49 protein-coding genes and 2 tRNA genes (1 of these 51 cut by a window edge) are annotated in these 56,350 nt (G+C 73.6%); 21 read left to right on the forward strand and 30 right to left on the reverse strand.

Annotated elements, in window-relative coordinates:
- From AB0N76_RS18655 to rsmI, 7 genes are all read right to left on the reverse strand, one after another.
- Nucleotides 1–954: 4-(cytidine 5'-diphospho)-2-C-methyl-D-erythritol kinase (locus AB0N76_RS18655; protein ID WP_363558430.1), on the reverse strand; the 954-nt coding region annotated here is incomplete at its 3' end.
- 13 nt (nucleotides 955–967) lie between these two features.
- Entirely contained in the window at nucleotides 968–1,837 is an 870-nt protein-coding gene (rsmA, locus tag AB0N76_RS18660) for a 16S rRNA (adenine(1518)-N(6)/adenine(1519)-N(6))-dimethyltransferase RsmA (RefSeq protein WP_363558432.1), read from the reverse strand.
- Between the two features lie 27 nt (nucleotides 1,838–1,864).
- On the reverse strand, nucleotides 1,865–2,440 hold the full coding sequence (locus AB0N76_RS18665) for a Uma2 family endonuclease (protein ID WP_363558434.1): 576 nt from the start codon (nucleotides 2,438–2,440) through the stop codon (nucleotides 1,865–1,867).
- A gap of 94 nt (nucleotides 2,441–2,534) precedes the next feature.
- The gene (locus AB0N76_RS18670; RefSeq protein WP_363558436.1) at nucleotides 2,535–3,413 is read right to left on the reverse strand and encodes a TatD family hydrolase; all 879 of its coding nucleotides are present in this window, start codon (nucleotides 3,411–3,413) and stop codon (nucleotides 2,535–2,537) included.
- Nucleotides 3,414–3,435: 22 nt separating this feature from the next.
- A complete protein-coding gene (metG, locus tag AB0N76_RS18675) occupies nucleotides 3,436–5,058 on the reverse strand; it encodes a methionine--tRNA ligase (protein ID WP_363558438.1) in 1,623 nt (540 codons plus the stop codon).
- A 131-nt stretch (nucleotides 5,059–5,189) separates the two neighbouring features.
- A complete protein-coding gene (locus AB0N76_RS18680) occupies nucleotides 5,190–5,666 on the reverse strand; it encodes a hypothetical protein (RefSeq protein ID WP_363558440.1) in 477 nt (158 codons plus the stop codon).
- A gap of 285 nt (nucleotides 5,667–5,951) precedes the next feature.
- Nucleotides 5,952–6,803: a 16S rRNA (cytidine(1402)-2'-O)-methyltransferase gene (gene rsmI / locus AB0N76_RS18685; protein WP_363558442.1), complete on the reverse strand. Its 852-nt coding sequence runs from the start codon at nucleotides 6,801–6,803 to the stop codon at nucleotides 5,952–5,954.
- Between the two features lie 153 nt (nucleotides 6,804–6,956).
- Between rsmI and AB0N76_RS18690 the strand changes: the two genes are divergently transcribed.
- Entirely contained in the window at nucleotides 6,957–8,849 is a 1,893-nt protein-coding gene (locus AB0N76_RS18690) for a phospholipid carrier-dependent glycosyltransferase (RefSeq protein WP_363558444.1), read from the forward strand.
- 226 nt (nucleotides 8,850–9,075) lie between these two features.
- The gene (locus AB0N76_RS18695) at nucleotides 9,076–10,857 is read left to right on the forward strand and encodes a penicillin-binding transpeptidase domain-containing protein (protein ID WP_363558446.1); all 1,782 of its coding nucleotides are present in this window, start codon (nucleotides 9,076–9,078) and stop codon (nucleotides 10,855–10,857) included.
- A gap of 44 nt (nucleotides 10,858–10,901) precedes the next feature.
- Here AB0N76_RS18695 and AB0N76_RS18700 read toward each other — a convergent pair whose 3' ends face one another.
- From AB0N76_RS18700 to AB0N76_RS18715, 4 genes are all read right to left on the reverse strand, one after another.
- Entirely contained in the window at nucleotides 10,902–12,311 is a 1,410-nt protein-coding gene (locus AB0N76_RS18700) for a glycosyltransferase 87 family protein (RefSeq protein WP_363558448.1), read from the reverse strand.
- A 126-nt stretch (nucleotides 12,312–12,437) separates the two neighbouring features.
- Nucleotides 12,438–13,955: an amino acid permease gene (locus AB0N76_RS18705; protein WP_363558450.1), complete on the reverse strand. Its 1,518-nt coding sequence runs from the start codon at nucleotides 13,953–13,955 to the stop codon at nucleotides 12,438–12,440.
- 250 nt (nucleotides 13,956–14,205) lie between these two features.
- The gene (locus AB0N76_RS18710) at nucleotides 14,206–15,765 is read right to left on the reverse strand and encodes a penicillin-binding transpeptidase domain-containing protein (protein ID WP_363558452.1); all 1,560 of its coding nucleotides are present in this window, start codon (nucleotides 15,763–15,765) and stop codon (nucleotides 14,206–14,208) included.
- Nucleotides 15,762–17,090, reverse strand: coding sequence for an FtsW/RodA/SpoVE family cell cycle protein (locus tag AB0N76_RS18715; RefSeq protein ID WP_363558454.1), 1,329 nt, complete (start codon nucleotides 17,088–17,090; stop codon nucleotides 15,762–15,764). Before AB0N76_RS18715 ends, AB0N76_RS18710 begins: the two co-directional genes overlap by 4 nt.
- A 173-nt stretch (nucleotides 17,091–17,263) precedes the next feature.
- On the opposite strand from AB0N76_RS18715, the gene AB0N76_RS18720 reads away from it, so the two are divergent.
- The 3 genes from AB0N76_RS18720 to AB0N76_RS18730 all read left to right on the forward strand — a co-directional run bounded on the left by AB0N76_RS18720 (nucleotide 17,264) and on the right by AB0N76_RS18730 (nucleotide 19,992).
- Nucleotides 17,264–18,580: a VWA domain-containing protein gene (locus tag AB0N76_RS18720; protein WP_363558456.1), complete on the forward strand. Its 1,317-nt coding sequence runs from the start codon at nucleotides 17,264–17,266 to the stop codon at nucleotides 18,578–18,580.
- 2 nt (nucleotides 18,581–18,582) lie between these two features.
- Nucleotides 18,583–19,452 (forward strand): peptidase, encoded by an 870-nt coding sequence (locus tag AB0N76_RS18725; RefSeq protein ID WP_363558458.1) that lies wholly within the window; start codon nucleotides 18,583–18,585, stop codon nucleotides 19,450–19,452.
- Between the two features lie 105 nt (nucleotides 19,453–19,557).
- A complete protein-coding gene (locus AB0N76_RS18730; RefSeq protein WP_363558460.1) occupies nucleotides 19,558–19,992 on the forward strand; it encodes a universal stress protein in 435 nt (144 codons plus the stop codon).
- 175 nt (nucleotides 19,993–20,167) lie between these two features.
- Here the strand turns inward: AB0N76_RS18730 and AB0N76_RS18735 are convergent.
- The 8 genes from AB0N76_RS18735 to AB0N76_RS18770 all read right to left on the reverse strand — a co-directional run bounded on the left by AB0N76_RS18735 (nucleotide 20,168) and on the right by AB0N76_RS18770 (nucleotide 26,659).
- A tRNA-Ala gene (locus tag AB0N76_RS18735) sits at nucleotides 20,168–20,241 on the reverse strand.
- Nucleotides 20,242–20,436: 195 nt separating this feature from the next.
- A complete protein-coding gene (locus tag AB0N76_RS18740; RefSeq protein WP_363558462.1) occupies nucleotides 20,437–21,483 on the reverse strand; it encodes a hypothetical protein in 1,047 nt (348 codons plus the stop codon).
- Between the two features lie 150 nt (nucleotides 21,484–21,633).
- A complete protein-coding gene (locus tag AB0N76_RS18745; protein ID WP_363558541.1) occupies nucleotides 21,634–22,260 on the reverse strand; it encodes a GNAT family protein in 627 nt (208 codons plus the stop codon).
- A complete protein-coding gene (locus AB0N76_RS18750) occupies nucleotides 22,257–22,775 on the reverse strand; it encodes a MogA/MoaB family molybdenum cofactor biosynthesis protein (RefSeq protein ID WP_363558464.1) in 519 nt (172 codons plus the stop codon). Before AB0N76_RS18750 ends, AB0N76_RS18745 begins: the two co-directional genes overlap by 4 nt.
- Complete coding sequence (moaC, locus tag AB0N76_RS18755) at nucleotides 22,772–23,272, reverse strand: cyclic pyranopterin monophosphate synthase MoaC (RefSeq protein ID WP_363558466.1); 501 nt, start codon at nucleotides 23,270–23,272, stop codon at nucleotides 22,772–22,774. Before moaC ends, AB0N76_RS18750 begins: the two co-directional genes overlap by 4 nt.
- 124 nt (nucleotides 23,273–23,396) lie before the next feature.
- Nucleotides 23,397–24,764, reverse strand: a complete 1,368-nt coding sequence (gene glp, locus AB0N76_RS18760) for a gephyrin-like molybdotransferase Glp (RefSeq protein WP_363558468.1) — start codon at nucleotides 24,762–24,764, stop codon at nucleotides 23,397–23,399.
- A gap of 26 nt (nucleotides 24,765–24,790) precedes the next feature.
- Complete coding sequence (gene galU, locus AB0N76_RS18765; protein ID WP_363558470.1) at nucleotides 24,791–25,711, reverse strand: UTP--glucose-1-phosphate uridylyltransferase GalU; 921 nt, start codon at nucleotides 25,709–25,711, stop codon at nucleotides 24,791–24,793.
- 12 nt (nucleotides 25,712–25,723) lie between these two features.
- Nucleotides 25,724–26,659 carry a GGDEF domain-containing protein gene (locus AB0N76_RS18770; RefSeq protein WP_363558472.1) on the reverse strand — a complete coding sequence of 312 codons (936 nt, stop codon included), beginning with the start codon at nucleotides 26,657–26,659 and terminating at the stop codon, nucleotides 25,724–25,726.
- A 105-nt stretch (nucleotides 26,660–26,764) separates the two neighbouring features.
- Here AB0N76_RS18770 and AB0N76_RS18775 point away from each other — a divergent pair, with 105 nt between their 5' ends.
- Complete coding sequence (locus AB0N76_RS18775) at nucleotides 26,765–27,340, forward strand: 5-formyltetrahydrofolate cyclo-ligase (RefSeq protein ID WP_363558474.1); 576 nt, start codon at nucleotides 26,765–26,767, stop codon at nucleotides 27,338–27,340.
- A 79-nt stretch (nucleotides 27,341–27,419) separates the two neighbouring features.
- On the opposite strand, the gene AB0N76_RS18780 is transcribed toward AB0N76_RS18775, so the two are convergent.
- Nucleotides 27,420–30,137, reverse strand: a complete 2,718-nt coding sequence (locus AB0N76_RS18780) for a penicillin acylase family protein (RefSeq protein WP_363558476.1) — start codon at nucleotides 30,135–30,137, stop codon at nucleotides 27,420–27,422.
- A 288-nt stretch (nucleotides 30,138–30,425) separates the two neighbouring features.
- Here AB0N76_RS18780 and AB0N76_RS18785 point away from each other — a divergent pair, with 288 nt between their 5' ends.
- From AB0N76_RS18785 to mscL, 4 genes are all read left to right on the forward strand, one after another.
- Nucleotides 30,426–31,913 (forward strand): potassium/proton antiporter, encoded by a 1,488-nt coding sequence (locus tag AB0N76_RS18785; protein ID WP_363558478.1) that lies wholly within the window; start codon nucleotides 30,426–30,428, stop codon nucleotides 31,911–31,913.
- Nucleotides 31,914–32,278: 365 nt separating this feature from the next.
- A complete protein-coding gene (locus AB0N76_RS18790; protein WP_363558543.1) occupies nucleotides 32,279–33,616 on the forward strand; it encodes an MFS transporter in 1,338 nt (445 codons plus the stop codon).
- A 127-nt stretch (nucleotides 33,617–33,743) separates the two neighbouring features.
- Complete coding sequence (locus AB0N76_RS18795) at nucleotides 33,744–34,046, forward strand: FmdB family zinc ribbon protein (protein ID WP_363558480.1); 303 nt, start codon at nucleotides 33,744–33,746, stop codon at nucleotides 34,044–34,046.
- Nucleotides 34,047–34,624: 578 nt separating this feature from the next.
- Nucleotides 34,625–35,044 (forward strand): large conductance mechanosensitive channel protein MscL, encoded by a 420-nt coding sequence (mscL, locus tag AB0N76_RS18800; protein WP_363558482.1) that lies wholly within the window; start codon nucleotides 34,625–34,627, stop codon nucleotides 35,042–35,044.
- Between the two features lie 29 nt (nucleotides 35,045–35,073).
- On the opposite strand, the gene AB0N76_RS18805 is transcribed toward mscL, so the two are convergent.
- Nucleotides 35,074–35,256 carry a hypothetical protein gene (locus AB0N76_RS18805; RefSeq protein WP_363558545.1) on the reverse strand — a complete coding sequence of 61 codons (183 nt, stop codon included), beginning with the start codon at nucleotides 35,254–35,256 and terminating at the stop codon, nucleotides 35,074–35,076.
- A 203-nt stretch (nucleotides 35,257–35,459) separates the two neighbouring features.
- Nucleotides 35,460–36,431, reverse strand: a complete 972-nt coding sequence (locus tag AB0N76_RS18810) for a sigma-70 family RNA polymerase sigma factor (protein ID WP_363558484.1) — start codon at nucleotides 36,429–36,431, stop codon at nucleotides 35,460–35,462.
- Nucleotides 36,432–36,828: 397 nt separating this feature from the next.
- Here AB0N76_RS18810 and AB0N76_RS18815 point away from each other — a divergent pair, with 397 nt between their 5' ends.
- Entirely contained in the window at nucleotides 36,829–37,644 is an 816-nt protein-coding gene (locus tag AB0N76_RS18815) for a phosphatase PAP2 family protein (protein WP_363558486.1), read from the forward strand.
- Between the two features lie 92 nt (nucleotides 37,645–37,736).
- Here the strand turns inward: AB0N76_RS18815 and AB0N76_RS18820 are convergent.
- Nucleotides 37,737–37,809 (reverse strand) — tRNA-Arg (locus AB0N76_RS18820).
- Nucleotides 37,810–37,926: 117 nt separating this feature from the next.
- Here AB0N76_RS18820 and AB0N76_RS18825 point away from each other — a divergent pair.
- Nucleotides 37,927–38,829 (forward strand): YhjD/YihY/BrkB family envelope integrity protein, encoded by a 903-nt coding sequence (locus tag AB0N76_RS18825; protein ID WP_363558488.1) that lies wholly within the window; start codon nucleotides 37,927–37,929, stop codon nucleotides 38,827–38,829.
- Nucleotides 38,830–38,886: 57 nt separating this feature from the next.
- On the opposite strand, the gene AB0N76_RS18830 is transcribed toward AB0N76_RS18825, so the two are convergent.
- Complete coding sequence (locus AB0N76_RS18830) at nucleotides 38,887–41,244, reverse strand: hypothetical protein (RefSeq protein ID WP_363558490.1); 2,358 nt, start codon at nucleotides 41,242–41,244, stop codon at nucleotides 38,887–38,889.
- A gap of 298 nt (nucleotides 41,245–41,542) precedes the next feature.
- Between AB0N76_RS18830 and AB0N76_RS18835 the strand changes: the two genes are divergently transcribed.
- From AB0N76_RS18835 to AB0N76_RS18845, 3 genes are all read left to right on the forward strand, one after another.
- Nucleotides 41,543–42,310, forward strand: coding sequence for a GPP34 family phosphoprotein (locus AB0N76_RS18835; RefSeq protein ID WP_363558492.1), 768 nt, complete (start codon nucleotides 41,543–41,545; stop codon nucleotides 42,308–42,310).
- A gap of 540 nt (nucleotides 42,311–42,850) precedes the next feature.
- Complete coding sequence (locus AB0N76_RS18840) at nucleotides 42,851–43,714, forward strand: helix-turn-helix transcriptional regulator (protein WP_363558494.1); 864 nt, start codon at nucleotides 42,851–42,853, stop codon at nucleotides 43,712–43,714.
- Complete coding sequence (locus AB0N76_RS18845) at nucleotides 43,711–43,920, forward strand: DUF397 domain-containing protein (RefSeq protein ID WP_363558495.1); 210 nt, start codon at nucleotides 43,711–43,713, stop codon at nucleotides 43,918–43,920. Before AB0N76_RS18840 ends, AB0N76_RS18845 begins: the two co-directional genes overlap by 4 nt.
- Before the next feature lie 132 nt (nucleotides 43,921–44,052).
- On the opposite strand, the gene AB0N76_RS18850 is transcribed toward AB0N76_RS18845, so the two are convergent.
- On the reverse strand, nucleotides 44,053–45,168 hold the full coding sequence (locus AB0N76_RS18850; RefSeq protein ID WP_363558497.1) for an ADP-ribosylglycohydrolase family protein: 1,116 nt from the start codon (nucleotides 45,166–45,168) through the stop codon (nucleotides 44,053–44,055).
- A 202-nt stretch (nucleotides 45,169–45,370) separates the two neighbouring features.
- Nucleotides 45,371–47,959, reverse strand: coding sequence for a bifunctional FO biosynthesis protein CofGH (locus AB0N76_RS18855; RefSeq protein ID WP_363558499.1), 2,589 nt, complete (start codon nucleotides 47,957–47,959; stop codon nucleotides 45,371–45,373).
- 192 nt (nucleotides 47,960–48,151) lie between these two features.
- Here AB0N76_RS18855 and AB0N76_RS18860 point away from each other — a divergent pair, with 192 nt between their 5' ends.
- The 3 genes from AB0N76_RS18860 (at nucleotide 48,152) to AB0N76_RS18870 (ending at nucleotide 51,427) form a co-directional block, all read left to right on the forward strand.
- The gene (locus AB0N76_RS18860) at nucleotides 48,152–49,471 is read left to right on the forward strand and encodes a DUF2092 domain-containing protein (protein WP_363558501.1); all 1,320 of its coding nucleotides are present in this window, start codon (nucleotides 48,152–48,154) and stop codon (nucleotides 49,469–49,471) included.
- A gap of 119 nt (nucleotides 49,472–49,590) precedes the next feature.
- Nucleotides 49,591–50,532 carry an ABC transporter ATP-binding protein gene (locus tag AB0N76_RS18865; RefSeq protein WP_363558503.1) on the forward strand — a complete coding sequence of 314 codons (942 nt, stop codon included), beginning with the start codon at nucleotides 49,591–49,593 and terminating at the stop codon, nucleotides 50,530–50,532.
- Nucleotides 50,519–51,427, forward strand: coding sequence for an ABC transporter permease (locus AB0N76_RS18870; protein ID WP_363558505.1), 909 nt, complete (start codon nucleotides 50,519–50,521; stop codon nucleotides 51,425–51,427). The genes AB0N76_RS18865 and AB0N76_RS18870 overlap by 14 nt, the downstream gene beginning before the upstream one ends.
- Here AB0N76_RS18870 and rarD read toward each other — a convergent pair.
- Nucleotides 51,417–52,409, reverse strand: coding sequence for an EamA family transporter RarD (rarD, locus tag AB0N76_RS18875; protein WP_363558507.1), 993 nt, complete (start codon nucleotides 52,407–52,409; stop codon nucleotides 51,417–51,419). The two genes, AB0N76_RS18870 and rarD, sit on opposite strands and share 11 nt — an antisense overlap.
- 140 nt (nucleotides 52,410–52,549) lie before the next feature.
- Nucleotides 52,550–53,398, reverse strand: a complete 849-nt coding sequence (locus AB0N76_RS18880; protein ID WP_363558509.1) for an SDR family oxidoreductase — start codon at nucleotides 53,396–53,398, stop codon at nucleotides 52,550–52,552.
- A gap of 116 nt (nucleotides 53,399–53,514) precedes the next feature.
- Between AB0N76_RS18880 and AB0N76_RS18885 the strand changes: the two genes are divergently transcribed.
- Nucleotides 53,515–53,901, forward strand: a complete 387-nt coding sequence (locus tag AB0N76_RS18885) for a helix-turn-helix domain-containing protein (RefSeq protein ID WP_363558547.1) — start codon at nucleotides 53,515–53,517, stop codon at nucleotides 53,899–53,901.
- Here AB0N76_RS18885 and AB0N76_RS18890 read toward each other — a convergent pair.
- Nucleotides 53,898–54,680, reverse strand: coding sequence for a TetR/AcrR family transcriptional regulator (locus AB0N76_RS18890; protein WP_363558511.1), 783 nt, complete (start codon nucleotides 54,678–54,680; stop codon nucleotides 53,898–53,900). The two genes, AB0N76_RS18885 and AB0N76_RS18890, sit on opposite strands and share 4 nt — an antisense overlap.
- Before the next feature lie 50 nt (nucleotides 54,681–54,730).
- Here AB0N76_RS18890 and AB0N76_RS18895 point away from each other — a divergent pair, with 50 nt between their 5' ends.
- Together AB0N76_RS18895 and AB0N76_RS18900 are read left to right on the forward strand one after the other, a co-directional pair.
- Nucleotides 54,731–54,931, forward strand: coding sequence for a DUF6011 domain-containing protein (locus AB0N76_RS18895; RefSeq protein WP_363558513.1), 201 nt, complete (start codon nucleotides 54,731–54,733; stop codon nucleotides 54,929–54,931).
- Between the two features lie 119 nt (nucleotides 54,932–55,050).
- Nucleotides 55,051–55,434, forward strand: a complete 384-nt coding sequence (locus AB0N76_RS18900; protein ID WP_363558515.1) for a VOC family protein — start codon at nucleotides 55,051–55,053, stop codon at nucleotides 55,432–55,434.
- A gap of 69 nt (nucleotides 55,435–55,503) precedes the next feature.
- Here the strand turns inward: AB0N76_RS18900 and AB0N76_RS18905 are convergent, their stop codons facing one another.
- On the reverse strand, nucleotides 55,504–56,350 hold the 3' portion of the coding sequence (locus AB0N76_RS18905; protein ID WP_363558517.1) for a 2-oxoacid:ferredoxin oxidoreductase subunit beta. 206 nt of this gene lie beyond the right edge of the window; 847 of the gene's 1,053 nt are visible here — the last part of the coding sequence; its start codon lies off the right edge, out of view — the gene reads right to left on this strand; its stop codon occupies nucleotides 55,504–55,506.

A 56,350-nucleotide genomic window follows, 5' to 3' on the forward strand; every position in this document is an offset into this window, starting at 1 on the left:
CTCCGGCTCCGGCCCGACCTGCGCGTTCCTGGCCACCGCCGCGCCCGGCACCGGGCCGTACGTGGCGTGCGCGGTCCGGCAGCTGCCGGAGGCCCGCAGCGCGGCCGCGACGGCCTCGGCGCCCTCGGCGTCCTTGGCCAGGAACGCGCAGGTCGGGCCGGAGCCGGAGACCAGCGCGCCGATCGCGCCGGCCTCGGTGCCGGCCCGCAGGGTGTCGGCGAGCGCGGGCCGCAGCGACAGCGCGGCCGGCTGGAGGTCGTTGGCGAGCGCGGCGGCCAGCGCGACGGCGTCGCCGTCGGCCAGCGCGGCGAGCAGCGCCGGGTCGGGGTCGGGGGTGGGCACCTCGGCGTCGGTGGAGCCGGTGCCGGCCTCCTCCCGGAGGCGGTCGCACTCGCGGAAGACGGCGGGGGTGGAGAGGCCGCCGTCGGCCACCGCGAACACCCAGTGGAAGCTGCCGGCGACCGGCAGGGCCTCCAGGATCTCGCCCCGTCCGCGGCCCAGCGCGACGCCGCCGACCAGGGCGAACGGCACGTCGGAGCCGAGTTCGGCGGCCAGCGCGAGCAGCACCTCCGCAGGGGTCTTCAGCCCCCACAGCGCGTCGCAGGCGACCAGCGCCGCCGCGCCGTCGGCGCTGCCGCCGGCCATGCCGCCGGCCACCGGGATGGCCTTGGCGATGTGCAGGTGGACGTCGGGCGCGGCCAGGCCGTGGTGCCCGGCGAGCAGCCGGGCGGCGCGGGCGGCGAGGTTGCCCTCGTCCAGCGGGACGGCCGCGGCGTCCGGACCGGTGCAGCTCAGCGTGACTCCGGTGCCGGGCTCACCCGCCGTCGCCGTCACCTCGTCGCCGAGGGCGACCGCGAAGAAGACGTTGGCCAGGTCGTGGAAGCCGTCGGCGCGCAGGCCGCCGACCCCCAGCTGGACGTTGACCTTGGCGGGGACGCGTACCGTGACAGTCACTGGGTTCCCTAGCTCAGTTCGGCTTGTGCTCGGCGATCGCGGCGAACTGCTCCACCGTCAGCATCTCGCCGCGCAGCTTGTGGTCGATCCCGGCGGCGGCGAGCGCCTGCTCGGCCCCGGCGGCGGAGCCGGCCCAGCCGGCCAGCGCGGCGCGCAGGGTCTTGCGGCGCTGGGCGAACGCGGCGTCGACGACCGCGAACACCTCTTCCCGGGACGCGGTGGTCTTCGGCGGCTCCCGGCGGACCAGCGAGACCAGCCCGGAGTCGACGTTGGGGGCGGGCCAGAAGACGTTGCGGCCGATGGCGCCGGCCCGCTTCACGTCGGCGTACCAGTTGGCCTTGACCGAGGGGACGCCGTACACCTTGTTGCCGGGCTTGGCGGCGAGCCGGTCGGCGACCTCGCTCTGCACCATGACCAGCGTCCGCTCGATGCTGGGGAAGGTGGCGAGCATGTGCAGCAGCACCGGCACGGCCACGTTGTACGGGAGGTTGGCGACCAGCGCGGTCGGCGCCGGGCCGGGCAGCTCGGTGACCACCATCGCGTCGCTGAACACCAGGTCGAAGGCCTCGGCCTTGCCGGGCATCCGGGCGGCGACGGTGTCCGGCAGGTGCCGGGCGAGCACCGGGTCGATCTCGACGGCGGTGACGTGCCGGGCGACCTCCAGCAGCGCCAGGGTCAGCGACCCGAGGCCGGGCCCGACCTCGACCACCGCGTCCTCCCCGGTCACCTCGGCGGCCCGGACGATCCGCCGCACGGTGTTGCCGTCGATGACGAAGTTCTGCCCGCGCTGCTTGGTCGGCTTCACGCCGAACGCGTCCGCCAGCGCCCGGATGTCCGCGGCGCCGAGCAGGTGGCTGTCAGAGGTGGGGTCGGTGGTGCTCACGCGCCAAGGATACGGGCGCGCGCCGTCTCAGAGTTCGACGACCGCCGCGAGGTCGATCTCCACGGGGTACGGAACGGCGGTCCGCAGCACGCCCTCGTGCTGGGCGACGGGCAGGTAGACGCCCTTCTCCTCGTCCCGGTGGAACTCGTGGACGATCGGCAGGTCGTCGAGACCGCGCTCGACACGCCAGTAGTAGGGGATGTTCTTCTCGGCGTACTGCCCGGGCTTGCGGATCCGGTCCGCGACCTGGGATCCGGGCGATACCACTTCGACTGCCAGAACCACCGACTCCGGCGGAATACACTCCAGCTCGAAGAAGTCGAGGCCGGATTTGTCGATGACCACGACGTCGGGCTTGGCGGTGTTGTACTCGTCGAGCAACACGCACCGTTCGACGTTCACGACATGAGGCGTGGTTCGCGCAGCGGACAAAGTGATCAGCAGCTGATCACGCACCTGGTCATGCCACCATTTCGTCATCCCCCGGACCACGACGGCTCCATCCACCAGTTCCCAGTCAAACGGCAGATCGAGTTCCCTGACCTGCTCGTACGTCCAGCCCTGGGATGGCGGGTGCATCCAGTCGATCGGCATGGCGGTCATGGCCACCTCCCTCACTGCACTCATGCTAGCCAGCCTAGGCAGCCATCAGGAGTGCCGAATCGTTCCTCCGAAACCGGAGATCCGTTCGACCGGCTCAGTACCCGAAGGCGCGGGCCGTGTTCGCGGCGATGGCGGTGGCGAGCTCGTCCTCGTGCAGGCCCAGGGTGGCGGCCATCGAGCGGACCGTGACCGGGATGAGGTACGGGGCGTTGGGGCGGCCGCGGTAGGGGTGCGGGGTGAGGAAGGGGGCGTCCGTCTCGACCAGGACGCGGTCGAGCGGGGTGGCGGCGAGGGCGTCGCGCAGCGGCTGGTTGGCCTTGAAGGTGACCGGTCCGGCGAAGGACAGGTACCAGCCGTGCTCGGCGCAGGTCTTGGCCATCTCGGCGTCGCCGGAGTAGCAGTGGAAGACGGTCCGCTCGGGGGCGCCCTCCGCCAGCAGGACGGCGATGACGTCCTCGTGGGCGTCCCGGTCGTGGATGACCAGGGCCTTGTCGTGCCGCTTGGCCATCTCGATGTGGCGGCGGAACGACTCCTTCTGGATCTCCACGCCCTCCGGCCCGGTGCGGAAGTAGTCGAGGCCGGTCTCGCCGACCGCGACGACCTGCGGCAGCGCGGCGAGCGCGTCTATCTCGGCCAGCGCCGCGTCCAGGGCGGCGGCGCCCCCGGCCGGCCGCTGCCGGCCCGACCACCCGTCGGGGTCGCCGAGGAAGATCCGCGGCGCCTCGTTGGGGTGCAGGGCGACGGCCGCGTGCACCTGCTCGTACTGGGCCGCCAGCTCGGCGGCCCAGCGCGAGCCGGGCACGTCGCAGCCGACCTGGACGACGGCGGTGACCCCGACCGAGGCGGCGCGGGCCAGGCCCTCGGCGGGGGTGCCGGACTGCATGTCCAGGTGGGTGTGCGAGTCGGCGACCGCCACGGCCAGCGGGGCGGGCAGCGGCGGCGGGGTCGACCGGTCGTCGTCCTTCTTGGCCATCAGCGGTGGTCCCTCCGAACCATCAGGACGCGGCCGGCTTCTCTTCGAGCCGCGGGAACAGGATCTCGCCCTTGGTGACGGTGGCGCCGGCGGGCAGCCGGCCCCAGCTCGCCGCGTCGGCGACGGTCTGGCCGGCCAGCGGGCCCAGGCCCTCGGCCGCGCCGAGCGAGTCCCAGAGCTTCTCGGCGGTCGTCGGCATGACCGGGTTGAGCAGGACGGCGGTGCCCCGCAGCGACTCGGCGGCGGTGTAGAGGATGGTGGCCAGCCGGGCGCGGCCCGCCTCGCTGTCGTCCTTGGCGACCTTCCACGGCTCCTGCTCGGTGAGGTAGCCGTTGACCTGCTTGACGAAGTCGAAGACGGCCGCGAGCCCGCCGGCGAAGTCGAGTTCCTCGCCGATCTTGCGGTCGGCGGTGGCGACCGCCGCCGCGAGGCCGTCGGCGACGGCCTGCTCGGCGTCGCCGTGGGCGGCCGAGGCGGGCAGCGAGCCGTCGAAGTACTTGCCGACCATGGCCGCCAGCCGGGAGGCGAGGTTGCCGAAGTCGTTGGCGAGCTCGGAGGTGTACCGGGCGGTGAAGTCCTCCCAGGAGAACGAGCCGTCGGTGCCGAACGGGATCGCCCGCAGGAAGTAGTAGCGGTAGGCGTCCACGCCGAAGTGCGAGGTGAGGTCGGTGGGCGCGATGCCGGTCAGGTTGGACTTGGACATCTTCTCGCCGCCGACCATCAGCCAGCCGTTGGCGACGACCCGCTTGGGCAGCGGGAGGCCGGCAGCCATCAGCATGGCGGGCCAGATCACCGCGTGGAAGCGGAGGATGTCCTTGCCGACGAGGTGCACCGAGGCCGGCCACAGCTCGGCGAACCGCTCCGGGTCGGCGCCGTAGCCGGCCGCGGTGATGTAGTTCTGCAGGGCGTCCACCCACACGTAGAGGACGTGCTTCTCGTCCCAGGGCAGCGGGACGCCCCAGTCGAAGGTGGAGCGGGAGATGGAGAGGTCCTGCAGGCCCTGCTCGACGAACCGCAGCACCTCGTTGCGGGCCGACTCGGGGGCGATGAAGCCGGGGTTCTCGGCGTAGAACTCCAGCAGCTTCGGGCCGTACGCGGAGAGCCGGAAGAAGTAGTTCTCCTCCTCCAGCCACTCGACCGGCTTCTTGTGGATGGCGCAGAGCTTCTCGCCCTCGGTGGCGCCGTCGAGCAGGTCGGCGGGGAGCTTGTACTCCTCGCAGCCGACGCAGTACGGGCCGGAGTAGCCGCCCTTGTAGATCTCGCCCTTGTCGTACAGGTCCTGGACGAACTCCTGCACCCGGGCGGTGTGCCGCTCCTGGGTGGTGCGGATGAAGTCGTCGTTGGCGATCTCCAGGTGCTGCCAGAGCGGCTTCCAGGCCTCTTCGACCAGCTTGTCGCACCACTCCTGCGGGGTGACGCCGTTGGCCTCGGCGGTGCGCAGGATCTTCTGACCGTGCTCGTCGGTGCCGGTCAGGTACCACACCCGCTCGCCGCGCTGGCGGTGCCAGCGGGTCAGCACGTCGCCCGCCACGGTGGTGTACGCGTGGCCGAGGTGGGGGCGATCGTTGACGTAGTAGATCGGGGTGGTGACGTAGTACGCGGGGGTGGTGACCCCGGTGGTGCTGTGGTCTGCAGTGGCCGCCATGGTCCGAAAGCTTAGTCGGGCGGGCGCCCCGGCCTCGACCGACGAGGACCGGCGAGGGCCGACGGCCAGGAGCCACCCGTGCCGTCGGCCTCTGGTACCCGCCGTACCCGCGGTACCCGCGGTACCCGCCGTCAGCCGCGCAGCCGCGCCCGGAACCGCGCCCAGAACCCGCCCGCCGGGGCACCCGCCGTACCCGGGGCCGCCGCGCGGGACCGGACCGGCCGGGCCACCGCCGGCGCCCCGGCCGGCTCGGCGTGCGCCGCGTACCCGGGGGCGTGCTGCCAGGGCTGGTCGGCGACGCCCACCCGGCCCTCGCGCATGATCCGCACGGTGTGGCCGCCGCAGCCCGGGCAGGTCGGCTTGAGCAGCGGCGACGGCACCCGGACACCGTTGGCGTGGTACTCGATCACGACGTGCCCGTCCCGGGCCACGTGGTGCTCGATGTCGTACGCCTGCTCCCAGCCGTACCCGCAGCTCAGGCACGCGAAGGAGTAGGCCTCCCGGACGGTCTCGACGGGAGTGTGCGTCCGGCTGGTCGGGCCGGTGCCGCTCGGGCCAGGGTCGCTCAGGGCGTTGCCACCGCGGGGGCTACCGATCGTGTCGCTCATAGCCGTCTCCCAGCGCCCGCCGGGCGCTCGCCCGGCTGGGTCTTTCCATCCCAGGAAATGCCCGGAACGCCCCCGGCGATGCCCGTCTTGTGAAGACTTGGAGGCGGGTTGGGAATCCCTATACGAAAGGGTGGATCCTGTCCGGAATCCTCGACCGAAACTTCAGCTCGACGGGTGTTTACCCGGGGCCTTCTCTCCAAGGTACGCGCCCCCGGGCCGACCGCAACCTCGTCCACGAACCGGACGTACCCGCAGCTCAGGCCGGTTCGCCGACGCCGGCCGGGCTCAGCCCGCGGCCGCGTTCTTGGCCGCCACCACGGCGTCGAAGACCTCCCGCTTGGGCAGCGACAGTTCGACCGCGACCGCCGCGATCGCCTCCTTGCGGCGCTCGCCGGCCTCCTCCCGGACGGCCACCAGCCGGGCCAGTTCGGCCGGGGTCAGCTCCTGCGGCGCGGCGGGCGGCGCGCCCGCCACCACGACGGTGATCTCGCCCTTGACGCCCTCGGCCGCCCAGGCCGCCAGTTCGCCGATCGGCCCGCGCTTGACCTCCTCGTAGGTCTTGGTGAGCTCGCGGCAGACGGCGGCCGGCCGGTCCGCGCCGAACGCCTCGGCCATCGCGGTGAGCGCCTCGGCGATCCGGTGCGGGGCCTCGAAGAACACCATGGTGCGCGGCTCGGCGGCGATGGTGGCGAGCTGCCGGGCCCGGTCGCCGGTCTTGCGCGGCAGGAAGCCCTCGAAGGTGAAGCGGTCCACCGGCAGCCCGGACAGGGCCAGCGCGGTAAGCACCGCCGACGGCCCGGGGACGGCGGTGACCTTGACGTCGGCGGCGACCGCGGCGGCGACCAGCCGGTAGCCGGGGTCGGAGACGGACGGCATCCCGGCGTCGGTGACCAGCAGCACCCGGGCGCCGCCGAGCAGCGCCTCGACGAGCTCGGGGGTGCGGCCGACCTCGTTGCCCTCGAAGTAGGAGAGGACCCGCCCGGTCGGGGTCACCCCGAGCGCCTGGGTGAGCCGGCGCAGCCGCCGGGTGTCCTCCGCCGCGATGACGTCCGCCGTGGCCAGCTCGGTGAGCAGCCGGGGCGGGGCGTCCGCGACGTCGCCGATGGGGGTGCCTGCGAGAACGAGTACTCCTGTCACAGGCCCCATCCTCGCAGCTGGGGTGTGTCTTGTCGGTCAGCCCGGGTTCGACCCACAGAACACACCCTGGCCCGCCGCCCGCTTTTGGTGACGATTCGGGCAGCTTCGGAGGGAGCCGTCCCCCGGTCACGACGCACCCCTACCATGTGGCGGATGAACGGCGACACGGCGGCGCAGACGCCCACTGGTACAGACCACACCGCGCGGGGTGCCGTCGGCGTGCCGGTCCTGACGGACCAGTCGTCACCCACCCTGCCGGCCCCGCGCGACCCCGACGGCGACGCCGGCGGCGGTCCCGACACCCCCGGCGGCCCCGGCGAACCCGCCCCCGCGGAGTCCATACCCCCACCCCGCTCCGCCTGGCTGCGCGGCCTGGCCCGGTTCGGCTACGCGCCGCCGCCCGCCGTCCCGCTCGCCGAGCGCCTGGTCCCGCCGATGCCGGACGGCCCGGGCGTCACCCCGAAGCGCGTCCCGCCGTCCCCGCTGCTGCTGCGCCTGGGCCTGGCCCTGCCGGCGCCGCTCTGGTCCTGGCTCTGCCGCTGGGCCGGCTGGCTGGGCCCGCTCGCGGTGGCGCTGTTCGCCGGGGTGCTGCGGTTCTCCGGCCTGGGCGAGCCGAACGCGATCATCTTCGACGAGACGTACTACGCCAAGGACGCCTACGCGCTCTGGCACGGCGGCTACGAGATCAGCTGGCCGGACGGCGCCAACGAGCAGATCATGGCGGGCTCGGCGGTCCCGTACCGGCCGAACCCCTCGTACGTGGTGCATCCGCCGGTCGGCAAGTGGATCATCGGCGCCGGCGAGCAGCTGTTCGGGATGAACCCGTTCGGCTGGCGGTTCGGGGTGGCCCTGCTCGGCACCCTGTCGGTGCTGATGGTGGCCCGGATCGCCCGCCGGCTGTTCCGCTCGACCCTGCTGGGCTGCGTGGCGGGCCTGCTGCTCGCCGTGGACGGTCTGCACTTCGTGCTCAGCCGCTCGGCGCTGCTGGACCTCGTGGTGATGTTCTGGATCCTCGCCGCCTTCGGCTGCCTGCTGCTGGACCGCGACCACACCCGGGCCCGGATCGCCGCCAGGCTCACGGCGCACACCGACGGCGCCCCGGACGCGCGCTTCGCGCACCGGCTCAACCTGGGCTGGCGCCCGTACCGGATCGCGGCCGGCGTCTGCGTCGGCCTGACCTGCGCGACCAAGTGGAGCGGCCTGTACGTGGCGGCCGCCTTCGGTCTGCTGACGGTGCTCTGGGACGCGGGCGCGCGGCGGCTGGCCGGCGCCGACCGCCCGTTCCGCTGGACGGCGATCCGGGACGCGGTGCCCGCCTTCGTCTCGATCGTCGGCGTCTCGGTGGTCGTCTACATCACCTCGTGGTGGGGCTGGTTCGCCAGCAGCACCGTGCCCAACCAGGGCGGTTACGGCCGGGACTGGGCGGTCGGCCGGTCCACCGACTACCCGTGGATCCCGGAGGGCCTGCGCGCGCTCTGGCACTACCACTCGACGGTCTACGACTTCCACACCCACCTGAGCGACCCGCACACCTACCAGTCGAACCCGTGGAGCTGGCTGGTGCTGGGCCGGCCGGTCTCCTTCTTCTACGAGTCCCCGAAGCAGGGCCAGGCCGGCTGCACGGTGAGCGAGTGCGCCCGCGAGGTGCTGGGCATCGGCACCCCGCTGCTCTGGTGGACCGGCGTGATCGCCCTGGTCTACTGCCTGTGGCGGTGGGTGGCCCGGCGCGACTGGCGGGCCGGCGCGGTGCTGTGCGGGCTGGCGGCCGGCTACCTGCCGTGGTTCGCCTACCAGCACCGGACGATCTTCCTGTTCTACGCGGTCTGCTTCGTGCCGTTCCTGGTGCTCGCGGTGACCATGCTGGTCGGGGCGCTGATCGGGCCCACGGGCGCGTCCCGGGACCGCCGGATCATCGGCTCGACGGCGGCCGGCCTGGTGGTCCTGCTGATCATGTGGAACTTCCTCTTCTTCCACCCGCTGTACACCGGCGAGACAATCCCGATGGAGGACTGGCGCCAGCGGATGTGGTTCACCAGCTGGATCTGACGGGAGCGGAGCAGGCGAGGGCGAAGGGCCGGGAGAGGGGCCGGACGCGAGGTCGGACGAGGGGCGGCGAAGCGTACCGGAGTGGTGCGCGGCACGTACCAGATCCGTCACAAGACCCGGCCCTTTCGTCGGCGCACGGACTTCGCCTGCCTAGGCTGGGCTCCGAACGCGCATCCGGCCACCTCCGGCTGCGGCCCGATCGCCCGACCCTTGGGGGAGCAGCACCATGCGCAATGGCGCGAAGACCGGCATCATCACCGGCGTGGCCGTCGCCATGCTCGCGGCGGGCGGCTACGGGGCGTACAGCCTCGTCGGCGGCTCCGGCGACAAGGACACTCCGGCGGCCAAGAAGGCGCGCACGGTGGTCGCCGAGCCTCCGACCGCCGAGCAGGCGGCGGCCGGCGCCAAGGACTTCCTGGCGGCCTGGGCGGCCGGCGACCTCGCCAAGGCCGCGTCGCTGACCGACGACCCGACGGCCGCGACCGCCGCGCTGACCGCCTTCCGGGACCAGGTGAAGCCGAGCGGGCTGACCCTGGCGCCGTCCGGCCCGGCCTCCCCGGCGGCCTTCGCCACCTCCACCGGCACCCCGGCGCCCGCCGCCAAGACCCCCGGCGCGGCCACCACCGCCCCGGCCACCCCGGCCGCCGGCGACACCGCCGCGCCCGCCGCCTCCCCCTCCGCCTCGGCGGCCCCGACCGGCGTGCTGATGGGCTTCAAGGCCCGCGCCGAGTTCGAGGGCACCAACCGGGTCTGGGACTACAACGGCTTCCTCGGCGTCGTGAAGATGAGCGACGACACCCCGGCCGTGCACTGGGCGCCGACCGTGATCCACCCGCACCTGGGCGAGGGCGAGACGATCTCCGTCCAGCCGCTGCCGGTGCTGACCGGCAACGTGGTGGACCGCAACAACAAGGCGCTGAACAGCCCGTCGATCACCCCGGCGCTGATCGCCAACGCGCAGGCCAAGGTCGCCAAGGCCCTCGCGGACCAGAACAAGGACCAGAACGACGGCGGCACCGGCGTGGTGATCACCAACCCGGCCGACCAGAAGGCGACGCCCGACCGCCTGTTCACCATCGTCGACCCCAAGCCCGCGAAGCCGTTCAAGCTGACCATCGACGCCACCCTGCAGGCCGCGGCCGAGAAGGCGATGGCCGACCTGGGCGGCAAGAAGGGCTCGATCATGGCGATCGAGCCGAGCACCGGCCAGATCCTGGCCTTCGCCAACTCCCCCACGACCGGTCAGAACCGCGCCTTCGAGGCCCAGCTCGCCCCGGGCTCGACGATGAAGATCGTCACCTCCACCGCGCTGCTGGAGGCCGGGGTCAACCCGGACACCGTGGTGCCCTGCCCGACGCTGAGCAGCAACCCGAAGAAGATCCCGAACTCCTTCCCGGACGCGTACCCGAACAACACGCTCCAGCAGGACTTCATGATCTCCTGCAACACCGCCTTCATCGACCAGGGCCTGGCCAGCCTCAAGCCGGGCGGGCTGACCGCCACCGCCAAGGACGTCTACGGCATCGGCCTGGACTGGCAGACCGGCCTGGCCAGCTTCGACGCCAAGGTGCCGGACGCCGGCACCAACAAGGACGAGCAGGCGATGCAGTCGATCGGCCAGGGCAAGGTCCAGATGAACCCGCTGGCCATCGCCTCGGTCACCGCCACCGTGCAGAGCGGCAGCTTCAAGCAGCCGATCCTGGTGGCCGAGCTGCCGCAGCAGAAGGCCCCCCGGGACATGTCCGCGGACGTGGACGCGAAGCTGAAGGCCATGATGGCCGCCACCGCCAAGGACGGCACCGCCAAGGACGTGATGGCCGGGATCTCCGACAACGCGGGCGCCAAGACCGGCTCCGCCGAGGCCACCGGCATCGCCACCACCAACAGCTGGTTCACCGCCTACCGGGGCAACCTCGCGGTCGCCTCCGAGGTCGAGGGCGGCGGCCACGGCGTGGAGGCGGCCGGCCCGGCCGTCGCCTCGGTCATCAAGGCCGCCGGCAACCGCTAGAACCCGTCGGGTGGAACCCGCCGAACATCATCCCGGAGCCCGTCCTACCGTCTCGGCAGGGCGGGCTCCGGTGTTGCCAGCAGGCAGGCGGACGGGACGGGCAGCCGGCCGCTCCAGCGCCGGGCGGCCAGCCGGGGCCAGATCATCAGCACCGCCGGCAGCGCCAGGTAGCCGAACCGCCCGGCCGGGGCCAGCATGAAGGCGATCGCCAGCCCGACGGCCAGCAGGTCGGCGGCGGCGATCGCGGAGACCGGCGGCCGGGCCAGCAGCCAGACCGTCACCCCGAGCCCGCCGACGGTCAGCAGCACCAGCGAGGCGGTGTGCCCGGTCGGTCCGAAGCCGGCCAGCACCTTGCCGGGCAGCGGGCTGCCGGCCGGCGTCTGGATCGCGGTCAGCCCGAGCGGGAACCGCACCACCTGCTCGCGCAGCTCCTCGCCCCGGGCCAGTACGTACGGCACCATGACCGCCAGCGCGGCGCCGAGCGCGGTCAGCCCGGCCCGGGCGGCCGGGCGCCGCCCGTAGAGCCGCCAGAGCAGCAGGACGGCCACCGGCAGGGCCGGCCAGACCGTCCACTTCAGGGTGCCGGCCAGCGCCAGCACCAGTCCGGCGGCGATCGTGCGGTCCCGTTCGGCCAGTGCCATGGCCAGGCAGCAGAGCCCGATCAGCGGCAGGTCCACGCCGCCGCCGACCAGCGCCAGCGCGATCAGCGGCGAGGCGGTGAGCACGGTCAGCGGCAGCAGCGGCGCCCGGTCCCGGGTCGGCCGCAGCAGCCGCCAGCTCGCCAGCAGGCAGACCACGAAGGCCACCGCGAACCAGATCCGGGCGTCCCCGGCGAGCCGGGCGAGCGCGTTGCCGTCGCCGAACAGCGCGCGCGGCATCCCGAACAGCGACATCGCCGGCAGGTACGGGTTGTAGTCGGTGACCACCACCGGGTGCGGCAGGTAGGGGCTCCCGGTGGTGAGCAGCAGGTGCGCCGAGCGTTCGACCACCATCACCTCGGACTGGTGGCGGCCCTGCAGGACGAGGACCACGAGCGGCACCAGGACGGCGCCGAGCAGGGCGACCGCGGCGGCCGCGCGGGCGGCGAAGCGGCGCGGGAGGACCAGGCAGAGCAGCCCGGCGAGCAGGTAGGCGGGGGCGGCGACGAAGCCCCACAGGCGCTGGTTGGCCAGGTCGGAGACGAGCGGGAAGCCGGCCGCCCAGCCGGCGGCGATCAGGCAGCCGAGCAGCTGGACGCCGCGGTGCCCGGCGAGCCGGGCCGGAATCAGCCGATCGGGCGGCGGCGGTGGGCCGTTCCGGCCGCGCTGGCGGGGGAACGGACGGTGGGCCGGGCCGCCGCGCAGGCGGCCCGGTCCGGTCGGATGGCCGGCCGGGGAGGGCGTCGTCGGGGTCGCGCCCCGGCCGGTGAAGCGGCCGCGCGGGCGGGGGTAGCCGGGCGTGCGGGTGCTCACCATGGTGGAAGGTTATGGCCGGGGGTGGTGCCCTGTCGCCACCTCGGGGACGCGAGTGTCCACCGACACGAACGGGGCCGCCCGGGACGGATCGTCCCCGGGCGGCCCCGTTCCCGACGCATCGGGGGCTCAGCCGGCCTTGGTCTCGGACGACTCGGCGGCCTCGGCGGGCTGCTCGGCGGACTGCTCGGCGCCGGCCCGCTCCAGCTTGGAGTGCTTGATGCTGTAGCCGAAGTACACCGCCACCGCGATCACCAGGGCCACCGCACCGGCCTCGAAGGTGTCCGCGTGCAGGCCGGTGATCAGGTAGCCGCAGAAGCCGACGCTGAGCAGCGGGACGACCGGGTAGCCGGGGACCTTGAAGCCGCGCGGCAGGTCGGGCTGGGTGCGGCGGAGCACGATCACGCCGATCGAGACCACTGAGAAGGCGATCAGGGTGCCCAGGCTGGTGATGTCGGCCAGCACGTTGAGCGGGACGAAGGCGGCCAGCGCGCCGACGCCGAGGCCGACCACGATGGTGTTCCAGACCGGGGTGCCGGTGCGCGGCGAGAGCTGGGCGAAGCGCTTGGGCAGCATGCCGTCGCGGCCCATCGAGTACAGGATGCGGGTCTGGCCGTAGATCACCACGAGGGTGATCGAGAAGATCGAGATGATCGCGCCGATCGCGAAGACCATGGCCGGCCAGCTCTGGCCGGTGATGTCCTGCAGGATCTGGGCGAGGCCGGCCTCCTGGCCGTCGAACTTCTCCCAGGGCTGGGCGCCGATGCCGGCGAGGGCCACCAGGATGTACAGCAGGGTGACCACGACCAGCGAGATGATGATCGCCATCGGCAGGGTGCGGCGCGGGTTCTTGACCTCCTCGCCGGCGGTGGACACGGCGTCCAGGCCGATGAACGAGAAGAAGATGCTGGAGGCGGCGAGCTGCACGCCCCCGATGCCCAGCGGCATGAACGGGGTCAGGTTGCCGGAGTGGAAGCCGGTCAGCGCGACGCCGATGAACAGGATCAGGATCAGGATCTTGATGCCGACCATGGCCGCGTTGACCTTGACCGACTCGCTGACACCGCGGACCAGCAGGAAGCAGACCATGGCGACCAGCAGCAGGGCCGGCAGGTTGAACCAGTGGCCGTCGCCGGGCGCGCCGGAGAGCTGCTCCGGGATCTGGAACCCGAACGCCAGGTCGAAGAACTTGTTGAGGTACTCGGCCCAGCTGACCGCGATCGCGGAGGCGGAGACGCCGTACTCCATGAGCAGGCAGATGCCGACCGCGAAGGCGACGCCCTCGCCGAGGGTGGCGTAGGCGTACGAGTAGGAGGACCCGGAGACCGGGATCGCGGAGGCCATCTCGGCGTAGCAGAGCGCGGTGAGGCCGGCCGTGACGGCGGCGATCACGAAGGAGAGGATGACGGCCGGGCCGGCCGACGGCACCGCGGTGCTGAGCACGAAGAAGATGCCGGTGCCGATGGTGGCGCCGATGCCGATCGCGGACAGCTGCCAGAGCCCGATCGAGCGGCGCAGGTGGATGCCGGAACGTCCGCCCTCCTCGGGCGCACCGGCGGGCAGGCCGTCGTGTCCCTCGCTCTCGGCGATCAGGGTGGAGACGGGCTTGCGCCGGGTGAGGCGCGCGCCGAGGGTGTTGCTGGCCAAAACGATGGTCCTTCTAGGCGAGGGAGGGTGTCCTAGCGGCCGGTCACTCGACGCGCCAAGGGGTGTCATCGGGGACCAACCGAACAAAGATGGGACAGTACCGCGCGAAAGCACCAGTGTCGCAAACGAACAGTCCGGCGCCGCGCATTGTACGAACTGTCGCATCGGCATGTACAAACCGGACACTTCGCAAACGGCGGATCTTCCATCGAGCAGCTAAAGCAGCAGGTCAGCGACGCGGGTAAGGGGCTTACCCGGCCAGCACCGCCTGCATCACCGAGCGCGCGATCGGGGCCGCCAGCCCGCCGCCCGTGACATCGGTCGCGTCGCTGTCCGCGATCACCACGGCCACCGCCACCGGCGGCACCGCCTCCGAGCCGGCCGGCTTCGCCCAGGAGATGAACCAGGCGTACGGGATCCCGCTGTTGTCCACCCCGTGCTGGGCGGTGCCGGTCTTGCCGCCGACCACCGCGCCGCCGATCCGGGCGTTGCGCCCGGTGCCCCGCTCCACCACGTCGGTCATCAGCCGCTGCACCTGCCCGGCCGTGCCCGGGCTCATCGCCTGCCGGTACGCGGTCGGCTTCAGCAGCTGCACGGCGGTGCCGTCGTCCTTCGTCAGCTCCTCCACGAGCTGTGGACGCATCACGGTGCCGTTGTTCGCGACGCCCGCCGCGACCATCGCCATCACCAGCGGGGTGGCGGCCGTGTCGAACTGGCCGATCGAGGAGAGCGCCAGCTGCGAGCGGTCCATCGCGGTGTCGAAGTTCGACCGGGCCGCCCGCACCGGCGTGTCCAGCCGCGCCTCGTTGAAGCCGAAGGACTCCGCCATCGCGACCATGTCCGGCAGCCCGACCCGCACCCCGAGGTGGCCGAGCACGGTGTTGCAGCTGAGGACCATCGCGGTGTCCAGCGACTGCCCGGGCTCGTCGCAGGCCCGGGTGTCGTTGACCAGCGGCGTGGTGGTCCCCGGCAGGACGTACGGGTAGGGCGCGTCGGTCGGCGCGTCGATGTCGGTGACCACCCCGTGCTCCAGCGCCGCCGCCGCGGTGACCACCTTGAAGGTCGAGCCGGGCGGGTAGGTCTGCCGCAGCGCCCGGTTGAGCATCGGCTGGTCGGGGTCGGCCTGCAGCCGGTTCCAGGCCTCCTGGTCGTCGGCGGAGGCGCCGGCGAAGCTCCCCGGGTCGTACGAGGGGGTGGAGGCCAGCGCCAGGATCCGCCCGGTGGCCGGCTCGATCGCGGCGACCGCCCCCTTCTGCCCGTCGAGCCCGCGCATCGCGGCCTGCTGGGCGGCCCGGTCGATGGTGGTCCGGACGTCCCCGCCCGGGTTCTGCCGACGGGCCACCGCGTCCCAGACCGCCCAGCTCGCCAGCCGGCTGTCGGTGCCGGAGAGCAGCGCGTCCTCGGTCCCCTCCAGCTGGGTGTTGCCGTAGGTCTGCGAGGAGTAGCCGGTGACCGCCGCGTACAGCGGGCCGTCGGTGTACGTCCGCTTGTAGTCGTAGCGCCCGCCGGTGGGCCGGGACCCGGTGACGGTCTCGGCGCCGACCAGGATGCCGCCGCGCGGCTGGGAGTAGCGCTCGACGGTGAGCCGCTGGTTGGCGCTGTTGTGGTCCAGCTCCCCCGCCCGGAACACCTGCACCCGGGTGGCCTGGACGCACAGCGCCACGATCAGCAGGAGGCAGAAGGTGCCGGCCCGGCGCCCGGTGACCGAGATCCCCGGCAGCCCCTGCGGCCCGTTCCCGGGCCGGCCGTTCCCCCGCCGCCGCCTGAGCGGCCACCGCCGCCGCGACCCCCGCACGGGACGGAGTGTCATCGGGCCTCCTCCGGGACGGGCCGCCGGGCGATGTCGCTCATCCGCACCAGCAGCGCGACGATGATCCAGTTGGTGACCACCGAGGAGCCGCCCTGGGCGACGAACGGCAGCGTCATCCCGGTCAGCGGGATGAGGTCCAGGACCCCGCCGGCCACCACGAACACCTGCAGGCCGACCAGCGCCGCCAGCCCGATCGCCAGCAGCCGTCCGAACGGGTCGCGCAGCGCGATCCCGGTCCGGAAGCCGCGCGAGATCAGCAGCGCGTACAGAAGGAACACCGCGATCAGCCCGGTCAGCCCGAGCTCCTCGCCGATGGTGGCGAGGATGAAGTCCGACTTGGCGGCGAAGCCGATCAGCGCGGAGTGCCCGTTGCCCAGCCCGGCGCCCAGCTCGCCGCCCCAGGCGAAGGCGAACAGCGACTGGGCGATCTGGTTGGCGCCGCGCCCGGCGGCGATCGAGCCGAGCGGGTCCAGCCAGTCGTTCACCCGGCTGTGCACGTGCGGCGAGAGCGAGCCCACCCCGACCGCCGCCACCGCGGCCAGGAACAGCCCGATGGCGATCCAGCCGGTCCGCGCGGTGGCCACGTACAGCATCACCACGAAGAGGCCGAAGAAGAGCAGTGAGGTGCCGAGGTCGGTCTCCAGCACCAGCACCCCGACGAAGGCCGCCCAGACCACCAGCACCGGCGCGAGCACCCGCCCCGGTGGCAGCCGGAACCCCCACACCCGCCGCCCGGTGAGCGCCAGCCCGTCCCGGTGCACCGCCAGGTAGGCGGCGAAGAAGACCGCCAGCAGGATCTTGGCGAACTCCCCCGGCTGGAAGGAGAGCGACCCGACGGTGATCCAGATCCGCGAGCCGTACACCGGCGGGAAGAAGATCGGCAGCACCAGCAGGACCAGCGCCAGCAGCGCCCCGATGTGGGCGTACCGCTGCAGCCGCTTGTGGTCCCGCAGCAGGAGCAGCACCAGGATGAACAGGCCGACGCCGAGCGTGGACCAGAGCAGCTGGGTGGGCGCCGCGTTCCCCGGGGTGACCCGGTCCAGCCGGTAGATGACGACCAGTCCGATGCCGTTCAGCAGCACCCCGATCGGCAGCGGCAGCGGGTCGGCGTACGGCGCCCGCCAGCGCACCACCGCGTGCGCCACCAGCGCGAGCACCCCGAGCGCGGCCCCGTACTCGCCCGCGTCGGCGGGGACCGTGCCGTCGATGTTGAGCCCCACCTCGGCGTAGCCGAGCACGGCGAGCAGCACGGCGGCCAGGACCAGCGCGAGTTCGGTGTTGCGCCGGGTCGCCACCGTCCGGCGCGACCGGCCGGCGGTTCTCACGGGGCGGGTCCTTCCCCTGGTGCGGGCGTCGATTCGTCACCCTAACGAGCACTATCCATATGTATCGCCTTATTCACCCGGTGTGTCCCGCCCCGTCTCCGCCCGGCCCGTACGCCTGCGCACGCCCCTTCCCGCGTTGGCCACCGCGAACTGATGGTCCCTAGGATCGGCGCGTGAATACCGGACGACGACCCAAAGCCAGGCTCGGCAGCCTGCTGGCCGCCCTGGCGATAGCGGGCGGGGCCCTGCTCAGCGGCCTGCCCGCCCATGCCGACGAACCATCAGCCGGCGCCGCCGGCAAGGAGGCCCCCCGGGTCGACCTCGTACTGGACGTGAGCGGCTCCATGCGCGAGGCCGACATCCAGGGCAAGACCCGCATCTCGGTGGCCCAGCAGTCGCTGAACGACGTGATCGACGCCCTGCCGGCCGAGACCGACTTCGGCATCCGCACCCTCGGCGCCAACTACCCCGGCACCGACAAGGCCCAGGGCTGCCAGGACACCAAGCAGCTCTTCCCGGTCGGCAAGACCAACAAGACCGAGGCCAAGACCGCCGTCGCCACCCTGCGGCCCACCGGCTTCACCCCGATCGGCCTGGCCCTGCGCGGCGCCGCCCAGGACCTCGGCAAGGGCGAGACCACCCGCCGGGTGGTGCTGATCACCGACGGCGAGGACTCCTGCGCCCCGCCGGACCCGTGCGATGTCGCCCGCGAACTCGCCTCCCAGGGCATCCACCTGGTGGTCGACACCCTGGGCCTGGCCCACGACGACAAGACCCGCCAGCAGCTGCTCTGCATCGCCAACGCCACCGGCGGCACCTACACCGACGTGCGCACCCAGGAGCAGCTCACCGAGAAGGTGAAGCAGCTGGTCGACCGCTCCAACGACACCTACACGGTGACCCCGGTGAAGACCGCCGGCACCGACAAGTGCGAGTCCGCGCCGGTCCTCACCCCCGGCGTCTACAGCGACCGCGAGAAGTTCTCCGAGCACCGCGTCTACCGGATCCCGGTCAAGGCCGGCCAGGAGCTGCGCGCCTCGGTCAGCGTCGCCCTGGACCGCCCGGTGGCCCGCGACTACGGCGTCCTGCTCCAGGCCACCAGCGCCACCGGCCAGGAACTGGTGCGCGGCACCGACGCCGGCAGCAGCCGCACCGACGTGGTCTCGGCCGGCCTGCGCTGGTCCACCGACGACTCCAAGGGCTACGCCACCGCGACCCCGTCCGCCTCGCCGAGCGGCAAGCCGGAGACCACCGTCTGCCTGGTGGTCTCCAACTCGCTGGCCCCGCAGGCCGGCGTCGCCGCCGACCCCGGGCTGCCGCTGGAGCTGACGGTCGACCTGACCGCCGCCTCCCCCGCCCCGGACGGCCCGGCGATGGGCCTCGGCCGCGGCTGGATCCTGCTGCTCGTGCTCACCCTGGCCGGCCTGCTGACCGGCCTGCTGTTCGGCTGGATCGCGCGCTGGCGGATCGCTGTCTGGCAGGAGAACTGACCATGCGTACGTCCTTCCGCACCGCCCTGGCCGCGCTGGCCCTGCTCCCGGCGCTCGCCGTGACGGCCCCGGCCGCCTCGGCCGCCTCGCCCTCGCCGAGCGCGAGCGGCACCCCGGCCCCGGCCAACAAGGCCGGCACCTCCTACCTGACCGCCGTCAACCTGTCCCCCGGCCAGGACGCCGACGTCGCCGCCTCCACCGGCGACTACCTGTACTGGGCGTTCGGCGCCGCCGAGGGCCAGACCCCGAAGGTCGAGCTGACCGTCGGCCTGGCCCCGTCCGCCGACCGGCACGGCCCGCAGAGCTGGAGCGTCGAGGTGTTCGACGGGCTGCGCCGCCGCCAGTCCTGCACCGCCGGCGTCCAGAACGCGACCGCCGATCCGGCCACCGGCTCGCTGGCGCTCAGCTGCACCCTGCGCGAGGTCCGCTCCTGGGCCGAGCCGTGGTCCGGCGACCCGCTCCCGGGCACCTACTACGTCCGGCTCTCGGTCGCCGACGCCCCGCAGCAGGACCTCGGCCTGGCCGCCTCGGTGCAGCTGCACGTCACCGCCAAGGGCGACGCCGACAACGCCCAGCCCGAGGGCGGCGAGCTGAAGGCCCCGCTGGTCCCGCCGGCCGGCGGCGGCGCCGCGACCGCCAAGGCGGCCGCCCCGGAGGAGCCCGAGGAGCACTGGTACACGGGCTGGTTCTCCGGCTGGAACAGCCGCTGGTTCTGGACCCTGGCCGGTGGCGCCCTGGCGGCCCTGGCGGGCGTCGCGGGCTACACCCTCACCCGCCACCCGCGCGGCCGCCGTCCGGCCCGCTACGGCTCGGTCCCGCCGCAGTCCGGCGCCCCGCAGCCGGGCCCGTACGCGGGCTCCGGCCAGTCCTGACCGTCCGACCCCCCGAGGGCCGGCCCGGAGGATCGCTCCGGGCCGGCCCTCGGGCGTTCCGCCGCTCCCCTCGCCGTGGCTCCCCCGCCGCCCTACGCTCGAACCGTGCCCGAGCAGCCGGACGGCAGGATCGTGGTCGGCGTGGACGGCTCCCCGCTCTCCCGCGCCGCCGTCCGCTGGGCCGCCCGGCTCGCCGCCCTCACCGGCGGCCCCCTGGAGGCGGTGAGCGTCTGGGAGTTCCCCGCCCTGTTCGACCCCACCGGCCTCGTCCCGCCCCCGCTGGACGGCTTCGCCGCGGAGCGCCGGGCCGCCGCGATCCTGGACGAGACGCTGGCCGCCGTCCTCTCCCCCGCGACCGCCGTCCGCCGCCGCCTCCCGGCCGGCCGCCCCGGACCCGCCCTGGTGGCCGCCGCGGCGGGCGCCCGCGCCCTGGTGATCGGCTCCCGGGGCCGCTCCGCCCCACCCGGCGCCCCGCTCGGCACGGTCGCCCTGCACTGCGTCGACCACGCCCCCTGCACGGTGCTCCTGGTCCGTGAGTGACCCGCGAGTGACCCGCGAGTGACCCGCGAGTGACCCCGGGGTGGTCCGCGGGTGATCCGTCTCACACCCCGCCGAACCGCCCCCGCCGCGCCCCCGGCTGACCCCCCGCCAGCCGACGCACCCCCACAACGCAGAAGTCCCGCCCGATCAGTGATCGGGCGGGACTTCCGTTGGGTGGAGCTGAGGGGATTCGAACCCCTGACCCCCTCGATGCGAACGAGGTGCGCTACCGGACTGCGCCACAGCCCCAACAAGAAGAAACTTTAGCACCTTTCCGAGGTGCCTCGTGACCACCCCCCTCCGCCCCCGGTCCGGACCCCCACGTCGGCGCCGGCGGGAGGCGGGCCGGGTCACCGGCGGAGGAGACGGCACAGCGCCCGCCGACGGTCGGCGGGCGCTGTGCGGGAGACGCGGTCGCGGGGGCGGCGGGCCACCCCCGGGCGGTCACTCGTTGGCGGCGCGGGGGCGGGACTCCGGCGCGGCGGGCTCGGCGTACTGGTCGAAGAGCGGGGTGTTGCGGCTCTCCGCCGGACGGCCGGCGCTCCAGGTGCCGGGGGCCGACAGGTCGAGGCCGCGGCTGACCCGGGGGGCCACCGGCGCGGTCACGTAGGTCGGCAGCGGGACGGGCACCGGCTCCCAGGAGTCCGGGCCGGCCGCGCCGCGCTCGCGCATGCCGTCGACCCACTCCTCGTGCTCGGTCGCCTCCGCCACCGCCGAAGCCGAGACGGCGGCGGAACCGGCGGGCCCGGCGGCCTCGGCGGAGGCCCGGGCCGCGTCGGCCTCGGTGGCCAGCCGCAGGTGCGGGCGGCCGCGCCCGGCGGGCGCCTCGGCCACCGGTTCGGCGACGGGAGCCGGCTCAGCGGCCGGAGCGGCCGTCCGGGCAGCCTCGGCCCGCTGCTGCTCGCGCTTGCGCAGCCGCTCGGCCGCCTGGGCGGCACGGGCCCGGTCCAGCTTCACCGCGTACCGCTGGCGCTCCAGCCGGCGCAGGTGCCCGATGTAGAGGGTGAGCAGGACGGCCGGGACGGCGGGGACCCAGAGGAAGGCGAGTCCGGCCACCGCCGCGACCACCGCGCCCACCGCGAAGGCCAGGAAGAGGACGGTGACCATCCGGCGCCGCCGGGCCAGCAGCCGGGCCCGGCGCTCGGCACCGCCGGCGTCCGACCCGGCACGGGCCTCGGGCCGGTCGGCCGGCCGCGGCACCGGCCCTGGCTCCGGCTCCACCGGTCCGGACGCGGGGTCGCCGGAGGCGGCCGCGTCCCGTTCGGGAGGGCCGTCGCTGCTGTCCTGCTCGTCGTCACGCGGTTCGTCGCCCAGGGCCCGGGACGCCCGCCGCTCCAGCGCCGAACGCCCGGCCAGCAGGCGGATGGCGGTGCTGAAGCGTTCCGTCGGGCGCGCCTCGTTGAGCTCGTCCTGCCTGCGGAGCCACATCGGCACCAGATAGGCGGCCCAGGCCCCTACGATGACGGCGTAGATAAGGCCGCTACTGCTCACGTTTCACACCGTACGGGCGTGGGAGAAGGGCCGGTAGCAATTTGGCACGGCGTGTCGTGTGATCAAGCTGATTCTCCGACTATTTTGCCGGTATTTGTGCCCGTCCGTCGCCGCGTCGATGCCATATCGATATTTCTTTCGAACATACATTCAATTTCTCGGACGGCGGCCCGAGCTGAGTGACCGCCAGCGCTCCAGCATCCCCTCCGGGACCTCCTCGGCGGTGAGGGCGAACACCAGGTGGTCCCGCCAGTCCCCGTCGATGTGCAGATAGCGCGGCCGCATTCCCTCCGAGCGGAAGCCGAGCTTTTCCACCACCCGCCGGCTCGGGACGTTCTCCGGCCGGATGCACACCTCGATCCGGTGCAGCCCGAGGGTGCGGAAACAGTGGTCCACCGAGAGCGCCACGGCGGTCGGCATGATGCCCCGCCCGGCCACCGCCTCGTCGACCCAGTACCCGACGTTGGCCGAGCACATCGAGCCCCAGGTGATCCCGCCGACGGTCAGCTGGCCGACCAGCTGGCCCTTGTAGAGCACCACGAAGGGCAGCATCCGGCCGGCCGAGGCCTCGCCGCGCAGGTAGCGGACCATCTGCCGGTAGGTGGGCCGCGGGCCCGCCGCGAGGCCGGCCGGGCCGGGCGGCACGGTGGCCTCCCAGCGCCGCAGCCAGTCCCGGTTGCGGCGGCTGACCTCCTGCCAGTCGCGCTGGTCGCGGACCCGGATCGGGCGCAGCGCGACGTCCCCCTCGTGGAGTTCTACCGGCCAGCCGGCGTTCAGTGCGCGCTCCCGGAAGCTGGTGCGTCGGGCCGGGGGTGGTCGCCGCCGGCGAGCTGGTCGACGGCGTGCGCGAGCAGCGGCGCCAGCACGGCCAGGCCGTCCCGGACCCCGCCGGTCGAACCCGGCAGGTTGACGATCAGGGTACGTCCGGCGAGGCCGGCCAGCCCGCGGGAGAGCGCGGCGGTCGGCACCTTGTCGCGTCCGTACGCCCGGATCGCCTCAGGGATGCCGGGGATCTCGCGGTCGAGGACCCGGGCGGTCATCTCGGGGGTGAGGTCCATCGGGGAGACGCCGGTGCCGCCGGTGGTGAGCACCACGTCGTAGCCGGCCGCGACAGCCTCCCGCAGCACCGCCTCGACGGGCTCGCCGTCCGGGACCACCCGGGGGCCGTCGGCGCTGAAGCCCATCGCCCGCAGGCCCTCGACCAGCAGCGGGCCTCCCTTGTCCTGGTACACCCCGGCCGAGGCCCGGTTGGAGACGGTGACGGCCAGCGCGCGCACCACCGGGCCGCTCACGCCGGGACCTCCGGGGCGGTCCAGTCGCCGCTCTTGCCGCCGGTCTTGGTCAGCACCCGGACGGATTCGATGGCGGCGCCCTTGTCGACGGCCTTGACCATGTCGATCACGGTGAGCCCGGCCACCGCGACGGCGGTGAGCGCCTCCATCTCGACGCCGGTCCGGTCGGTGGTCTTCACGGTGGCGGTGATCTCCACCGCGTCGTCGGCGACGGTCAGCTCGACCTTGACGCCGGAGACCGCGATCGGGTGGCAGAGCGGGATCAGCTCGGGGGTCTTCTTGGCGCCCATGATCCCGGCGATCCGGGCCACCGCGAGGGCGTCGCCCTTGGGCACGCCCGCGCCGCGCAGCAGCTCGACCACGCGCGGGGCGACCGTGACCCGGCCGGCCGCGACGGCGGTCCGCGCGGTCACGTCCTTCGCGGAGACGTCGACCATCCGGGCCGCGCCCTGGTCGTCGACGTGGGTGAGGCGGTCGCCGGGTGGTGAGGTGGTCACGGGTGGCTCCAGAGGGGCGCGCAGGTCGAATACCGCGCTACCGTACCCCCCGTTCCGGCCGGGGTGCGGGACGGGCCGCGCCGGTGAGACGAGCCCGTCCGCGCCTCGGAGTTCGGGGCGCGGCTCAGCCGAGCAGGACGACCTCGACCTCGGCGCCGGCGGGCAGCGCGGTGACGTCCTCGGGGAGGACGATCAGGCAGTCGGCCCGGGCCAGCGCGCCGACCAGGTGCGACTCCGCGCCGCCGACCGGCTCGACCAGGCCGTCGGCCGCCGAGTACCGGCCGCGCAGGAACTGCCGGCGGCCGCCCGGCGAGCGCAGCGCGACCGGGCAGTGCGCCCGGACCACCGGGCGGTGGACGTCCTCGGCGCCGAGCATCGCGCGGATCGCCGGGCGGACGAAGAGTTCGAAGGAGATGTACGCGCTGACCGGGTTGCCGGGCAGGGCCAGCAGCGGCACGCCCGCGCCGGGGCCGATCCGGCCGAAGCCCTGCGGCTTGCCGGGCTGCATCCGCAGCCGGCGGAAGTCCACCCCGCCGTACTCGGCGAAGACCTCCTTGACCACGTCGTAGGCGCCGACGCTGACGCCGCCGCTGGTGACGATCAGGTCGGCCCGGCCGAGCTGGTCCTCCAGGACGGCGCGCAGCCGGGCCGCGTCGTCGGGGACGCCGCCGACCCGGTAGGCGATCGCGCCGGCGTCCCGGGCGGCGGCGGTGAGGGTGAAGCTGTTGGAGTCGGCGATCTGCCCGGGGCCGACCGGTTCGCCGGGCTGGACCAGTTCGCTGCCGGTGGAGAGCACCACGACCCGCGGCCGCGGGCGGACGGTGACGGTGGCCCGGCCGATCGCGGCGAGCAGGCCGAGCTGGGCGGGGCCGAGCCGGGTGCCGGCGGTCAGCACCCGGTCCCCGGCGGTGACGTCGCTGCCGCGGCGGCGGATGTGCGCGCCCTCGGCGACCGGGCGCAGCACCCGGACCTCCTCGCCCTCGACGGGGGCGGCGGTCATCGCGTCGGCGGCGCGGCCGGTGCCGGTGCCGCCGTCGGTCCACTCGACCGGGGCGACGGCCTGGGCGCCGGGCGGGACGGGGGCGCCGGTCATGATCCGGGCGGCCTGGCCGGGGCCGACCCTGGGGAGCTCGTCGGCGCCGGCGGCGATGTCGCCGACCACGGTGAGCACCGAGGGGTAGGTCGTGGTGGCGCCGTCGGTGTCGGCGGTGCGGAGGGCGTAGCCGTCCATCGAGCTGTTGTCGAAGGGCGGCAGGTCGCCCTCGGCGAGCACGTCCTCGGCCAGCCGGCAGCCCTGCGCGTCGAGCAGCTGGAGCTCGATCGCGGGCAGCGGGCCGACGGCGGCCAGGACGTCGGCGAGGTGCTCGTCGACCGTCCAGAGGGTGTCCGGACGGTCGGCGGGGCGGGACGCGGGGCGGGCGGCCGGGGCCGGGTCCGCGGAGCCGTCGCAGCAGGCTGCGGGGGTGGTACCGCTCTCCGTGGACCCGGTCATCGGCGCGCTCGCTCTCTGTCGGTGTGTCAGTCCTGCAGCTCGGAGGCGACGAACTCGCGCAGCCAGGTGCGGAAGTCCGGGCCGAGGTCCTCGCGCTCGGAGGCCAGACGGACGATAGCGCGCAGGTAGTCGGCGCGGTCGCCGGTGTCGTAGCGGCGGCCCTTGAAGAGCACGCCGTGCACCGTGCCGCCGGAGGCGGCGTCGCGGGTGGTCAGCTCGCGCAGGGCGTCGGTGAGCTGGATCTCGCCGCCGCGGCCGGGCGGGGTCTCGCGCAGCACGTCGAAGACCGACGGGTCGAGGACGTACCGGCCGATGACCGCGTAGTTGGACGGGGCCTCGGCGGTGTCCGGCTTCTCGACCAGGTCGGTCACCTGGAAGACGTCCTCGCCGAAGCCGTTCGGCTTGACGGCGGCGCAGCCGTACAGGTGGATCTGGGAGGGGTCGACCTCCATCAGCGCGACGACCGAGCCGCCGAGCTCCTGCTGGACCTCGATCATGCGGGCCAGCAGCGGGTCGCGCGGGTCGATCAGGTCGTCGCCGAGGAGGACGGCGAACGGCTGGCCGGCGACGTGCTGCTCGGCGACCGAGACGGCGTGGCCGAGGCCCTTGGGGTCGCCCTGGCGGACGTAGTGCATGTTGGCGAGGTCGACGGACTCGCGGACCCGGCGGAGGCGGTCCTGGTCACCCTTGCGGGCGAGCAGCTCCTCCAGCTCGTAGGCGCGGTCGAAGTGGTCCTCAAGGGCGCGCTTGTTGCGGCCGGTGACCATCAGTATGTCGGACAGGCCCGCGCTGGCCGCCTCCTCGACGACGTACTGGATCGCCGGCTTGTCGACGACGGGCAGCATCTCCTTCGGAGTGGCCTTGGTGGCCGGCAGGAAGCGGGTACCCAGACCGGCCGCGGGGACCACTGCCTTGGTTACCGGGATACGGGAGTTCGTCGTCGTCATGCGTTTACCTTACTAAGGCACGTATTTCGCCTGACCGGGTGCAGTTGGACGATGCTTCGGCAGCACCTCGCCGGACCCGGCCGCGATGGCAGGCATAGGGGACGTGACGGGCGGGGCGAGGGGGTCCCCTCCGACACAGGGCGACAGACTACCCGCCTTTTCCGAACGGTCACGTTCGGCTGCGAAGACACCGTCCGGCCGGGAGGAGACGGCTGGTGGGACGGCTGGTGGGACGGCGCCGCGCCAGCAGTCGCCGCCGGCCGCGCGGGCCGCCGCCAGCGCCCGGTCGGCGGCCCGGAGCAGCACCGCCGCGTGGGCGCCGTCCTCGGGCAGCACGGCCAGGCCGACCGCGGCGGTCAGCCCGTTGCCGTGCGGTCTGCGGCCCTCCCGGTCGCCCGAGGACCAGTCCAGCAGCAGGTGCCGGCGGACCGACCAGACCAGCCGGTCGGCGACCTGGGCCGCGCCCTCGGCGCCGGTGTCCGGCAGGACCACCAGGAACTCCTCGCCGCTGTACCGGCCCAGGGTGTCGGAGCGGCGGATCTCCATGCCGAGCCGCTGGGCGAGGTCGCGCAGCACCGTCCCGGCCCGGACCCGGCCGTGCTCGGCCACCACCGCCTCGAAGCCGGCGATCTCCAGCAGCAGGACGGCCAGCGGGCGCGGCCCGTCCTGCGGGTCGTGCTGCTCGGCCCGGCGGGCCCGGTCGATCTCCCGGTCCAGGGTGAGCTGGACGTGCCGGTAGTTCCAGACGCCGGTGAGCGGGTCGCAGGAGGCGGTGCGCTCCAGCTCGGCGCAGCGGGTCTCCAGCTCGTCGACCCGGGCGCGCAGCCCGGCCTCGCGCTCGGCCGCGCCGGCCGCGCCGCGCCGCAGCCGGACGCCGAGGACGGCGGCGCCGGCCAGCGCGGGGGCGCTCAGCACGGCCAGGGCCTGGACCAGCAGCGGGGTGGACATCGGGGGCGGGCCTTCCGCGTGTCAGGCTCTGGGCGTCCCGGTCGCGCAGGCGTCAGGGGTCCGGAGCGGTAGAGGGCGAGCGGTGGAGGAGCGGTGGACCATCCCATGCACAACGAGAAGGGCGAGCTGAGGACACGGCTGTTGGCGCGGCGGCGGGCGCTGCCGGCCGGGGACCGCGAGCGGGCCGCCGAGGCGCTGGCCGGGCACGCGGACGCGCTGGCCGGGCCGGGTGCCACGGTGGCCGCGTACGTGTCGGTGGGCGCCGAGCCGGGCACCCGGCCGCTGCTGGACGCGCTGCGGGCGCGCGGGGTGCGGGTGCTGCTGCCGGTGCTGCTGGCCGACAACGACCTGGACTGGGCGGAGTACGCGGGCCCGGAGGCGCTGGCCCCGGCCGGGCGCGGGCTGCTGGAGCCGGTCGGCGAGCGGCTCGGGCCGGAGGCGGTGACCGGGGCGGGGCTGGTGCTGCTGCCGGGGCTGGCGGTGGACCGCCGGGGGCTGCGGCTGGGCCGCGGCGGCGGCTCGTACGACCGGGTGCTGGCCCGGCTGGCGCGGGCCGGGGCGCGGCCGGTGCTGGCGGTGCTGCTGTACGAGCACGAGTTGCTGGAGCGGGTGCCGGCCGAGCCGCACGACCGGCCGGTGGACCTCGCGGTGACCCCGGCGGGCCCGCACGAGCTGGGGTGAGGCGGACCCCCGGGGGCGTACGCCGACGGCCCCGCGCCCCGGGGGTTCCGGGTGCGCGGGGCCGTCTTGGCCTCGTTCGTCAGCCGTTGGTCAGCGTCAGCTTGTGCTTGGCGTTCTTCTCGACCGCGTCGGGCGAGAAGGACCAGGTCAGCAGCTTGCCCTTGAGCCAGAGGTCGGTCTGGTCGTTGTAGTTCGGGTGGAAGGCGTGCCCGGAGGCGCCGCCGACGTTGATCCAGCGGGAGGCGTCGAGGTCGCTCAGGTCGACCACCATCCGCATCGACGGGACCCAGTCCACCTGGTACCCGGCCGCCGCGTTCCAGCCCGTCGCGTCGACCGCCGCCGAGCCGCCGGAGAGGCGGTAGGGGCCGCGGTTGAGCAGCTTGTGGACCACGCCGGAGGCGAGCGAGGAGTCGTCCGAGCCGAGGGTGCGCTCGCGCAGCTCCAGCTTGTGCAGCCGGCCCCAGCTCCAGGTGGAGACGTCCTTGGTGAGCAGCGAGGTGAGCTCCTGGCGGGCGTTCTTCATCGCCTCGGCGAGCAGGTTGTCCAGGCCCTTCTGCTCCTTGTGCTCGGAGTCGATGTACGTCCACCAGCCGCTGTCGGGCTTCTCCAGCTGCTGCCGGACGACCTCGGTCCAGCGGTCGCCGCCGTCCGGCTGGGCCTTGCCCGGGTCCCTGGTGCCGCACTCGGTGACGATCTTCGTCTTGCTGTCCGGCTTGGTCGGGTCGGCCTGCTCGCGGACCAGCAGGCAGTTCTCCTTCGCCCGCAGGTCGGCCGGGAACTTCTGGCCGAAGGCGAGGGTGAGCAGCTGGCGCCAGACGCCGTTGTAGTAGGCGGCGGCGGCCGAGTCGGCGTCCTGGTGGTAGTTCCAGTCCTTCAGCAGGTCCTGGGCCTCGCGCACGTACGGGTCGTCGATCTGGATCTTGAGCAGCATCGGGACCAGCGTCTTGGCCAGCACGCTGGTGTTGTCGAGCTGCATCTCCTGCATGTCGTCCGGCGAGATCTTGCCGTTGTTCTTCAGCCGGGCGTCGATCTGGTCGGTGATCTGCTTGGCCCGGGTGCCGTACTCCCAGTCCTTGGTCAGCGAGTACTTGTAGGACGGGTCGACCACGGCCTGGTTGGCGGTGACGATGTAGCCGCTGGCGGGGTTGAGACTCCACGGCAGGGCGCCGAACGGGACCGGGTCCTTCTTCCACTGGTAGGAGGAGTCCCAGCCGGGCGCCGGGGAGCGGCCGTCGCCGTTGCCGCGCACCGGGATGTAGCCGGGGGCCTGGTAGCCGATGTTCTTGGCGTCGGCGTAGAGCAGGTTCTGGGCCGGGACGGCGAAGTCGGCGGCGGCCTTCTGGAAGTCCTCCCAGTTCCGCGCGCGGTTCAGCCCGAAGACGGCGTCCATCGTCTTGCCCGGGATGAGCGCGGTCCACTGGAGGGCGACGCCGTAGCCGGTGGTGCCGCGGTCCGGGGCGGAGCCGCCGTTGGGCGCGTACTTGCCGACGTTCTGCTGCTCGGTGCTCGGGTCGGAGATCAGCGGGGCGCCGGTCTGGGTGGTGCGCACGGTGATGGTGCGGTCCTCGCCGCCGGCGACCTTGATGGTCTCCTTGCGGAGCTCGAACTTCAGCTCCTTGCCGTCCACCAGGTAGGTCTCCGGGCCGGTCACCTTCTCCAGGAAGAGGTCGGTGACGTCGGCGCCGAGGTTGGTGAAGCCCCAGGCGATGTCCTTGTTGTGGCCGATGACCACGCCGGGCATCCCGGCGAAGGTGAAGCCGGAGACGTCGAACTGGCAGGTCGGCGAGGCGGTCCGGCAGTGCAGGCCCATCTGGTACCAGACCGAGGGGAGGCCGGGGCCGAGGTGCGGGTCGTTGGCCAGCAGCGGCTTGCCGGTGGTGGTGTGGCTGCCGTCGACCACCCAGGAGTTGGAACCGATGCCCTGGCCGTTGCGGCCGAGCAGCTCGGGCAGCGCGTCGACCCGGTCGGTGACGCCCTTGAGCAGCGCCTTGGTGGCGGCGGCGCCCTGGGCGGTGGCGGTGCCGACGGCGCCGGGCGCGGCCGAGCCGTCGCCGGGCTTGTAGGCGGTGCCGTTGACGGTGCCGGTCTTCACGATCGTGCCGTTGCGGGCGTACGGGTAGTCCGGGTACAGCTCGGCGATCTTCTCCGGGCTGAAGTCCTGGGCGAGCAGCGAGCGGTCGATCTCGTCCTGGAGGTTCCCGGAGAGGTCCCAGGCCATCGCCTTGAGCCAGGCCACCGAGTCGACCGGGGACCACTGCTCGGGCTTGTAGCCGCCGTTCACGACGCCGAGCAGGCCGTACTCCATGGAGGCGGAGGCCCCGCCCGGGTGCTCGCCGAGCCAGGAGTTGACGCCGTCCGCGTAGGCCTGGAGGTACTTCTTGGTGTCGGCGCCGAGGACGGTGTCGAACTCCTTCTGCGCGATCTGGCGCCAGCCCATGGTGCGGATGAAGGAGTCGGTCTCGACCTGGCTCTCGCCGAACATCTCGGAGAGCCGGCCGGCGGTGATGTGCCGGCGGACGTCCATCTCCCAGAACCGGTCCTGGGCCTGGACGTAGCCCTGGGCCCGGAAGAGGTCCTCGGGGGTGTCGGCGTAGAGCTGGGGGATGCCGTTGGCGTCCCGCTTGACGTCGACCGGCGCGCTCAGGCCCGCCACCTTGACGCTGCCGTCGACCTCCGGGAAGGACGCGCGGACCGCGGCCACTCCCCGGTAGCCGCCGTAGCCGGCGCCGGCCACCAGCAGCACGACCAGCACGATCACGATCAGACGGGCGCGCCGGAACTTCTTCGAGCGGGGCATCTGGGTCCTTGCGGTCCTCACTGGGGGGCGGGCGGACATGTCAAGGGCACGGGGCCGTGACAGGGCACCACATTAGGCCGACTCGGCTGGCGGACGTGCACGGGGGACGCCCACGGTGGGATCGGAGGAGGTCAGAACCGCGGGGCGGGGGACGCGAGTGACGGGAGAACCTAAAGATATGGCAAAATGTTAGACTGAGTAACGATCCGCAAGGGGAGTAATTGGCGACCCCGGCCGCCGCCCCTGTCGGTACCCCGTCCGCCCCCGCCAAGCCCGAGGTGCCCCTGCGTGAATGTCGACCACCTGAACCAGCTGCTCCTCGAGTTCTCCGTGATCCTGCTGGTCGCGGTGGTCGCCGTGCGCATCTCGACCAAATCCGGGCTGCCCTCCCTGCTGATCTACCTCGGCATCGGCGTCGCGCTCGGCCAGAACGGGCTCGGCATCACCTTCAACAACGCCGAGCTCACCCAGGTGCTCGGCTACGCGGCGCTGGTGGTGATCCTGGCCGAGGGCGGCCTCAAGACCAACTGGCGCGAGGCGAGACCGGTGATGCCGTCCGCCACCGTGCTGGCCACCGTCGGCGTCGGGATCAGCGTCTTCGTGACCGCCGCCGGCGCGCACTGGCTGGTCAACCTGGACTGGCGGACCTCCCTGCTGCTCGGCGCGATCGTCTCCTCCACCGACGCCGCCGCCGTCTTCTCCGTGCTGCGGATGGTCCCGCTGCCGCACCGGCTGACCGGCCTGCTGGAGGCCGAGTCCGGCTTCAACGACGCCCCCGTGGTCATCCTGGTCGTCGCCTTCGCCACCACCGGGGAGCTGGACTCCTGGTACGTCCTGGTCGGCACCATCCTCGCCGAGCTGGCGATCGGCCTGGCGGTCGGCTACGCGGTCGGCCGGATCGGCGCCTACGGCATCAAGCACGTCGCCCTGCCGTCCTCCGGCCTCTACCCGATCGCCGTACTGGCGCTCACCGTGCTCGCCTACGCCGGCGGCGCGCTGCTGCACGGCTCCGGCTTCCTCGCCGTCTACGTCAGCGCGGTGATCCTCGGCAATTCCAAGCTGCCACACGGGCCCGCCGTCCGCGGCTTCGCCGACGGCCTGGCCTGGATCGGGCAGATCGGCATGTTCGTGCTGCTCGGCCTGCTCTGCACCCCCGAGACGATGGGCTCGGCCGTGGTGCCCGCCCTGGTGATCGGCGCGGTGCTGGTCTTCCTCGCCCGGCCGCTCTCGGTGGTGCTGACCCTCACGCCGTTCCGGCTGCCGCTGCGCGAGCAGGCGCTGCTCAGCTGGGCCGGACTGCGCGGCGCGGTGCCCATCGTGCTCGCCACCATCCCGATGGTGGCCGGCGCGCCGATGGCGCAGCAGGTCTTCAACATCGTCTTCATCCTGGTCGTGGTCTTCACGCTGCTCCAGGGCCCGACCCTGCCCTGGGTCGCCAAGGGCCTGCGGATCGGCCAGGGCTCGATGGGCCAGGACCTCGGGATCGAGTCGGCGCCGCTGGAGAAGCTGCACGGGCACCTGCTGTCGGTGGCCCTGGCGGCGGACTCGCGGATGTCCGGCGTCGAGGTCGGCGAGCTGCGGCTGCCGGCCGGCGCGGCGGTGACCCTGGTGGTGCGCGAGGGCAGCAGCTTCGTACCGGACAAGGCCACCGTGCTGCGCGGCGGGGACGAGCTGCTGGTGGTCACCACGGACGAGGTGAGCGAGGCGGCCGAGCGGCGACTGCGCGCCGTGGACAAGGGCGGCAAGCTGGCCGACTGGCTGCACGGGCGGGGCTGAACGGTCTCGCGGGGCTGAGCGGGCGGGGGCGGCGGGTGTGACGGGGGCGGCTCCCGAGGTGGGTGGGACAACTTTGGAGCCGCCCTGTACAGTGGAGGCAAGCGCGCCATCTACGCGCGTATAGCTTTACTGGTTGACACACCCCCAGCATCTGCCTGATGCAGAGTTGGCGCGACCGCTCGGCGGCCGCGGTCCGGCCTTCGGCGAGCACGCCGGCCGGCCCGGTATCTACCCCGGTCGACGCGCGAGAGGACGACTCTCGGCGCCGTCGGGGCTTTTTCATGCCCTGCCGCGCTACCAGGCAGCAGGAAGGACCGACCGTGACGGCCCGCCGAACGGTCGACGACACCACCTCCGGGCACGCCCTGCCCGGCACCCCGGAGCACCCCGCCGAGGCCGCGCCCGCGCGGGTCGGCTACGGCGCGCTGCTGCGCACGCCCGGCGCCTGGACGTTCCTGACGCCCGCCTTCGCGGCCCGGCTGCCGTACGCGATGCTCAGCCTCGGCATCCTGCTGCTGATCCGCGACACCCACGGCTCCTACGGCACCGCCGGCACCGCCGCCGCCGTCTCGGCCGTCGCCCAGGCCCTGATCGGCCCGCAGACCGGCCGGCTGGCCGACCGCTTCGGCCAGACCGCCGTCCTGGTGCCCACCGTCGCGGTGCACGCCGTCTCGGTCGGCGCGCTGATCGCGCTGGCCCTCGGGCACGCCCCGGTCTGGGGCCTCTACCTCGCGACCGCCGCAGCCGGTGCCTCGGTGCCGCAGATCGGCGCCATGGCGCGGACCCGCTGGGTGGCCAAGCTCTCGGCCGACGGCGCGCCGCCGGCCAAGCTGAACACCGCCTTCGCCTTCGAGTCGGTCACCGACGAGTTCACCTTCGTCATCGGCCCGGTGCTGGCCGCCGCGATCGCCAGCGCCGTCAACCCGGCCACCGGGCTGATCACCGAGGCCGCGCTGACCGTGGCCGGCGGCCTCGCCTTCGCCGCCCAGCGGCGCACCGCGCCCGCCCCGCACGTGCCCGTGCCGGGCGAGCGGCGAGTCTCCGCGCTGGCCTCGCCGGGCGTCCGGCTACTGGCCGGCGTGTTCCTGGGCGTCGGCTCCGTCTTCGGCGGGATGCAAGTCTCGGTGACCGCGTTCACCGAGGCGGCCGGGCAGCCCGGGGCCAACGGCACCGTGTACGGGATCTTCGCCGGCGGCTCGATGCTGGCCGGTGTGCTGTACGGCATGGTCGCCTGGCGGCGGGCCGCCCGGCACCGGCTACTCGCCAGCTACGCGCTACTGGTGGTCGGCTGCTCGACCCTGTGGGCGATGCCGAACCTGGTCTCGCTGACCATCGCCGGCCTGTTCTGCGGCCTGGCCATCGCACCGACCCTGATCACCGGCTACACCCTGGTCGAGACACTGGTCGAGGACGGCGCCAAGACCGAGGCCTTCACCTGGCTGACCGGGGCCATCGGACTGGGCCTGGCGGTCGGGGCAATGGTGGCCGGGCAGCTGATCGACGGACACGGGCCGTCGGCCGGGTTCCTGGTGCCGGTGGCCGGCACCGGGCTGGGGCTGATCACGCTGGTCGCGCTGCGCGGACTGCTGGTTCCGCCGGTTGCCGCGGGCGCCACGGGTGCTGCGGGCACGCCCAGCAAGGTGGTCGCTGGCTCGCCGGAGCGGAGCGCCGCGCCGCAGCTGGTGGGCGCCGCCAAGGGCTGAGCGGGCGCGGTCCGCCGGGCCCGGGCCCGACTCATCTCACATTCGAGTCGCTGGACTGATCCAGCGGAATGCCGCATCATTGAGGATCGTTAGCACTCATCAGCCGAGAGTGCCAGGAGGAAGACAAGTGCCCACGTACCAGTACCAGTGCACCGAGTGCGGCAACGGCCTGGAGGCGGTGCAGAAGTTCACCGACGAGCCGCTGACCACGTGCCCCGACTGCCAGGGTCGGCTCCGCAAGATCTTCTCGGCGGTGGGCGTGGTCTTCAAGGGCTCCGGCTTCTACCGGACCGACAGCCGCTCCTCCTCCAGCAGCTCGGTGAGCGGCGGCTCCTCGTCGTCGTCCTCCACCGGCTCCTCCTCGTCCTCGACGACGGGCTCGTCCTCCTCGTCGACCCCCGCCGCGAGCCCGGCCCCGGCGGCCGGCTGACCTCCGGCAGCACGGACCACCGAACGGCCCGTCGACCCGCCTCCACGCGGGTACGGCGGGCCGTTTCGCATTCCCGGAACCGCGTCGGCTCACCCGGTCGGCCGATGGATTCACCCGGCCGGGCGACACGGATTGTCCACAGCCCCGGGTTGTCCACAGCTGGGGAAAAGAAAATCCCGGCGGGCGCGCGGACCGCCCAGAGTGTGGGTCACCAGCAGTCGCCGACCACGCGAGGTACCCGTGCAGACCAGCCCGCTCTCCGCTCACCCGCTTTCCCCCCGCCCGCCGGCGATCCCGCCGCTGCCCGCGCCGAGCGTTCCGCCGCGCCGGCCGGTCCCGGCGTTCCCGCCGATCAGACGCGGTGCGGGCCGGCGCCACCGGCTCCGACAGGCGCTCCGGCTCAGGCCCGGATCGACGGCCGCCCTCCTGCTGCTCGCGGCGGGCGCGCTCGTCCTCGGCCCGGCCTGGGCGGGCCCGCCGGCACCGGGAGCGGCGCCCCCGGTCGGCCGATCGGGTTGTCAATCGGAGCGGGGGCAGGATCACCCGTAACCGGAAAACGACTTCGTCGTTCACGCGGCATGAAAGGCTTCAAGGAATTCCTGCTGCGTGGAAACGTCGTCGAACTGGCCGTCGCCGTGGTCATCGGCGCCGCCTTCACCAACATCGTCAACGCCTTCGTCAAGGGCGTGATCAATCCGATCGTCGGCGCCTTCGGAGCCAAGGACCTCGCGTCCTACAGTTCCTGCCTCAAGGGGCCCTGCGAGGTGACCGCGGCCGGCGAGGTCACCTCCGGCATCCTCGTCCTCTGGGGCGGCGTGCTGAGCGCGGCCCTGCAGTTCCTGATCACCGCCGCCGTCGTCTACTTCTGCCTCATCCTGCCGATGACCCGGTACACCGCCAGGCGCAAGACCCTGGCCGAGGTCCAGGCCGAGGCCGAGGCCAAGGAGGTCCTGCTGCTTACCGAGATCCGCGACGCCCTGGTCACCCGGGCCCGCTGAGTCCCCCCGCCTCGCGGCCGTCCGCGCGATCAGTCGCCGTGGTGCGGTGGGCGTTGGCTCAGGTACCAGTCCAGACCCCGCCCACCGCTCGCCCCGGCGCCGGGGCGCTCGCCCCAGCCGGCGTCGGTGTCGTCCCCGGACTGCTGGTCCAGCGGGTCCCGGAACACCAGCCGGGCCTTCGCCGCCCGCTCCTGCGCCGCCTGCTCCTCCACCGTCTTCTTCTCCTCCGCCGCCACCGTCTCCTCCAGCACGCTCGCCGATCCCCCGCCCGTTCCTACCGCTCCCCGACTCCTACAGCCTAGAAGCAGCCGCCGGGACGACGGCGGGCCCGGTGCGGACCCGCTCCGCACCGGGCCCGGCGAACCCGCCTCCCGCTCTCCCTCACGCCCGCCTTCCGCTCTCCCTCACGCCCGCGTCACGCGGCCTCGAAGCCCGCGTGGTCGGCGATCTTCTTCAGCTCGGCCAGCGCGTGCTTCTCGATCTGGCGGATCCGCTCACGGGTCAGGCCGTGCTGCTTGCCCACCTCGGTGAGGGTGCGCTCGCGGCCGTCCTCCATGCCGTACCGAGAGCGGATGATCGAGGCCGTCCGGTCGTCCAGCCGCCCGATCAGACCGTCCAGCTCCTCCCGGCGGAGCATGACCATCACGGCGTCCTCCGGGGACGTCGCCCCGGTGTCCTCGACCAGGTCGCCGAACTGGGTCTCGCCCTCGTCGTCGACCGACATGTTCAGGCTGACCGGGTCCCGGGCCCAGTCCAGCACGTCCTTGATCCGGGCCTCGGTGGTGTCCAGCTCGGCCGCGATCTCGGCCGGCTCCGCCTCCCGGCCCAGCTCCTTGGACTTCTCCCGCTGCACCCGCCGGATCCGGCCCAGCTCCTCGACCAGGTGGACGGGCAGCCGGATCGTGCGCGACTGGTCGGCGATCGACCGGGTGATCGCCTGCCGGATCCACCAGGTCGCGTAGGTGGAGAACTTGAACCCCTTGGCGTAGTCGAACTTCTCGACCGCGCGGACCAGGCCCGCGTTGCCCTCCTGGATGAGGTCCAGCAGCGGCAGCCCGCTGCGCGGGTAGCGCCGGGCCACGGCGACCACGAGACGGAGGTTGGACCGGATGAAGACGTCCTTGGCGCGCTCGGCGTCCTCGGCTATCGCCTCCAGCTCCTCGCGCCGCATGCCCTCGGGGAGCTCGTCGCCGTCCAGCAGGTGCTGGGCGTACACGCCGGCCTCGATCCGCAGCGAGAGCTCGACCTCCTCGGCGGCATCGAGCAGGGGCGTCCTGGCGATCTCGTCGAGGTACATGCCGACCAGGTCACGGTCGGCTTCAAGGTTGGTCGGGCGGGCCGCGCGAGTCCGGTCGGCCCTGTCGCGAACGACGGCACGGGTGGCCATGCTTGCTCCCTTTGCTGGATTTGCCGAGGTCTTCCTGCCTGCCCCGACAGGCAAGAAGTGGGGGCCCCGCGGGGCCTCGCACGTAACGATCCAACGAACAGAATCCGGACAACATTCCCAAGTCGCTCAGGATTCTTCCGATGATGCAGTATCCTGCCGGTTTTCGCCCCGCGTCCGCACGGAGCGTGACCACCCGGGCACCGGCGGGAGCTCACTCCGGGACCGTCGCGGCGCACCCCCGCGCGCCCCTCCCCTCCACTGAACCCCGCGGACACCACCCGCGTTCCCGCGCGGACCGCGCCCACGCCCGAGCGCGCGCACGTCCTCCGCACAAAAGATGCCAAATCGCTATCACCACAGTGCTCGATCGGTGCGGGCGACTGGGAAGGTGTCAGCCATGCACCTGACCAACAGCTCGCCCACCATCACCCCGCGTGATCGCCACCTGCTCCGGCACACGGCACTCGCGGTCTGCTGCGCCGCGCTGTTCGCCGCCCTGGCGACCCTGGTGCAGACCGGCTGGGAGCCGCTCTCCCGGCTCGACCACGGGTTGGTGGACTCCCTGCACCGCTACGCCACCGACCACACCGTCACCACCGCCTCGGTGCAGATGTTCTCCGACATCGGCGGCACCATCACCATGCGCACCGTGCTCGGCCTGCTCGCCGGCTGGCTCTGGCTGATCGGCGCCCGGACCCTGGCCTGCTGGGTGGTGGCCCAGACCCTGATCGGCTGGGCCGGTCAGTGGGCGCTGAAGCTCGCCTTCGACCGCCAGCGCCCCGACTTCCCCGACCCGGTCTCGCACGCCGGCGGTCCGGCCTTCCCCTCCGGCCACGCGATGGCCTCGGCGATCACCTGCGCCGTGCTGGTCGGCCTGCTCTGGCCCCGGGCCCGCCGCGCCGGGCGGATCACCGCCTGCTCGATCGCCGCGCTGACCGTCCTCGGGATCGGCGCTTCCCGGGTCGTCCTCGGCGTCCACTGGCCCAGCGACGTCCTGGGCGGCTGGCTCGCCGCCGGCATCGTCCTCGGCACCGTCACCGTCCTGGTCGAACTCGTCCGCCCCGGCGCCCTCGCCCGCGACGTCCGCCGGGTGAACTGGCGCACCCGCCCCCGGGTCCAGCGCGTCCTGGTCTCCCCCACCCACCGTCCCCGCCCCACCGGAGCCCCGGCCGAGGACCCCGCCGCCGACCACCCCGACGAGCTCCTCCGCTGACACCCCCTCACCCGCCCGGCCCCCGACCACGAGAACGCCGCAGGCCCTCCACCCGGATCCGGGCGGAGGGCCTGCGGCGTGCGTTCGTGCTGTGCCCCATGCAGGATTCGAACCTGCGACACCGGCTTTAGGAGAGCCGTGCTCTATCCCCTGAGCTAATGAGGCGGGGACGACCGCTGACAGCCTAGCGGATCGGTACGCGGACGGTTGTTGGTAGCGGATGCGGGTGGGCGGGGGTCGGGTGACCATGGAGCACGGCGACCAGGTCGGGAGGACGGACCCGTGAGCGAGCAGCCGGCCGGGCGGCGGGCGGGGTGGAAGGCGCGGTGGAGGCGGCGGTCGGCGGAGCTGGCCGAGTTCGGGCGGGGGCTGCCCGAGCAGGTGCCGCTGGTGGGGCGGGCGTTGCGCCAGCTGCTCCGGGTCAATCTGCTGGACTGCGCGACCCGGTTGGCCGCCCAGGCCTTCCTGAGCGCGCTGCCGGCGCTGTTCGTGGTGGCGGTGTTCACCCCGGCGGCGGTGCGGGAGGGGGTGCTGCGCTCGCTCCGCAAGGAGCTCGGCTTGCAGGGCGAGGCGGCGCAGTCGGTGCAGCAGCTGCTGGGGAGCGGGCACGAGCAGGAGGCCGGCTTCGGGGTGATCGGCGCGCTGGTGACGCTGTTGTCGGCGACGGCGCTGAGCCGGGCGATGCAGCGGGTCTGCGAGCGCTGCTGGGAGCTGCCGAAGGCGGGGACCCGGGTGGCGGCCTGGCGCTGGCTGGTCTGGCTGGCGGTCTGGCTGGTCTGGATGGTGTTCCAGACGCCGGTCCGGGAGGGGTTCGGCGTGGGCGGCTGGCTGGGGCTGCCGCTGATCTTCCTGGGTTCGACGGTGCTGTGGTGGTGGACCCAGCACCTGCTGCTGGGCGCCCGGGTGCGCTGGCTGCCGCTGCTGCCGGGGGCCGTGCTGTGCGGGGCGGCGGTGGTCGCCCTGGGGGTGGCCTCGCGGTTCTACCTGCCGGGCGCGATGTCCCGCAGCATCGGCCAGTTCGGCGCGTACGGGGTGGTGTTCACCGGGCTGTCCTGGCTGATCGTCATGTTCACCGGGCTGACGCTGGCGATCGCGCTGGGCCGGGTGCTGGCCGAGGAGGAGCCGGTGGCGCGGCTGCTGGGCACCCGCACCGCGCCCGGCCGCTGGGGCGGCGCGCGGCTCTGAGGAGCGAAGGGGCTCCGGGTGGAGCGGGAGGTGTCCCGCCCCACCCGGGGCGACGCCTCAGAGCGCCCGGGTCAGCCGGTCCATGATGGACGGCGGGGCCAGGTCGGCCTGGAGCACCACCGGCACCTCGACCTTGTTGTCGCCCTCGCCGGTGCGGAGCACGCCGACCTTGGTGCCGGCCGGCAGGTGGTGGGCGATCTTCAGCGGGTCCAGCACCAGGGTGCCGGTGATGCCGGGGAAGCCGGCCACCGTGAGGTCCTGGGCGGCGACCACCGGGACGGTGCCGCCGAGGCCGTCCTCGACCCGGCCGACCACGTCCCCCTGCTTGGCCAGGGTCTGCCCGGTCAGCCCGTTCTGGGCGGCCTGGATCTGCTTGGCGCTGACGGTCTGGACGATCTTCAGGATGCTGGGCTCGGCGGCGGTGGCCGGCTGGCCCAGGGTGACGCCGAGGATCAACCGCCGCACACCGGCGATCTCCTTGTAGGCGGCCCACATCAGGCAGCCGCCGGCCGGGGTGCTGGAGCCGGTCTTCACGCCGATGATGCCGTTCTTCGGGGAGATCAGCGTGTTGGTGTTGGAGATCTTCTGGTTGTTGAAGTTGGTGTCCGGGGTCGAGACGATCTGCCGGAACACCTCGTCCTGCATCACCTGTCCGGCGAGCTTCAGCTGGTCCTTGGCGGTGCTCTTGGTGTCCGGGTTGTAGCCGGCCGGGTCGGTGTAGGTGGTGTTGGTCATGCCGAACTTCGCGGCGGTGTCGTTCATCTTCTTGACGAACGCCTCCTCGGAGCCGGAGTCCCAGCGGGCCAGCAGCCGGGCCACGTTGTTGGCCGAGGGCAGCATCAGCAGTTCCAGCGCCTGGTACTGGCTGATCTGCTGGTTCTCGGTCAGCGTGACGCGGGACTCGTCGACGTTGCCGGACTCCTGGGCGGCCTGCTTGTCGACGGTGATCTTGGGGCCGCTCTCCCCCTTCTTGAGCGGGTGCGCCTGGAGGATCAGGTAGGCGTTCATGACCTTGGTGACGCTGGCGATCGAGGCCGGCGTCTCCGGGCCGGAGCTGCCCAGGCCGCCCACCCCGACCACCTCGGCGGCGGACTGGCCCTTGGCGGGCCAGGCGAGGTCCAGCGGGTCGCCGGTGAAGCCGTAGCCGCCAGCCGCGGTCAGCCTCACCTTGTTGTCCGGCAGCGGGCGGAGCAGCTGCGCGGTGACCGCCGCGCCGAGCAGGACGGCGAGGAGCAGGGTCCAGATCGTGATCCGCTTGAGCGCGCGGCGCAGCGGCGAGACCGGGCGGGAGTTGAGCGTGGCCAGCACGTCCAGCGCCTCGGAGGTGGACTCCGGGAAGGGCGCCGGCACTGGCTCGGGGACGGGCAGCGGTTCCGGCCGCGGCAGCGGCGGCGCGGGCGGCACCGGTTGCGGGTCGGGGGTGGGCAGCGGCTCGGGTGCCGGGACGGGAGCGGGCCTGGGCGCGGGCTTCGGCGCCGGCCCGGGGGTCGGCAGCGGCTCCGGGTCGGGGGTGGGCTCGGGCTCCGGGTGCGGCTCGGGGACCGGCGCCGGGACGGGGTCCGGCTCGGGCAGCGGCTGCGGGGCGGGCGGCTCCGGGACGGTGCCCGCGCCGGGGGCGGCGACGGCCGGGGTGGCGGCAGCGGCGGCCGGGGTGGCGGGGGCGCGCAGGACGCGCAGGGCCCGGGTCCGTTCCGGGTTGTCCCGCTTCTCGAACTTCTCGGTGGGCGCGGGCCCTTCGGGCAGCGCCCCGGGCCCGGCCTGGTCCGTCCGACCGCCCTGCGCTGCCCGATCGGTCCGCTCGGCGCGGTCGCTCCGGTCGGCGCGGCCGGTCCGGTCCGCGCGGTCGGCGGGGGCCGCCGGTTCGGTCCGGATGGCGAGACGGGGGTCGACGCCGGTCGCGCGGACCGGTGCCGCGGGCGCGGCCGCGTCGGCCGTACCGCTCGCCGTGGCACCGGCGGGCCCGCGCAGTTCGGCGGGCAGCCGGAGGGCGGTGGTCGCCTCGTCGACGGGCAGCCGCAGGGCGGTGGTGGCCTCGTCCACCGGCATCCGCAGCATGGTCGTCCGGACGTCCGAATCCCGGACGCGCAGCTGCACGGTGGAGCCGGGCCGGACGGGTCCGGGCGCCCCGTCGGTGGACGAGCCATCGGTCGACGCCCCGTCGGTGGACGGGCCGTCGGCGGACGAGCCCTCGGCGTCGCCCGGCTCCGGCGTGCCGGCCGACCCGGCGGGCTGCCCGGCCGCCGAGTCCGCCGTCGCCGGGTCCGTGACCGCCGCGTCCGCGGCCTCCGGGTCGGCGGCCGTCGAGGTCCGTGCCCCGACCGCCGCGGCGGAACCGGCCCCTTGGCCGTCCCGTCCGCCGTCCCGCTCCCGCGTCCGCTCGCCGTCCCGCAGCACCCTGTCGGGGGACTCGCCCACGTAACCCAGCCTCCTCAACGCCCGGCGGGGCACCGGCGAACCCGATTTCGGGAAGCCGGTACCCCGCCCCGTGTACCTGTACAGTCTCCGCCACCGGTGACCGATCCGGTCGCCCCCACCCCGCCCGACCGGCGGTTATTGCCGTGGCACGGCCGCACCGCGGCCTGTTCAACGGTCAGACGTCCGGCCCGCCACGGCCGGTTCCCCGGCTCGATCGCAAGGTCACGATTCGGAGGCGTACTCGACAAGCCCGTGTGAGAGGCGTCACGCTGTTTCCCATCCACGCGGGGAGGCTTGGATGGGCAAGAGCCGCAGAACTGTTCCCGAGGAGCTCTTGCTGCTCGCTTTGGACCCGGCCACGGGCACCACGGCGCAGCCGCAGACCCTCGACCTAGGACTCGCCGGGGCACAGCTCGTCGAGCTGTCCCTGGCCGGACGGATCGTTCCGGAGGGCGATCGGATCGCCGTGGTGCTGCCACGGCCGACCGGCGACCCCACACTCGACCACGCGCTGGAGCTGCTGCGACGACGTGGCAGCCCGGTACGCGCCGCGCACTGGATCGGCGGGCCCCGGCTGGGGCTGCGGCAGACCTACCTGGCGCACCTGGAGCGGTGCGGCATGGTGACCGCCGTGCCGGGCCAGGTGTGCGGGGTGCTGCCGACGACGCGCTACCAGGCGTCCGACGACTGCACCAACGCCGCGATCAAGCAGCGGCTGGACACCGCGATCCGGACCGGCGTGCCGCCGGACCCGAGGACGGCCGCGCTCGCCGCGCTGGCCCACTCGGTGGGCCTGGGCAAGCACCTGTACCCGGGCAACGAGGGCCGGTCCTCGCGGTCCCGGCTGCGCGACCTGATCCGGTACGACCCGCTGGGCGGGATGGTCGCGCACGCCGTGATGGACGTGCAGAACGGCCTGCCGAGCCAGCAGAACCGTTCCGCCCAGGCGGGCTCGGCCCCGGTGGGGTCGGGCGGTCGGGCCGGCCAGCGGTCGGCGGCCGGACGCGGCGGCAGCAGCGGCAACGGCGGGCGGGTCCCGGCCTCGTCCCGCGTCGGCGTCCGCTGAGGCACCACCAGGGCCCACGGACGCCGGAGTCACCAACCACCCGCCCGCCGGGAGCGCGCCAGCGCGCACGGCGGCGCACACCGCACAGCTCGCGCCCCACGGGAGCGCCGAGCAACCGGCAGTGAGAAGGGGCGGTCGCCCGCGACGGAAGTCGCCGGGCGACCGCCCCTCCGCTGTACCCGGATACCCCCCGAAAGCCGGTCCGGCCCCCACCCGGACCCCCGGCCGCATACCGCCCCCGCACGTGCCACCAGCACCTGCGCGGCCCCCGGACCGCGTCCACACCACACCCGCACCACACCCGTCACACCGCCGCAGCACCGCCGGACCGCGCCGTGGCGCCCCTTACCACTCGGAGGTGCCCACTGTCTCGCCGAAGCGCTAATCCGATGATCTGTTCTACTGCGCTCCTGGGATTTCCCGGCGCCGACCTGATCCGGGGTGACATGCTGCTCAACGCAAGGGGGGTTGATCCCGATTTCCACAGTGTTCCGAGGACTGCCGTTCCAACGATCACCAGAGGTCCGACCGGAGGTCGACGTGTCCGCGAACATCAATCCCACGGTGCGCCGCCGGCGCCTCGGCTCGGAGCTGCGCAAGCTCCGCGAGGGGCTCAACATGACCGCCGAGGAGGTGGCCGGCCGGCTGATGGTCTCCCAGTCGAAGATCAGCCGACTGGAGAACGGCCGTCGCAGCATCAGCCAGCGCGACGTCCGTGACCTCTGCGACGTCTACAACGTCAGCGACGAGGCGATGCGGGCCAGCCTGATGGAGATGGCCCGGGAGTCCCGGCAGCGCGGCTGGTGGCACGACTTCAACGACATGCCCACCCCGTACAGCGTGTACATCGGACTGGAGGCGGAGGCCTCCTCGATCCGCGCCTACGAGTCCTCCTTCGTCCCCGGCCTGCTGCAGACCGAGCAGTACGCGCAGGCCGTGGTCGAGGGCACCCAGCCGGACACCGACGCGCTCGCCGTCCAGCGCCGGGTGCAGGTCCGGATGAAGCGTCAGGACCGCGTCCACGGCGAGAACCAGCTGGGCAGCCTCTGGACCGTGATAGACGAGGCGGTGCTGCGCCGCGAGGTCGGCAGCCGCGAGGTGATGGCCCACCAGCTGAAGCACATGCTGGAGTTGAGCCAGCGCCCCAACATCACCATCCAGGTCATCCCGTTCTCGCACGGCGCCCACCCCGGCATGACCGGGACATTCTCCCTGCTCGAGTTCCCCGAGTCAGCCGATTCCACGGTTGTCTACTTCGAAGGGGTGACGAGCGATCTCTACCTGGAGAAGGAAGCCGACGTGCGCCGCTATACCAGTCTCTACGACCACCTGCGGGCGGCCGCCCTCGGAGTGGCGGAGACCCGGACACTGATAGCGACGATTGAAGAGGGATACCACGGATGAGCACCACCTTCGAGAACGGGACGGCCTGGCGCAAGAGCAGCCATAGCGGTGGCAACGGCGCCTGTGTGGAGATCCGGGTGCCCGGCACCGACCTGGTGGCGGTCCGTGACTCCAAGGATCCGGAGGGGCCGCAACTGCGCTTCTCCGCCGAGGCCTGGAACGCGTTCGCCGCTTCGGCCGGTGCCGGGGTGTTCGGCGGGTTCTGATCACGGGCCGTACCGCCGCTCGGCCCAGGTGCCCGTAGCGGTGTCCGTCGTCCTCCCCCGGGGCGGCGGGCACCGCTACGGGCATCTGTGCGCCCCGGGTCATGATCCCGTCAAGCGAACCGTTGACGGGCCTCAGCCCAGGACGGGGTAGCGGGCCGACCAGGCCGCGCCCTCCGGGGTGTCCGCGCCGTGCAGCTCCGGCCCGTGCATCAGCTCCAGCACGAAGTCGTCGGCCAGCTCCAGCAGCGCCCCGCGCCCCTCCAGCCCGGCCACCAGCCCGGACGGCAGCGCGGTGTCCCCGTGCAGCACGCCCAGCAGGTTGCCGCAGATCGCCCCGGTGGAGTCGCTGTCCCCGGAGTGGTTGACCGCCAGCAGCAGCCCGGACCGGATGTCGTGCGCGACCAGCGCGCAGTACACCCCGATCGCCAGCGCCTCCTCGGCGACCCAGCCCTCCCCCAGCGCCTCGACCCGCTCGGCGGACGGCTCCCCCGCCCGGACCGCGTCCAGCGCCGCCCGCAGCGCCGCCGTGGTCTCCTCGTGCGCCGGCCGCTCGGAGAGCAGGGCGAGCGCCAGGTGGACGCCCTCCTCCAGGGTGCCGCCGCGGGCCGCGGTCTGGACGATCACCGCCAGCGCGCCGGCCGAGAGGTAGCCGGTGGGGTGGCCGTGGGTCAGCACCGAGCACTCCACCGCCAGCTGGAACACCAGGCTCGGCTCCCAGGTGGTCAGCAGCCCGAACGGCGCCGCCCGCATCACCGTGCCGCACCCCTTGGAGTGCGGGTTCTTCGGCGCCTCCACGGTACCGAGCCGCTCGGCGTCCGGCCCGGACAGGCCGGAGAGGCAGGCCTGGCCCGGCGCCCGCTGCGCGTACAGCCACTCCTCGCGGCCGAGCCAGCCGAGGTCGGCCCGGCGCTCGTCCGGCCCCCAGTCCCGCTGGGTGACGGCCCAGCGCAGGTAGGCGCGGTGGACGTCGGTGGGCGGGTGCCAGCTGCCGGTGTCCCGGCGGATGTGGGCGCGTATCAGCCCGTCCAGGGTGAACAGCACCATCTGGGTGTCGTCGGTGACCGCGCCGAGCCGCCCGTACGCGGGGACGTAGCCGGTGACGCCGCGCGGGCCGTGCGCGGCGCGGATCTTCTCCAGCGACTCGAACTCGATGCCCGCGCCGAGCGCGTCCCCGATCGCCCCGCCGAGCAGACAGCCCCGCACCCGGCTGCGGTAGTCCTGCTGCTGTGCGCGTGACCACAGTGGCATCACGACGGGCGCCTTTCGTCCGGAAGCGGGCGGGCCGCGCGACGCACGGCCGGTCGCGCGCCCTCGCACTGTATTCGAATGCCCGAACGGCCAGGCAGGGTTCCCGCTCCACCGGATCGCCACGCACTGTTCAGCCCGCCGTCGGGCCGCCCGGGTTTCGCGCTCCGGCGACGGCCTGGACCCGCCGCCGCGCCGCCCGCGCTCAGTCCACCAGCGGCAGCAGCGCCGGCAGGTGCCCGTCCGAGGCCAGCGCCGCGGCCAGCCGCTCGGCCGGCACCTCGCCGTAGGTGGTGGTGCGCTGCCGGTGCGGACGGCCCGCCGCCTCGGCGATCGCCTGCAGCTCCCGGACCGACTTGTAGCTGCCGTACGCCGACCCGGCCATCCGCGAGATGGTCTCCTCCATCAGCGTGCCGCCCAGGTCGTTGGCGCCCGAGCGGAGCATCTCCGCCGCGCCCTCGGCGCCGAGCTTGACCCAGCTGGTCTGCACGTTGCGGATGTGCGGGTGGAGCAGCAGCCGGGCCATCGCGACCACCGCCCGGTTGTCCCGCGCGGTCGGGCCCGGCCGGGCGATGCCGGCCAGGTAGACCGGGGCGTTGGTGTGGATGAACGGCAGCGTCACGAATTCGGTGAAGCCCCCGGTGCGCTGCTGGATCTCCGCCAGCAGCCGCAGGTGGCCGACCCAGTGCTTGGGGGTGTCCACGTGGCCGTACATCATCGTGGACGAGGAGCGGATGCCCAGCTCGTGCGCGGTGGTGACGACCTCGACCCAGGTCGCGGCCGGCAGCTTGCCCTTGGTGAGCACCCAGCGGACCTCGTCGTCGAGGATCTCGGCGGCGGTGCCCGGGATGCTGTCCAGGCCGGACTCCCGGGCGCGCGCCAGCCAGTCCCGGATCGACAGGCCGGTCCGGGTGGCGCCGTTGACCACCTCCATCGGCGAGAAGGCGTGCACGTGGATGCCGGGCACCCGTTCCTTCACGGCGCGCGCGATGTCGAAGTAGGCGGTGCCGGGCAGGTCGGGGTGGATGCCGCCCTGCATGCAGACCTCGGTGGCGCCGACCTCCCAGGCCTGCGCGGCCCGGTCGGCGACCTGCTCCAGCGAGAGGCTGTAGGCGTCCGCGTCGGTGCGGCGCTGGGCGAAGGCGCAGAACCGGCAGCCGGTGTAGCAGACGTTGGTGAAGTTGATGTTCCGGGTGACGCAGTAGGTGACCTCGTCGCCGACCGCGTCGCGGCGCACCGCGTCGGCGATCCGGCAGAGCGCGTCCAGGGCCGGGCCGTCCGCCTGGAACAGCGCCAGCGCCTGTGCGTCGGTCAGCCGGGTCGGGTCGTCGGCGGCCACCGCGAGGGCCGCCCGGACCTCGGCGTCCAGCCGCTCGGGGGACCCGGTCGGGCCGGGGACGGCCGAGGCGGCCTGCTCGCGCAGCACCTCCCAGTCGCCGTAGACGTCCTCGAAGTCGGCCCGGCGGTCCCCGGTCCGGCCCTCGGTGTCGATGGTGCTGTGCAGGTCGGTGCGGCCGTACGACTCCGGCAGGTCCTCCGGCTCCTGCCAGGGGCGTCCGGTGACCACCGCGTCCGGGCGGGCCAGGCCGGTCTCCGGGTCGGCCAGCGCGCGGACGTGCGGCAGCACCCGCGGGTCCAGCCAGGGCTCGCCGTGCCGGACGTACTCGGGGTAGACGGCGAGGCGCTCGCGCAGCTCGAAGCCGGCCGCCGCCGAGTGCTCGGCCAGCTGCTCGATCTGCGGCCAGGGGCGCTCGGGGTTGACGTGGTCGGGGGTCAGCGGCGAGACGCCGCCCCAGTCGTCGATGCCGGCCCCGATCAGCCGCGCGTACTCGCCGTCCACCAGGTTCGGCGGGGCCTGCAGGCAGGCGGACGGGCCCATGATGTGCCGGGCCACCGCGACGGTGGCGACCAGCTCGTCGAGCTCCGCGTCCGGCATGCCGCGCATCGCGGTGTCCGGCTTGGCGCGGAAGTTCTGCAGGATCAGCTCCTGGACGCCGTGGTACGCCCGGGAGACCCGGCGCAGCGCGAACAGCGACTCGGCCCGCTCCTCGTGGGTCTCGCCGATGCCGATCAGCAGGCCGCTGGTGAACGGCACCGAGCTGCGGCCGGCGTCCTCCAGCACCCGCAGCCGGACCGCCGGCTCCTTGTCGGGCGAGCCGAAGTGCGGGCCGCCGGGCTCGCTCCAGAGCCGGGTGGCGGTGGTCTCCAGCATCATGCCCATCGAGGCGGAGACCGGCTTGAGCCGCTGGAAGTCCGTCCAGCTCAGCACCCCGGGGTTGAGGTGCGGGAGCAGCCCGGTCTCCTCCAGGATGCGGATCGACATGGCGCGGACGTAGGCGATGGTGTCGTCGTAGCCGTGCGCGTCCAGCCACTCGCGGGCCTCCGGCCAGCGGTCCTCGGGCTTGTCGCCGAGGGTGATCAGGGCTTCCTTGCAGCCGAGCGCGGCGCCCCGGCGGGCCACCTCCAGCACCTCGTCCGGGGACATGAACATCCCGTGCCCGTCCCGGCGCAGCTTGCCGGGGACGGTCACGAAGGTGCAGTAGTGGCACTTGTCCCGGCAGAGCCGGGTCAGCGGGATGAAGACGCTCTTGGAGTAGGTGATGACGCCGGGGCGGCCGGCCGCTTCGAGCCCGGCGTCGCGGACCCGGGCCGCGCTCGCGCACAGGTCGCGCAGGTCCTCACCGCGGGCCCGGAGGAGTACCGCCGCCTCGGTCGCGTCCAGCGCGACCCCGTCCCGGGCCCGGCGCAGGGCGCGCCGCATCGCGTTGGCGGTCGGGATTTCGGATGCGTCCATATCGCGACCCTACGCCAGTTCTCGTACCTTCCTCGTACGTTCGGAGGAGGCGACCCTGAGGTGCTGTCAGGGTCGGCTGCGCCGGGAGGTCGAGCCGGATCTGGCCCTGGAGGGCGATGACGCGAACGGGCGGGCGACCGTCTAATGGTGGAGGCACAGGGACAGTCGGTCACTGACGGAGGGGTTGGACGGATGACGGACGACAGGGCGGCCGCGGGCGGGAGTCCGGCGGACGCGTTGCAGGGCGGGGCTCCCCACCGGTCGGGCCGGCGCACCGCGGTGCGGGTGGCGCTGCCGCTGGCGGTGGCCGCCGCGATCGCCGCCGGGGTCGGCCTGGTGCCGGCGCTGGCGGACTCCTCGCCGCCGGAGCTGCCCGCGCTGACGGCGGAGCAGCTGGTGGCGAAGGTGCTCGGCTCGCAGGCCGAGACGCTCTCCGGCACGGTGTCGCTCTCGACCGACCTGGGTGTGCCGAGCCAGCTGCTGGGCGCGGCCGCGGGCGGGCTCGCGGGCGCCGCCGGCGGGGCCGGTTCGGGCGGCAGCGGCGGCGACCGGCCGTCGGCGGCCGCGCCGGAGGCGAAGCTCTCCGGTCTGCTGGGCGGCGAGCACCGGCTGCGGGTCTCGGTGGACGGTCCGGACAAGCAGCGGATCGGTCTGCTGGAGAAGCTGTCCGGCTACGAGCTGATCCGCAACGGGGACCAGGTCTGGGCCTGGGACAGCTCCACCAACGAGGCCGTGCACCTGACCGGCGCGGGCGCGGGCGCCCACGCGGACGGCCACCGGGGCGGGGCGCCGCTGACCGGGGTGCCGACCACCCCGCAGGAGGCGGCCCGGCAGTTCCTCGCCGCGGGCGCGGGCACCACCGCCGTCACCGTGGACGGCACCGTGAACGTGGCCGGGCAGAAGGCGTACCGGCTGAGCGTGAAGCCGACCCAGTCCGGTTCGACGATCGGCGAGGTCCGGATCGCGGTGGCCGCCGACAACGGCGTGCCGCTGTCGGTGCTGGTCAAGGGCGCCGACGGGAGCACGGTGCTGGACGTCCACTTCACCGACGTCTCGTTCGCCAAGCCGGCCGCGAAGACCTTCGAGTTCACCGTGCCCAAGGGCGCCAAGGTGACCGAGCGCAAGGCCGCGGAGGGCCGGGAGCACGCCGCCGACGGCGAGCACGCCAAGGGCGCCGAGGCGGCGGCCGACGGTCTGAACGTGATCGGCGAGGGATGGACGACCGTCCTGTCCGCCAAGCTGCCGAGCGGCGACCTGTTCGTCCCGGGCGAGGCCAAGGGCCCGCAGGGCAAGGGCGCGCGCGGTGCGGACGGCCACGGCAAGGGCGGGCACGGCGGCGGCGAGGGCCGGGCGCAGAACCCGCTGGCGCTGGTCAAGGCGCTCGGCAAGCCGGTCGCCGGCGGCTCGCTGATCAGCACCAAGGTGCTGAACGTGCTGGTCACCGAGGACGGCCGGGTCTTCGCGGGCGCGGTGACGCTGCCGGTGCTGCAGAGTGCGGCCGGGGTGAAGTAGTGGCCCAGGCTTCCGTGACGGGGGACGTTACGGAGCCGGCCGGGGGGTCGGGCGCGGTGGCGCGCCCGGCCCCCGGTGCCGCTTCTCCCCCGCCTCCGCCCGCGTCCCGGTCCGACGACGTGATCCGGACCAGCGGCCTGACCAAGCGGTTCCGCGGCGGCCAGCTCGCCGTGGACGGGCTGGACCTGACCGTCCCCCGGGGCTCGGTCTTCGGCTTCCTGGGGCCGAACGGCTCCGGCAAGACCACCACCATCCGGATGCTGATGGGCCTGATCGCCCCCAGCGCCGGGGTGGCGACGGTGCTCGGCGAGCCGATGCCGCAGTCGGTGGCCTCGGTGCTGCCCCGGGTCGGTGCGCTGATCGAGGGGCCGGCGCTGTACGGCTTCCTCTCCGGCCGGGACAACCTGGCCCGGTTCGACGCGGCCGACCCGACCGCCGACCCGCGCACCCGGCGGCGCCGGGTCGCCGAGGCGCTGGACCGGGTCGGGCTGACCGCCGCGGCCGGCAAGAAGGCCCGGGCGTACTCGCTGGGCATGAAGCAGCGGCTCGGCCTGGCCTCGGCGCTGCTCCAGCCGCGCGAGCTGCTCGTCCTGGACGAGCCCACCAACGGCCTGGACCCGCAGGGCATGCGGGAGATCCGGGCGCTGATCCGGGAGGTCGCGGCCGAGGGCACCACGGTCTTCCTCTCCTCGCACCTGCTGGACGAGATCGAGCAGGTCTGCACGCACGCCGCGGTGATGTCGCGCGGCCGGCTGGTGGTCCAGGGCACCGTGGCCGAGCTGGCCGCCCGGGCCCGCGGCCGGCTGGTGGTCCGGACCCCGGACACCCACCGGGCCGGCGAGGTGCTGCTCGCCCACAAGGTCACCGATCTGCGGATCGGCGAGCAGCGGGTGGACGGCGACCTCGGGGACTTGGGGCCGCTCGCCGAGGAGGCGCTGCCCGGGCTCTGCGCGGCGCTGGTCGCCGCCGAGGTGCGGGTGCACGGCTTCGGGCTGGAGCGGGGCACGTTGGAGGACGCCTTCGTGGCGCTGACCGGGGAGGGCTTCGATGTCGCGGGCTGAGGCGGTCGCCGAACCGGCGGCGCACGGGCCGGTGGTGCACGGGCCGGTGGCGCACGGGCGGCGGCCGCAGACGGCGGCCGGGTTCCTGGCGCTGTTCCGCAACGAGCTGCTGCTGACCTTCCGCCGGACCCGGACGGTGGTGCTGCTGGCGATCCTGGCCGTGCTGCCGGTGCTGATCGGCACCGTGGTCAAGATCGAGACGGACGGGTCGCAGGGCGGCGAGGGACCGGCGTTCATCGCGCAGGTCACCCAGAACGGCCTGTTCCTGGTGTTCACCGCGCTCGCCGTGGCGCTGCCGGTGTTCCTGCCGATGACGGTCGGGGTGGTCGCCGGGGACTCGGTGGCCGGCGAGGCCGCCACCGGGACGCTGCGCTACCTGCTGGTCGCGCCGGCCGGGCGGACCAGGCTGCTGGCCGCCAAGTTCACCGCCGGGCTGGCGTTCTGCCTGGTCGCGACGGTGACGGTGGCGCTGGCGGCGGTGGCCACCGGGGCGGCGCTGTTCCCGCTCGGCGACGTCACGCTGATCTCCGGGGAGACCATCGGCCTGGGCTCGGCGCTGCTGCGGGCGGTGCTGGTGGCCGTGGTGGTGGCGGCCTCGCTGTCCGGGCTGGTGGCGATCGGGCTGTTCGTCTCGACCCTCACCGGCAGCGGCATCGCGGCGATGGCGGCGACGGTCGGTCTGGTGATCACGGTGCAGATCCTGGACAGCTTCCCGCAGCTGCACGCGATCCAGCCGTACCTCTTCACCCACCACTGGCTCAGCTTCGGCGACCTGCTGCGGGAGCCGATGGACTGGGACGGGGTGGCGCGCAACCTCGGGCTGCAGGCCGCCTACGTGGCGGTGTTCGGCTCGGCGGCCTGGTCCCGGTTCACCGCGCGGGACATCACCGCCTGACCGGCACCGCGTCGGCGACCGGGTCGGCGGCGGGCACGGCGGCCGTCCCGGCGCGGACGGCCGCCCGGTCGGCCCGGTCGGCCCGGACCCGCCGCAGCGCGTCCCAGGTGAGCAGGGCGAGGGCCGCCCAGACCAGGGCGAAGCCGGCCCAGCGGGCGGGCGGCATCGACTCGTGGAAGACCGCCACCCCGATCAGGAACTGGAACACCGGCGCCAGGTACTGGAGCAGTCCGAGCACGGTCAGCGGCACCCGGACCGCGGCCGCGCCGAAGCAGAGCAGCGGGACGGCGGTGATCACCCCGCTGAGCAGCAGCAGCCCGGAGTGCCCCCAGCCGTACTCGCCGGGCACCGTGTGCCCGAAGGTGCCGCGGCCGGCCAGCTCCAGGTAGACCAGGTAGCCGAGGGCGAAGGGGAACATGAAGGCGCTCTCGGCGGCCAGGCTCTCCAGCCCGCTCAGGCCGACCTTCTTCTTCAGCAGCCCGTAGGTGGCGAAGGAGAACGCCAGGGTCAGCGCGATCCACGGCAGCCGGCCGTAGCCGACGGTCAGCACCGCCACCGCGAGCGCGCCGATGCCGACCGCCACCCACTGGGTCGTCCGCAACCGCTCCTTGAGCACCAGCACGCCGAAGGCGATGGTGACCAGCGGGTTGATGAAGTAGCCGAGGCTGGTCTCGACCACGTGCCCGGCGTTGACGGCCCAGATGTAGACGCCCCAGTTGACCGAGATCACGGCGGCGGCCCCGCCCAGCATGGCGAGCCGGCGGGGCTGGCGCAGCAGCGGCCGGATCCAGGACCAGTGCCGCTGGACGAGCAGCAGCAGGGCCACCGCGACCAGCGACCAGACCATCCGGTTGGCCAGGATGTCGTCGGCCGCCCCGGGCTCCAGCAGCGGCCAGAACAGCGGGAAGAGCCCCCATATGCCGTACGCGGCCATTCCGTACCAGAGGCCTCGTCCGGCCTCGTGCTGGGTTGTCTCCGGCATGGAACGCCTGCCCTCCGCGCGCGTGTGTCGAGCCGACGGTAGCGGGCGCGGAGGCGGCTGTCATCTCCGTATCCGTATTTTGGTCATGACACAGCCATGACCGGGGCCCCGCGGGCGGCGCCCGGGGGCCGGAGCGGCCCTCAGGCGCCGAGCGCGGCCCGCACGCTCTCCGCCAGCGGGGCGGTCGGGCGGCCGATCAGCCGGGCCAGGTCGCCCGGGGTGCCGGCCAGCTCGCCGCGCGCGATGCCGGCGTCCACGTCGACGAACACGTCGGCGAAGCCCTCCGGCATACCGGCGCCGATCAGCACCTCGCGGTGCTCGGCCGGGGTCACGTCGCGGTGCTCGACCGGCCGGCCCGAGGCCTTCGTCAGCTCGGCGGCCAGCTCGGCCAGGCCCCACGCGACGTCGCCGCTCAGCTCGTACACCCGGTTCTCGTGCCCCTCACCGGTCAGCACGGCGACCGCGGCGGCGGCGTAGTCGAGGCGCGGGGCGGTGGCCACCCGGCCGTCCCGGGCGCTGCCGAGGACGACGCCGCGCTCCACCGTGCCGGCCACGTCACCGAGGTAGTTCTCGGTGTACCAGCCGTTGCGCAGCAGGGCGAACGGCAGCCCGGAGGCGCGCAGCAGCTCCTCGGTGGCCTTGTGCTCGTCGCCCAGCCCGAAGGTCGCCGTGCCCAGGATGCTGGTGTAGGCCAGCAGTGCGACCCCGGCGGCCTTGGCCGCGTCGATCACCGCGCCGTGCTGCGCCACCCGGCTGCCGAACTCGTTCCCCGAGATGAGCAGCACCCGGTCGCCGGCCGCGAAGGCCCCGGTGAGCGTCTCGGGACGGCTGTAGTCGGCCTCGTGGACGCGCACGCCCCGCTCCGCCCAGCTCGCGGCCTTGTCGGCGGAGCGGACCAGCACCGTGATCTCGCTCGCCGGGACGGCCGCCAGCAGCCCCTCGACGACGAGACGGCCGAGCTGTCCGGTGGCTCCGGTGACGACGTACATGGTGATGCTCCCTGGAGATGGTTGTCCGTTGAACTTTCGACTTCGGAACTCACCTTAGGGAAGGCACTAACCTTTCGTAAGTACGCACTTAAAAGTAGGGTACTGACATGGAGGTAATGACCGAGGGTTCGTCCCTGCTCGACCGGGCGCCCGACATCTACGACCGCATGTGTCCGTCGCGGGGCGTGCTGGAGCACGTCACCAGCCGCTGGGGGGTGCTGGTACTGGTCGCCCTGCTCGAACGCGGCTACCGGTTCAGCGAACTGCGCCGCCGGGTCCAGGGCGTCAGCGAGAAGATGCTGGCGCAGACCCTGCAGGCCCTGGAGCGGGACGGCTTCGTGCTCCGCGAGGCCCATCCGGTGATCCCGCCCCGGGTCGACTACAGCCTCACCCCGCTCGGCCGGGAGGCGGCCGGGCACGTTTCGGCGCTCGCGCACTGGGTGGAGGCCCGGATGTGCGCCGTCCGCGACGCGCGCGAGGAGTACGACTCCCGCGGGCGTTAGGCGTCCAGGCGCCCGCGCTCGGCGATCAGCGCGGCCAGCCCGTCCAGCACCCGGGCCAGCCCGAAGGCGTACGCGTGGTCCGGGTGGTACGCGCCGCCGTGCGCCTCGCCGGCCGCGGCGCCGACCCGGGCCGCCACCGGGTACCGCTCGGCGTCGAAGACCCGGGCGAGCAGCTCGGCGTTGGCGCTCCACCACTGGGCGTCGGTCAGCGCGCTGTCCTGGCGCGCGGCGCGCTCGTCGGCGGCCATCCGGGCGCAGGTCTCCACGAAGCCGAGCAGGTGGGTGAGGGCGGCGTCCAGGTCGACGTCCGGCAGCCCGGTGCCCTCCAGGGCGCGCAGCTCGTACTCGTACTTGGCCATCAGGCCCGGGCCGAGCGGCGGGCGGCTGGTGGCGACCGCCACCGTCCACGGGTGGGCGCGGTGCAGCGCGCGGTTGTCGTCGGCGACGGCGGCGGCCCGGGCCCGCCAGCCCCGGTCGGCGGGGGCGCTGCGGGGCATGGCCGCGTAGACGGTGTCCAGCATCAGGTCGAGCAGCTCGGCCTTGCCGGGCACGTAGGTGTAGAGCGCCATCGGCGAGACCCCGAGCTCCTGGGCGACCCGCCGCATGGTGACGGCGTCCACCCCCTCGGCGTCCGCGATCGCGATCGCGGCGGCGGCGATCTCGGCCGGGGACTTCGCCTGCCGGGGGCCGCGCCGCCCGGGCTTCTCCTCCGCCGACATGCCCCAGAGCAGCGCGAGCGTGCGTGCCGGGTCCCCTGCGCTGCTGCGGTCACTGGCCATGGGCCGATCCTTTCACGCCCGCGTCCGCCCCCGCCGGTACGGTCGGGGGCATGACCGCCGCCGACCCCGACCCGCTGCCCGGCACCGCCACCCCGGAGCTGATCCGCCCCCGGGTCACCTGCCGCCGCTGCCACCGCCCGCTGCACGACCCGGAGTCCCGGATCCTCCGCCTCGGCCCGGAGTGCCGCGACCCGGCCGAGCGCGTCGCGCGCCACGAGGTCGACCAGGAGCCGCTGCCCGGCCTGGACTAGGGCCCGCGCTTTCGCGCGAACGACCACGCACTGTGACGGGGATCACTGTTTCCAATTACTCCGTACTGCGTATAGTGTACTGCGTACGGGATAATCGCCGACGAGAGGGCTCAGCAACCATGCAGATCACTTCCTCCGCCGTTTCGCTCACCGTCGAGGACGTCGAGGCGTCCGCGTCGTTCCTGCGGGAGCACTTCGGGTTCGCCGAGCAGATGACGGCGGACGGGTTCGCCTCGCTCGGGCACGAGAGCGCCGGGGTGAACGTGGTGTTCCTCAAGCGCGGGATCGAGGTCCTGCCGGAAGACGTCCGGGACCGGGTCGCCACCGGCCTGATCCTGGCCTTCGTGGTCGCCGACGTGGCCGCCGAGGAGGCCCGGCTGAAGGGCGCGGGCGTGGAGATCACCATGCCGCTGCGCGAGGAGCCGTGGGGCGAGAAGCTCTTCCAGGTCACCGACCCGAACGGGGTGGTGCTCCAGCTGGTCGAGTGGGCCGGGCAGCGGTAGCGGCGGGACACCGCGGCGCCCCCCGGGCCGGGATGGCCGGGGGGCGCCGCCGGGTGTCGCGGGCCGGTCTCAGTCGACCGTCCAGGTGTCGCCGCCGGCCAGCAGCTTCGCCAGGTCGCCGGTACCGCGGTCGGCGGCGGCGGTGGCCAGCTGGTCGGCCATCAGCTCGTCGTACACCGGGCGCCGGACGCTCCGCAGCACACCGATCGGGGTGTGGTGCAGGGTGTCCGCGTCGGCGATCCGGGAGAGCGCGAACGCCGGGGTCGGGCTGGCCGCGTGGGCGTCGTGGACCAGCAGCGCCGACTCGTTGTCCGCCGTCACCGGGGCGACGAACAGCTCGCCGTCGGCGCCCCGGAAGACGCCCTGGCCGCCGTCCGCCCCGAAGCGGATCGGCTGCCCGTGCTCCAGCCGGATCAGCGCCTCGTCCCGGGTGCCGGGCTCCTTCAACACCTCGAAGGCGCCGTCGTTGAAGATGTTGCAGTTCTGGTAGATCTCGACCAGCGCCGTGCCCTCGTGCTCGGCCGCCGCCCGCAGCACCGACTGGAGGTGCTGGCGGTCGGAGTCGATGGTCCGGGCGACGAAGCTCGCCTCCGCGCCGATCGCCAGCGACAGCGGGTTGAACGGGGCGTCCAGCGAGCCCATCGGGGTGGACTTGGTGATCTTGCCGAGCTCACTGGTCGGCGAGTACTGACCCTTGGTCAGGCCGTAGATGCGGTTGTTGAACAGCAGGATCTTCAGATTCACATTCCGGCGCAGCGCGTGGATGAGATGGTTGCCGCCGATCGACAGCGCGTCGCCGTCGCCGGTCACCACCCAGACGCTGAGGTCCTGCCGGGAGGAGGCCAGCCCGGTGGCGATCGCCGGGGCGCGGCCGTGGATCGAGTGCACGCCGTAGGTGTTCATGTAGTACGGGAAA

Source organism: Kitasatospora sp. NPDC093806, assembly GCF_040683335.1.
Taxonomy (GTDB): domain Bacteria; phylum Actinomycetota; class Actinomycetes; order Streptomycetales; family Streptomycetaceae; genus Kitasatospora.

What these genes read in the sequence shown, in the direction of transcription:
- AB0N76_RS18665 (WP_363558434.1), bottom strand. Translation starts at nt 2,440, where the DNA reads ATGACCGCCATGCCGATCGACTGGATGCACCCGCCATCCCAGGGCTGG.
- AB0N76_RS18670 (WP_363558436.1), bottom strand. Translation starts at nt 3,413, where the DNA reads ATGGCCAAGAAGGACGACGACCGGTCGACCCCGCCGCCGCTGCCCGCC.
- metG (WP_363558438.1), bottom strand. Translation starts at nt 5,058, where the DNA reads ATGGCGGCCACTGCAGACCACAGCACCACCGGGGTCACCACCCCCGCG.
- AB0N76_RS18680 (WP_363558440.1), bottom strand. Translation starts at nt 5,666, where the DNA reads ATGAGCGACACGATCGGTAGCCCCCGCGGTGGCAACGCCCTGAGCGAC.
- AB0N76_RS18690 (WP_363558444.1), top strand. Translation starts at nt 6,957, where the DNA reads ATGAACGGCGACACGGCGGCGCAGACGCCCACTGGTACAGACCACACC.
- AB0N76_RS18695 (WP_363558446.1), top strand. Translation starts at nt 9,076, where the DNA reads ATGCGCAATGGCGCGAAGACCGGCATCATCACCGGCGTGGCCGTCGCC.
- AB0N76_RS18700 (WP_363558448.1), bottom strand. Translation starts at nt 12,311, where the DNA reads ATGGTGAGCACCCGCACGCCCGGCTACCCCCGCCCGCGCGGCCGCTTC.
- AB0N76_RS18710 (WP_363558452.1), bottom strand. Translation starts at nt 15,765, where the DNA reads ATGACACTCCGTCCCGTGCGGGGGTCGCGGCGGCGGTGGCCGCTCAGG.
- AB0N76_RS18725 (WP_363558458.1), top strand. Translation starts at nt 18,583, where the DNA reads ATGCGTACGTCCTTCCGCACCGCCCTGGCCGCGCTGGCCCTGCTCCCG.
- glp (WP_363558468.1), bottom strand. Translation starts at nt 24,764, where the DNA reads ATGACCGGGTCCACGGAGAGCGGTACCACCCCCGCAGCCTGCTGCGAC.
- galU (WP_363558470.1), bottom strand. Translation starts at nt 25,711, where the DNA reads ATGACGACGACGAACTCCCGTATCCCGGTAACCAAGGCAGTGGTCCCC.
- AB0N76_RS18770 (WP_363558472.1), bottom strand. Translation starts at nt 26,659, where the DNA reads ATGTCCACCCCGCTGCTGGTCCAGGCCCTGGCCGTGCTGAGCGCCCCC.
- AB0N76_RS18775 (WP_363558474.1), top strand. Translation starts at nt 26,765, where the DNA reads ATGCACAACGAGAAGGGCGAGCTGAGGACACGGCTGTTGGCGCGGCGG.
- AB0N76_RS18780 (WP_363558476.1), bottom strand. Translation starts at nt 30,137, where the DNA reads ATGCCCCGCTCGAAGAAGTTCCGGCGCGCCCGTCTGATCGTGATCGTG.
- mscL (WP_363558482.1), top strand. Translation starts at nt 34,625, where the DNA reads ATGAAAGGCTTCAAGGAATTCCTGCTGCGTGGAAACGTCGTCGAACTG.
- AB0N76_RS18810 (WP_363558484.1), bottom strand. Translation starts at nt 36,431, where the DNA reads ATGGCCACCCGTGCCGTCGTTCGCGACAGGGCCGACCGGACTCGCGCG.
- AB0N76_RS18815 (WP_363558486.1), top strand. Translation starts at nt 36,829, where the DNA reads ATGCACCTGACCAACAGCTCGCCCACCATCACCCCGCGTGATCGCCAC.
- AB0N76_RS18835 (WP_363558492.1), top strand. Translation starts at nt 41,543, where the DNA reads ATGGGCAAGAGCCGCAGAACTGTTCCCGAGGAGCTCTTGCTGCTCGCT.
- AB0N76_RS18845 (WP_363558495.1), top strand. Translation starts at nt 43,711, where the DNA reads ATGAGCACCACCTTCGAGAACGGGACGGCCTGGCGCAAGAGCAGCCAT.
- AB0N76_RS18850 (WP_363558497.1), bottom strand. Translation starts at nt 45,168, where the DNA reads ATGCCACTGTGGTCACGCGCACAGCAGCAGGACTACCGCAGCCGGGTG.
- AB0N76_RS18855 (WP_363558499.1), bottom strand. Translation starts at nt 47,959, where the DNA reads ATGGACGCATCCGAAATCCCGACCGCCAACGCGATGCGGCGCGCCCTG.
- AB0N76_RS18860 (WP_363558501.1), top strand. Translation starts at nt 48,152, where the DNA reads ATGACGGACGACAGGGCGGCCGCGGGCGGGAGTCCGGCGGACGCGTTG.
- AB0N76_RS18870 (WP_363558505.1), top strand. Translation starts at nt 50,519, where the DNA reads ATGTCGCGGGCTGAGGCGGTCGCCGAACCGGCGGCGCACGGGCCGGTG.
- rarD (WP_363558507.1), bottom strand. Translation starts at nt 52,409, where the DNA reads ATGCCGGAGACAACCCAGCACGAGGCCGGACGAGGCCTCTGGTACGGA.
- AB0N76_RS18880 (WP_363558509.1), bottom strand. Translation starts at nt 53,398, where the DNA reads ATGTACGTCGTCACCGGAGCCACCGGACAGCTCGGCCGTCTCGTCGTC.
- AB0N76_RS18885 (WP_363558547.1), top strand. Translation starts at nt 53,515, where the DNA reads ATGACCGAGGGTTCGTCCCTGCTCGACCGGGCGCCCGACATCTACGAC.
- AB0N76_RS18890 (WP_363558511.1), bottom strand. Translation starts at nt 54,680, where the DNA reads ATGGCCAGTGACCGCAGCAGCGCAGGGGACCCGGCACGCACGCTCGCG.
- AB0N76_RS18895 (WP_363558513.1), top strand. Translation starts at nt 54,731, where the DNA reads ATGACCGCCGCCGACCCCGACCCGCTGCCCGGCACCGCCACCCCGGAG.
- AB0N76_RS18900 (WP_363558515.1), top strand. Translation starts at nt 55,051, where the DNA reads ATGCAGATCACTTCCTCCGCCGTTTCGCTCACCGTCGAGGACGTCGAG.